Here is a 56541-nt window from a genome sequence, read left to right on the forward strand (position 1 = left end):
CGTTATTGATGATTTCCATCCCGCCGCCGCCCGCTGTGCCGCGCATAAACATGACGGTGCCATCGGCACTGTACATGCCGTATTCCCCGCCTGCGCCCGCCTGGCGGAAATTGACGCGCCCCCACAGAGTTGCGCCACCGCTATTGACGGTCAGTGTGCTACGGCAGCTTACCGTGCCGTTGTTGTTGACCTGAAAATTCCAGTTCGTGAGCAGGTTATCGACAAAGCCGATCCCCGATGGATTGCCGCCCGGCTCGCCGTATGAATTGATATAGCCGAAGTTGGCGGTGGCCGCTGCGTTCTGCCAGTAGAGCGGAACCCCGCGCATGAACAGACTGCCGCTCATAAAGTCGCCGCGCCGGTCAACCTTGTTGGCCGCCGTGTCGTACACGAGTTGCCGTATATCGGCGAGCGGATCGTGCAGCGGCCCGATATCAACCCAGGCATCATTAACGTTATTACGACGGCGCAGGCGGTTTGCGCTCGTATCGCCCCACCACATGCCCGGAAACGTCTGCGCCGGTTCGGTCGGGCCTGCATTGTCGCCAATCAGCGCCAGTATGATTGCATTGAGCTGGACCCGCATGTCGAGCCCGGACGGATGCGCGGGAACCTGATAGCTCGCTACCTGTGCCATGTCATCTACTCCGCTGTATAGCCGCCGATGGCCGCGCGCTGCGCGACCAGCGCGGGCGTTGCCTGACCCGTCAGCTTCGCGTAACCGAGTCCCGCGAGGTCTGCGTGTTCGTATCCATAGCCGCGCGCGATCCAGTCGCACGTTCTCGGGATGAATGCGCCGGCCGCGTTCTGGAAGACGATCGCAAAGCCGTGCGTTGACTGCGCAAAGACCGTCCACCAGTCACCGGTTTCCAGTCCCTGCGCGATGATGCTGATCGCGGGCGTACTCTTGAACGGGACTGTGAAGTTGATCACCGTGACGCCTGCCGGGATCGGTACGTTGTTCTGTGACTCCATCCGGTCAGGCACATCGACCGAGGCCGACAGTTCGGTGATGCCGATACCCCATGTGGTGTCCTGCGTATGCAGCACCAGCGCGAACTCGGCCGCGCGGAAGGTCAGGTCCGCCACGACCAGCCGCGTCCACGGCGACCAGTCTTCCGCCGTCGCAGTCGCCGGATTCACGTTCGTGATGCGCACCACCACCTGACCGCCACCTTCCTCGACCTTCACGCCGTCCACGTCGAGCCGCGCGTCCCAGTCGGGCCACGTATCCACGCTATCGAACAGGCTATAAACCGAGCCCTCGAGCGTCGTTGTTACCCGGCACGTATAGACCCGGCCCATGTCCAGCGCGGGAACCGGCGCGAAGTAATAGCCTGCCTCGGTCGAGACCGCAAAGTCGTCCTCGCCCTGCTCGATATGCAGCACGCCATAGCGCACCACCGTATTGACGCGCTCACCCGCAAAGCCCGGATGCTGGTCCATCACGGCGACTACATTGAAGTCGCGCAGCGGCCCGGTCGTGCTGATGACGTAGGCGGAATTGTTCGAGTACCGCCCCGACGAATTGACGAACTTCGCGAGATACGCACCTTTCATCAGCGGCGCGAAGCCATTGCTCTGCGCGCCGGCGAAGCGCGCAATCTCGCGGGCTTCCTCCCACGTCACCGCCGTGGACATACGGTTCGAATAGCGGATAACGACCAGACCGCCGACGATCACATCGAGGTTTTCAGCCGCGCGCCAGCGCAGATTGGCGGAATCGTCCAGCACATCAAGCTGGAATTCCCGCACATCCTCGGGCGGCCGGTTCAGCGCCACGATCTCGACCGTGATCGTGGCCCACGTACTGACGCGGCCCAGCGAATTGATCGCCTGTACGCTGAACGACCACATGCCGGTGCGGGTCGGCTCGATGTCGACCGACGACATGAACGACTCGGCCCACGCGGGCGCATCGCCCGGCGCGGTCCAGTTCACCACAAAGCGGGTCGCACCGAGCGGCGCGAGCCATGAGAACGTGGCGCGCGCACCGACGACGACCGGACTGATCTGGAACAGACTTTCGGTGACACGCAGTTCGGTACATGGCCCGACGAAGAACGGGTTCATGATGCCGGTGGGCAGCGGCGCAAGCTGCAGGCCGTGCTCGATCGCCGCGAACTTGTCGGTCCGGTAGGCAACGCCCTGCAGTTCAACGTTGCCGTCCTCGTCCTCGGCGCAGGAGATGCAGCGCCACGTCTCATTGAGCGCGTCACCCGCAGAGATAGCCCATACGGCATTACGCTGCGGCGTCTGCCGGAACACTTCGGTGATCGTCACGCTGTCACTGGTGCCCATCGGCGTGATGATCGACGAACTCTGGACGGTGCCGTCCGGCAGCATCACACTGAGCCCGTATGCGAGCCCCGGCCGGAATTCATACGGTGCGTCAAGCTGTACCCAGTTCGCCGCGGCCGCCGTGATCCGCCCGCCTGCGCGGTTGCCGGCACGAACCGGATCGGTCGTCAGGAAGTGATGACCCGGCCGCACGAAAGCGCCCTGCAATCCCGTGCTGAAGACGACCGTCTCGCCCAGCCACTGTTCAGTCAGCAGTATCCATCGCCCGACGCGATGCGCCTGTCCGCGCGAGGTACAGCCCAGCGCATTGACCGAGGTCTCGCGGATGCCCCAGCGCCGCACCGCGTCCTGATCCTCAACATACTCGATTTCCTGCTGGTACTGGTTCGCAGGATTGCACCACGTCACCAGCGCGACCGTCGAGCGCTGGTTCAGCGGCGTGCCGCGATAGGTAAAGCGGCCATCCACGACATTCGCGGGCGTGTACGCATAGAGCGGATTACCCGGCATATCCGCCATGAACGTCATCGCCCCGGCGTTCCACATGATCAGGCCATTGAAGATCGCCGCGAACTGCTGTAGCAGGCTGATCGCATCCTCACGCGTCTGGATGTACACGTTGCAGGTGTAGCGCGGCTCGACACCACCAAGGCCGTCCGGGACCATCTCGTCGCAGTAGCGCGCGATCGTGTACAGGTTCCACTTGTCGCACAGATGCGCGGGTATCCAGTTCCCCAGTCCGCCGCGCTCGTCGGTCACAAGGTCATAGAGAACCCATGCCGGGTTATCGGTCCATGCGATCTGGAACGTGCCATCCCACACGCCGTAGTATTCGCGCGTCACCGGGTTGTAGTTCGTCGGCACCTGAATCCGCCGCATCTTCACGTCGAACGCGAGCTTCGGAATCGAGCGGAACGACCCGGCATCGACCTGCACGCCGCAGATCGCCGAGTGGGGATAGATGAGATTGCTGTTCACAATCTCGGTCATCGTCTCCCACTGGAACGCGTCAACGAGGTAGACGGTCGTCGAATCGTTCGTGCCGCGACCGACGCGGATGTCGTACTGGTTGGGTCCCGCTCCCCAGCGTGCCGACAGGTTGATCAGGTAGGAGCGCTGGTAGCGGCTGGTGGTCTTGCCTTCGACCGTATCGAGGATCATGCGGTGGAAGCCGCCGCCGTTGACCTGCACCTCGATCCACACATCGACCGACGCGCCCCGCACGTCACCGGTTCCGGTATCGGTCGATGACAGCGTGGCAAACCCGACCGTCACGCGCACCGCATCGATGTTGGGATTGATGACCGTACGCGTGACCGGCGCAAGCTGCCGCACCGTCACACCGACTGACGATTCCGTTTCAACCGACGAGAACCCCGGTATCGGGGCCTGCCACGGCAGACCGTTGCGCCACTCGACCGCCGCGCCCGTGAAGTTCCATGAGCCGTCCGGGTTCTGTAGCGGCGTGTCCTCGATGTAGATGCCCTGTGCGCCGCCGACGATGCCCTCGATCTCGCCTTCGCAGATCAGGTTCATCACGCGCGCGTACTGGGTCGAGCGCAGCGAGTCGGGCGACTCCTGCGGCGAGCGCTGGCTGCTGCCGCCACCGCCCTTGCCGCCGCCGAGACCACCAGCGCCGGCAACGGGGACAGGCAGATCACGCATGGCTCAGATCACGCGTTCATTGTTCGACGAAAAGCCCACGGCGATGACCTGCGAGCCGACCCGCATGCGCCCGTAACCGCGCGGCACCGGCCCGCCCTGACCCATCGTGTTGACCGCGCCATCAAAGGCGAGACTGGGCTGGTTGTCGGCCGCTTCCGGCGTGGCCGCCGCCGCGGCGCGCGGTGCGAGCAGTTCCGCGAGGCCCGACAGCGCCATCGATGCGCCGAAGCCGATCACGGCTGCCGTCAGCGCGCCCGGTGGAAAGACGAGGCCGATCGCCGCAATGAAGATACCGCCGAGAATCTTGCCGAATGCGCCCGCGCCCTCGACTAGCGGAACGACCTTCAGGACGCCCGATGACTGCGGATAGTCGATGTCATGTTCGTCGTAATCCTGATACGGACCGCGCACAAGAAACGACTGAGTACCGTTCTCGCTGAAGTACTCGCGCAGACCCGCGATCTGCAACATCAGCGCGTGCAGCGCTTCTTTCGGACTGCACACGTCGAGCGTGTAGCGCTTGCCGAAGTTGCGCCGCAATGCGCCGTAAAAGACGACCGTCAGCATGGTTACCCCCCTTCCATCAGACTGCGGTGCCGCAGGATCGCGCGCGCCCGCTTCTGGTAGAACTCGCCCAGCAGTTCACGGCGGGACAGTTCATCGATCAGGTGGTGGATCATGAAGTTCTCGCCGGTATAGATGCCCGCATGGTTGTCGCGCGGTGCGCGGATGCGGAACAGGATCAGGTCGTGAGGTCTGAGCTTGCGCAGCGCCTCGGTATCGAGCGCGCCCTCATGCACCGATACGAACCCTTCCCTCGCGAAGTTCTCACGATACATATCCGGCAGGTCGAAGTTCTCCCACCAGCCCCATACGCGCGGATAGTCGGCGAGCGTGATGCCAAGGCGCGTGGCGTAGTAGTCGCGCACGATGGCGTAGCAGTCATGCACCCCATGCACGAAGTTGCGGCCTTCAAGCGGTGCCACGAACGGAACCGGATCATTGATCGTGAATGCGCCGGTCGGGTAATTCACGATGATCCACGGCAGGCCGGTGCGCGCCATGCCCGCGCGATCAGCGTCCGTCGGCGTTGCCGGTGTATAGACGTGCGAGTGAGCATAGGCAACAAGCTCGCCCTGATCCTCTGCATTCGCGGCGTCTTGCGGATCGAGCCGGAACACATCGCGCCCGTCTGCCTGGTTGCGGCAGGGGACATACAGCAACGAGCCATCGGATTTTTTTACGACAACACCGCAACTTTCGCGCGGTGCCCCGGCATTTGCGTGCACCTGAATGAGCGGCAACACTGAAGAGAAGTCGAGCATCGCGCATCACCTGTACTGGCTCGCGCCGGGAAAGCCGCCGAACGGCAGCCAGCCATACGCGCCGAAGCGCATCCTGCACGACGACAGGCGCTTGCCGCAGACATCATTGGACAGATCGACAACCTGGATATCGTTGATGTCAGCCACCGGTGGCCCGCCGTAGCCGCAGCCGTCGCCCCGGTAGCGCCACGGACAGGTATTGCGGATCACCTGACGGCGCGGTAACTGCACGCCCTCGACGTCCATCCTCGTTGCAAGCTCGAACTCGACGACCTCGAAGTCCTCGCGGGTCTTCTGGTTCACGTAATAGATTTCGTCACCGAACGATTCGTTGGGATCTGCGGCCGGATTGCCGCCCACGAAGTTCACCGCATCGAGAAACCGCGCGAGGGTTCGCTTGCGCACTACGCGTGCGCCTACCAGATCGCCATAGATGCGACACATGGCCGAGATGACGCCGACCACATTGCTGGCGGTGAGTACCGGGCGGGGTATACGCCCGAGGAACTGGACTTCGATCCGGGACCGCGCAACATGGGAACGGTTGACGAAGTACCGCGCGTGCTGCCTTCCGCATCGCGTACCGACAGCGTGAAGCAGAACCTGAAGAAGAACGCCGCAGCCCGGCCGGTCGCGCTCGATGACGTGCTGCGCCAGATTCACGACGCGTCGAACGCGGATGAACTGACGGCGGCCGGTGAACTGGCTGGCAGGCTGCGCACCGATCGCGACAAGGAGATTGCGCGCACCGCCTATGCCGACCGGCTGAATGCAGCACGCGCAGCCGCGCATCAGGCCGCGAAGAAAAGCGACGACGAGGCGGGCGCACCGGCTGCGACCGAGCCGCCGCCGATGATGTCATTCGCGCGGGTAATGGACGCATTGCAGGCGGCGACGACGACCGACGCGCTCGACGTGGCGGCCGACCTGATCCGCAGCGTACCCGAAGCAGGCCAGCGCGACGAACTTCAGGAGCATTACGTCGCAAGGCGCAAGGACATGGAAGGAGCATGAAGTCATGGAGAACATCAGTATCGGGGACGGCTGGCAGGACTTCGCGGCCAACTTGATCCCGCTCGATGCGTCGCCCGGTCAGTACACCGACATGCGGATCGCCTTCTATGCGGGCGCGGTGCTGATACTGGAAACGACCGCGAAGGTCGCCGAACTGGACGCAGCGGCCGGCATCGTGCTGCTGGAGCGTCTGCACGAAGAAAAACGCGCGTTCCTGCGTGAGATGAAACAGCGCCGGCAGGTACAGCGAGGAACGCCATGATGAACTTCGACAACCACGAAGTGAGGCTGGAGCACATCAACACGAGGATGGAACAGCACGGCGACGATGAAGTCCTCGCGCTCGATCTGAAGATCTGTTTCGATCTGGCGAACCGGTCGCTCGACCAGTTATCGCCGACGCTGCGCCGCTCGCTGTACGACCCCGACGACACGGGCGACATGCTCGACCCGGACAGCACCCCGCGCCTTCGCAATCCGCAGCTGGGCACGCTCAGATGGCCCGGCCGCTATGCGCCCGTGCTGTTCGTGTTTCACGATGGCGACGGCGAGGACGACGATCTGCGCTTTACCGATGCGAAGCTCGACCGGATCACGTTTGAGGCGAAGGACGGCGGCACCTGCAGCTATACCACGCGCATTCAGGTCTATCCCGAAGACAGCAGCGTGACCGCGCGCATCGTCGATCTGCTGCACCGGCCGGATACGCGCGGCACGCTTGAAGCATCGGACGAAGCGCTCAACGGCAATAGCAACGGCGATGGGGACGAATGATGTCATCGCGCAGCAGGAAGGCACGCGCGAAGCCGGCGCCGGCCGCGCCGCCAGCCGATGATGAAACGACGCTCGACGCGTTCCAGCCGGACTACGGCGCGACGTGCGAAGTCTGCGGCGCCTCGCCGTGCGTGACCGGCATCAGGGATGGCTGCGTCGTGTATCAGTCCGGGATGTGCGGCGTCTGCACGTTCGGTACGGCGGACGCGCTCGATCCGGCAGACTGGTAGCCGACGCGCTACGCTTGCAAGCCAGCCAGGACGCTCGTTCTGGATCGGGTCTGCGACGAGAAATGAGGTATAAACCGGTACATGGGAGGAACGAGTCATGAAAGAACCCACGCGAGACCCTAGTGCCCCGGTTCTCAAACACTGCACGGTGAGCGCACTTCAATGGGAAGGCTACACAATTACCGGTGAGGATGGCAGACCCGCGACACTCGCGGTTATTGACCAAGATGGCAAAGTCCTCGACGCGGGGCCAGAAGTAGCACAAGAAATCTGGGACTTGGCTATCCTATCGTACCGACAGGTCCTTGTCGGCGAAAGCCTACTACGGATCTACTCTACGCCCGAAGGACTCTTGCAGGATAGCGACGACGAATAAAAAGCGGCCCACGATAGGGGCCGCCTTATCATCCGAATTCGCTTGCGCTCATTTCATTCGAGGCGTGCGCGCCGGTTTGGGTAGTGGTTTCGACTTGCGCGTCCTTGTTGCCTCAATCAGTTCTCCGGTTCGCCGGTTAAATTCGAAGCCCATGACGACGCCGCGCTTCGAAGTTACCCGAACGGCCATATGCTCGCCATCGCATTCGAACCCCTTCGAGAAAACGTCGATGCGTTCGAACGTCTCCTGTACTAACCTACGGGTCTTCATCCTGGCATCGTAATCGAGCGCCATGACGTCCGAGACGAGGTCGGCCCACGTCTCAGCCGGTGCGGGTTGCGCAGCCGAATTGATGGATAGCTCGCGCTCCAGCTTCGTGATCGCCTGCGTGAGCGTTCGCTTGTTCGTCTCAAGCTCGCGTAAGACTTCGCGAAACGTCGACGGTAGCGCGTCGCCATTCAGCATCTCGTCCTTGATACCCTTGAGCTTCAGGTCTGTCTTCGCGAGCGAAGCCCGCTTCGCCGTCAATTGCCTCATGAGCGGATCTGACTTGTCGTTGCCGGTGAACAGATGATTAAGATTCATCTGGTTTGCGCAGAACGTCATGATCGCCTTCTCAACCGGGACGCCGCTACAACTCGCGCCGCCTCGACAGTCAGCCGCTCGATTGGCATACGAACCGCAGCGCAAGCGACGAAAGTACTGATGCGTTGTTCCATCTGCTCGCGTTGTCGTAAGCGTCTGCCCGACCATAAGTTGGCGGCAGTACCCGCAATAGCACATCTTCATACCCGTCAGGATGGCAGGGACTTTACCTTTGCCTTTGCGGACGCCCCTCTTGCCGACGAGCAACTGTAGTTCGTCGAACTCGGTCTCGGTTATGAGCGGCGGATAGTAGCCCTTGAGCGTATAGGTCTGGCCGTCTACGACGACTACCTTATCGCCTTTCAACGCGGGATAGGTAATGAGCTTATGGATTCTGACGACCGCGCGCTTGTCACTAATCGTTAGCCCTTCGGTCTCCATGCGGCGCGTGATCTCGACCGAACCGTGGCCCTGCCTATAGAGATCGATGATTCGTTGCATTGCAGCAGCCTTCTCGGGTACAAGCTCGAAACGCTTCGCTTCCGTATCGTAGAGAATCCAGATCGGGTCTGTGCCTTTGATCAGCTTTCCGTCCGATACGCGAATATGCCTCGGCTGTCCGATCAGTCCGTGATACTCGCCTTTAAGCCAGCGCTCGCACTTGTCCCGATACGCCCCGCGAGCGTTCGACGACTTGCGACTGCTCTCGTCGTACGCTCGCACCATGACCGCAAGCGCAAGGAATAGCGGCGATGGATCTCGCGCTAGTTCTTCACGGTTGTAGCGTACGCCGTCGTGCATCGTGACGATATCGACGCCGTAAGTATTCACGATTGCGTTGAACTGCGTCTGCGCGTTCTGCGCGCTCTGGCGGCTCAGGCGGTCAAGGTTTTCGACGATCAGCGTATCGCCGGGTACGACGTCACCGGCTTTGATACGCTCGATGAACGCGCCGAGCGCGCCGCCCTTCTTTACGTGCTCGCCCTTGTGAGCGGACTTGCCGCGGTCTTCCATGCGTAGCGAGCGATCGAGTATCAGACCGTGCTGCTTGGCCCACGCTTCGGCGTAGGCATCCTGCCGTGCGATCGAGCTACCGTCTGCCTGCTGTAAACTGGAAAAACGGGCGTATGTATAGATTCGTGGCGTGTTGCTTATCGCGCTTTGCGCTTTCGTTGACATTGTTCATCTATCCTGTGGCGTACTAGCTGTATTGAGCAAATCTATTCGCGGCAATCGAGCTTCGTTGAACTCATCGCGTCCGGATAGAGCTGCATCAGCACGCGTAGCACACCTGCGGCCGAGCCTTCGCTTCCATTCGGCTGAAGCCCTTGCTGGACGGAGCCCTGCGCACATTCATCTATTATACTTTGAGGTCCAACGAGCTTGCCGGTGCGCTGGTAGTACGCGACGTCGGTGCGGATCCAGCGCGTCGCGATATCGCGCGCGAGCTCCGGCTCGCTATAGCGGCGCAGCCCGATTACCGCGAGGTACTGCAGCGGCGCCCAGCCGTTCGGTTCGTCCCACTGCTGGCCGGTGTTGGTCCGCGTCGTCGCGAGACCGCCCGGACGCAGCAGATCGCGCCGGATCGTCTGCGCCACTTCGCGCGCGTCGTTGCGTGTCGCGACGCCGGCGTAAAGCGGGTACACCGTCGCGGCGGTAAGCCGGTGCGTGAGCGTGCGGTGCACGAAGTCGTAGTCGCCGAAAGCGTGCAGTTGCGGATCCCACAGCACCCGGCGGATCGCATCGGCGCGCACCCGGGCGCGTAGTTCGAGATTCTCGGCGTGGCCTGCATCGCCGGTCACACGGTAGGCTTTCGCGAGCGTGCGTTCGAGGTCCACCATCAGGCAGTTCAGGTCCACCGGCACCAGCGAGGTCACGTCGATGCTCGCGAGCGTCCTGCCGTCGGCGAACCAGCGCGAGCTGAAATCCCAGCCGGTTTCGCCGCCCGCGCGCAGGTTGCGCCACAAATCCTGCGCATCGCGTTGCGGCATCCGCTGCGCCGTCATCACATCCTCGCGGAACGACTCGTCGCGCGGCGCCGCGCGCTCGTCCCAGTAGCGATTGAGCAGCGTGCCGTCGGCGAGGCGCACGAGATGGTGGGCCGCGTTGCCCGGCGCGAGATGGTCGCTGCCGGCCATCCAGTACGCGTATTCACGGCGCAGCTCGGGCAGATAGCGGGCGTAGACCTGATCGCCCTCCTTGCGCGCGACGAGCTGTACCATCTGCGCGAAGAACGGCGGCTGCGAACGGCTCAGGTAATACGTGCGATTGCCGTTGGGAATGTGGCCATAGCGGTCGATCAACGTCGAGAAATTGTTCAGCTCGTCGTCGACGAGCGCGTGCTGGCCGCTCGCGTCGAGCCCCAGCAGGATGAAGTACGAATCCCAGTAGTAGATCTCGTCGAAGCGGTCGCCCGGCACGATGTACGGCGACGGCAGCGGCAACAGCGACGAGTACGGGCTCGCGCTCGCGTCCGGTTCGCGACGCAGCACGTTCCACAGCGTATCGATGTGCGCGGTGACGCTCTCGTCAGGATCGGACGCGTAGCGCTTCGGCGCGCGCGGAGGCAGCGTGAAGCGCTGTTCGACAAATTGTTTCAGGTCGAAGCGCGGCTCAGCACGCTGGCTGTCGTAGTCGGCGATGACCTGGGCCGGCGGCTCGCCTGGCGACATATCGGCAAACGTCTTGCTGTCCGGGTAAAGATGCGCGAGTTCGACGTCGCGATACAGCTCGCCGTACAGCTCGGACGGCGGCGTCGGCACGACCGGCGACGGCTGCGCGTGATCCGTGTTTTCGACGTGCCGGTCCGCGACGCTGCTGGCGGCATTCGCGGCAGCGGCCGATGCGGGCAGCGTAACGGCCGGCACGGCCGGCTGGGTCTGCGCGACCGTCGGCGCGGATTGCGCAATGACGCTGGTGCTTGCGGCGAGCGCCAGCGCGGCGGCCACGTTGGCTACAACGCGGCGGTATGGCCGCTCGCGGGAACACCAAACGGGAAGATCGTAACGAAATGGCATCGGCGGACCCGTTGAGGACGACGCGGTGACGTCGACGTAGGCGGCCCGCCGCGCGCGCCGATGACATGCTGCACGCTGCCGCGGGGCTTCGAGACGGTCTCGCCAGCAAGTGCGGGGCCGGCTTCGCAAAACTATGTCGCGCGCAAGCGTTTCTCACCAAACTGCGCTCAAGGCATGAGCCTTCATCAGGCCGTGCATCCCGCCGTGCGCGCTGCCATTCAGAATCCGGCGCGGCCCGGTCCGGCGCCGGCTTGCGGCCCGCTCATTTTAAGCGGAAAGCCAGCTTAGCCTCCGGTCCGGAATCCTAGTGACGCCGCCTTCGCGCGCAGATCCGCGAAGCGGTCCGCCGTCGGGTTGATCGCCAGCTTTTGCGACTGATCGATCGCCGCTACGGAGCTTGACGGCGAAGGCGCCGCCGCCCCCAGACAGGTCCCGCCGAACGGCCCTTGGGCGACCGTGAACGCGGGAGCGTCGGTGCGCGGCGCGTCGTTGAGATCGAGCGCGTAGGCGAGATTGAAGGTCGCCGGATCGCTGCCGCGCACGCCAAGCGGCTGTAAGCCGAAGCGCCATTGCAGCAGCGCGTGAATCGAGCTGGGGTCGAACGGATAGCGCGTGATCGAGTTCGCGCGCACGCGCGGGCCAAGCAGCGCGAGCGGCACGCGAAAGCCGAGCTTGCCGTCGTTGCCGAGTGTGAGCTCGCTGTTGCTGATCGGCCTGGTGGGCGGCACCACGTGCTCGAGAAAGCCGCCCCATTCGTCGTAGACGACGATCATCAGCGTGCGGCTCCACGTCGGGCTCGTGCGCAGCGCCTCGTAGACCTGCGCGAGAAACGCCTCGCCGTCGCGGATGTCGGCATGCGGATGATCGTCGGCGGAAACGCCTTCCGGCTCGCCCGTGAAGGACGGATCGACCATGCAGAATGGCGGCAGCGTCCCGGCCGCGGCATTCACGAGGAAATCCGCAAACGGGCGCGAAATGCCCAGATAACGCGTGCCATAAAGCGCCGTGAACGGCACGTCATGGTAGTAGTAGCGACAGTCGATATTGCCGTCGCTCAGCTTGTCCCAGATCGTGGCGAGCGACGAAGTGTCGGTGCTGTCGTCGAGCCGATCCGTTGCGCCGCTATGCAGATAGAGGCGATTGGGAAAGGTGCTGGTCAGGATGCCGCTGAAGTAGAAGTCGCCGATCGTGTAACTGCTCGCCACGGCGTTGAAAAATTGAAGATCGGCCGACGTGTAGTAGCCGATAGGCAGCAGGTCGCCCGGGATCAGGCTCGTGCCCGGCGTGAGCAGCCAGCCATTCATCGCACCCGATGCCAGTTGCGTGCGCGCCCCCGAAAAGCTGTGATTAGGGTCCTGATAGGCGCACGCCTGATAGCCGTACGCGGCATTCGCCGCGAGGGAAAACGGCGTTTGCGTCGCGCCGAACGCGTCTTTGAAGTGCTGGTTCGCGGGCATGCCCTCGGCCCCCGGCACCCAGCCGAGGAAATGGTCGAAGGAACGATTTTCCATCGTGACCAGCACGATGAAGTCGATGCCCGAACTGGCCGGCGCGGGCAACGCCGGGCGCGGCAGGCTGTAGCGGTCGGCGGCGTTGGGCGATGGAATGTCGGTAATCGAGGACGCGGGTTCGCTGGCGCTCCCGCCGCCCGGTTGGCCGTCTCCGCCCAATCCACCGCCGCCTCCGCAACCCGATAGCGCAACGCTGCCGGCCACCGCGGCCACGCCCGCAAGAAAGCGGCGGCGGTCGTGTCCGTGATTCTGTTGAGTCTCGTCGCCCATGACACGTCTCCTCGCTGGATGCGGCGCGGGCGTCCGTCCATGCCAGCCTGCCGCGAAGCAAAACGCCCGCGCCGATTCGAGCGGCGGGTTGGTCGTGGGCAGCAAGTTTCGAACCCGAGGTATCCGAGGGCCGTTGCGAGCGGCGCTCGACGGTAGCGTGGGACAAGGGCGATTCGCCTCCGCCTCGCGTGCTGGCTACGCAGGCACGGCGGTTATGGGGCCGAGGAGTATCGAAGCAGGCCGGCCGCTGCTCCACGCTTGCTGAACGGCGCGCTCTAGATCTCCACGCGCGCGCCGACTTCGATCACGCGATTGGCCGGTAGTTTGAAGAACGCCGCGATATTGCCCACGTTGTGCAGCATCACCGCGAAAAGCCGCTCGCGCCATAGCGCCATGCCATGGCCGCGTTTGGGCACCACGGCCGCGCGGCTCAGGAACCACGATGTGTCGTCCAGGTTGAAGGCCAGTTCCGGCGATTTGTAGGCGGCCAGCGTGCGCGGCAAGTCCACTTCGTCCTTGAATCCGTACTTCACCGTTGCGTGCCAGCAACCCGTGCACAGCGGCCTGATCTGCACGCGCTCGGTTTCGGCCACCCACGGCACGTTCTTCGTTATTACGCTCAGGAAAATCGTGCGCTCATGCAGCACACGGTTGTGCCGCAGGTTGTTGACGAGCGCGTGCGGCACCGCTTCGGCGTCCGGCGTCAGGAAGATCGCCGTGCCGCCCACGCGCGTCGGCGAACTTTCGAGCAGCGCAGCGAGGTACGGCTTGAGCGGCGTCTTTCCCGCCCGCACGCGTGCTTCGGCCAGCATCATTTCCCAGCCGCGTCCCCACGTCGCCATCACCGTGAACACGATCGCGCCGATCACGAGCGGGAACCAGCCGCCATCGACGATCTTGAGCAGATTAGCCGAGAAGAACAACGCGTCGATCACGAAGAAGAACGCGGTGGACAGCAGGCACAGCAGCCAGTTGTAGCGCCACGCGTAATGCACGACGAAGAACGTCAGGAACGTGGTGATGAGCATCGTGCCGGTCACGGCGATGCCATACGCGGACCCGAGCGCCGTGGACGAGCGAAAGCCCAACACCGCCGCAACCACGGCGATCAACAGGATCCAGTTGATGCCGGGCACGTAGATTTGCCCGATCTCGCGCTCCGACGTATGCACGATGTTCATGCGCGGCAGGAAGGAAAGCTGCATGGCCTGCATCGTCATCGAATAGGTGCCCGAAATAACGGCCTGCGAGGCGATCACGGTGGCGATTGTCGCCAGCACGATCATCGGCACGATGGCCCACTGCGGGAACAGGCGGTAGAACGGGTTTTGCACCGCGCCGGGGTTCGCCAGCAGCAGCGCGCCCTGGCCCAGATAGTTGAGCGCGAGCGCGGGAAAAACGACGCCGAACCAGGTAAGGCGGATGGGTCGCTTGCCGAAATGGCCCATGTCGGCGTAGAGCGCCTCGGCGCCCGTCAGCGAGAGCACCACCGCGCCGAGCGCGACGAACGCGAGCCAGCGGTGACGCATGACGAAGCCGAGCCCTTCCAGCGGATTGAGCGCATACAGCACGACCGGCGCGGCCATGATGTTCGCGACGCCCGCCACGCCGATCACGACGAACCAGAGCACCATCACGGGCCCGAACACGGCGCCGATGCCGCCCGTGCCGTGCTTTTGCGTGACGAACAGGATGATGAGCGCGGCGAGCGTCACTGGAATCACATAGGTCTTGAGCCCGGGCTCGACGACTTCGAGCCCTTCCACGGCGCTCAGCACGGAAATGGCTGGCGTGATCACGCTATCGCCGAAGAACAGCGCCGCGCCCATCACGCCCACCACGAGGAGGCCGCGACGCAAACGCGGCCGCGACGCGATCGACGACGCCGCGAGCGCGAGCAACGCCATGATGCCGCCTTCGCCATGATTATTCGCCCGCAGGATCAGTACGACGTACTTGAGCGAAACGACGATCATCAGCGACCAGAAGATCAGCGAGACGATGCCGACGATATTGAAAGCATTGAGCGTGAGACCGTTGCTGGGATCGAACACGGTGGCGAGCGTATAGAGCGGGCTCGTGCCGATGTCGCCATAGACCACGCCGAGCGCGGCCAGCGCGAGCGCTGGCAGAGCCGGCGACGCTTCACCGTGGCCTTCCTTCGCCGGCGCGGCGGATGCGGAATGTGCCATGTCTGCCTCCTCATACGAATCGCGCGTGAGCCGTGAGGGCCGCGCCGCGGGTTCGCCTCGATTCTTGCGTTTCGTCGACGTGAATTCGTTTGGGTCGTACGGGCTGGATCGTGCCGGGTGTGCGCTAGAGAAAGTATAGAAATTTCCGGCGAAAGTGCGCTTCGCGCGGGGATGCCAGCTGCCGCCCATGGTCAGCTTAACGTCAGGCGGAACGGCGAAAGCGAAGCTACCCAGGCAGTGACGTCGCGCGTTTCCTGACGCGGATCAACGAGAGAATAAAGGCCGCCCGCCGCCAGGGGTTTCCCCTCCTTCGCCATACCGGAAAATATCCTAGTATCAATGAGTTAAAACTAACTAACTCATCAATTAGTCTGGTGTCCATGCCGCAAGCCGCCCGTTCCCGAATGGGTCGCCGTCCTCATCCACAGGACTTCGACGCACGCGAACATCTGCTCGATGTCGCGGTGGCGCTGTTCGCCGAGCGCGGTATCGCCAACACGACGGTTGCGCAGATCGCGGCGGCGAGCGGCGTGACGTCCGCGATGGTGCACTACTGGTTCCAGACGCGCGAAAAGCTGCTCGACGCGTTGTTCGAGGAAAGGCTCGTCGCCGCGTTCGGCGCGATCTGGGACCCGGTCGATCCCGAACACGACGAACCGCTCGCGCTGACGCAAGGCATCGTCAAACGCATGTTCGATGTCACCGAAACCATGCCGTGGCTGCCTTCTCTCTGGCTGCGCGAGATCGTCAACGAAGGCGGTTTGCTGCGCGAGCGCGCGTTTGCGCGCATCCCCGTGCAAAAGCTCGCCGCGTTCGGTCAGAACATCGCGCGTGGCTGCGCGTCGGGTCAGTTGAACGCCCAGCTCGAACCGTTGCTGCTGTTCAACTCGGTGCTCGCTCTGGTGATGTTGCCGCAGGCAACCGCGAGGATCTGGCAGCGCCTGAATCCGCGTACCTCGTTCGATCGCGCGACGCTCGAACGCCATGTCGTCGCGCTACTCGCGCAGGGCATGAGCGCAACCACGGCGGTCGAGACCAACGCCAAGGCCAGAACCGGGGCGACGTCCACCGCACGCCGCGCGAAGGGGAAGCCGTCATGATCGTGTTCGCCAGCTCATCCCGACGTGCCGCGTTGCTCGCGCTGTGCATCGCGTGCGCAAGCTGTTCGCGACCACCGGCGAACACGTGGCAAGGCTATGTGGAAGGCGAGTTCCTGTACCTCGCGTCTTCGCAGGCGGGACAGTTGACCGAGCTCGCGGTCTCGCGCGGGCAGACCGTCGCGCAGAACACGCCGCTCTTCGCGCTCGAAGCGCAGAACGAAACCGACGCCGTCGCGCAGGCGGGCGAGCAACTGCGCTCGGCCCGCGCCCAGCTTGCCGATCTTGGAACCGGCAAGCGTCCGCCGGAAGTCGCTGTGACGCGCGCGCAACTCGTGCAGGCCGAAGCCGATGCGGCGCGCGCCGCCACGCAGTTCCGCCGCGACCAACAGCAATTCGGCGCGGGCGGCATCGCGCAAAGCCAGCTCGACGACTCGCGCGCGAGCGCGTTGTCGAGCGCCGCGCACGTGCGTGAGTTGCAAAGCCAGCTGGCCGTCGCGCGTCTGCCTGGGCGGATCGAACAGATCCGCGCGCAGCAGGCGCAGGTCGACGCGGCGCAGGCCCAGCTCGGCCAGGCCCAATGGAAGCTCGATCAGAAAAGCGTGCACGCGCCGCACGCCGGCCTCGTGTTCGACACGATGTATCGCAGCGGCGAATGGGTGCCGGCCGGCAGCCCCGTCGTGCGCATGCTGCCGCCGGAGAACGTCAAGGTGCGCTTTTTCGTGCCCCAGGGAGTGGTCGGTTCGCTCGCGCCGGGCCGTCGCGTATCGATTCATTGCGACGGTTGCGCGGCCGATGTGCCGGCCGTGCTCAGCTTCATTTCGGACCAGGCGGAGTACACGCCGCCGGTGATCTTCAGCAACGAAAGCCGCGCGAAGCTCGTGTTCATGGTCGAAGCCCGACCTCAGACCGCCGATGCGCCGAAGCTGCGGCCCGGCCAGCCCGTCACGGTCACGCTGCAATGAGTGCGCCCGTGCCCCCCGGCAATGCCAGCGACCCCGTGTACGCGATCGACGTGCAGGGGCTGAACAAGCATTTCGGCACCAAGCACGTGGTCAACGATGTCACGATGCGCGTGCAGCGCGGCGAGATTTTCGGCTTTCTCGGCCCCAACGGCAGCGGCAAGACCACCTGCATCCGCATGATGTGCGGACTGCTGACGCCCGACTCCGGCAGCGGCACGTGTCTCGGCTACGACATCGTGCGGGACAGCGCGCAGATCAAGCGGCGCACCGGTTATATGACGCAGCGCTTCTCCTATTGGGAAGATCTGACGATCCGCGAAAACCTCGACTTCGTTGCGCGCATCTACGAGATGAAGAACCGCCGCGAGGCGGTCGATCGCGCGCTCGAACAGCTTGGCCTTCAAAGCCGTGCGAAGCAGTTGGCCGGCGCACTGTCGGGCGGATGGAAGCAGCGTCTCGCGCTGGCCGCGTGCATGCTCCATGAGCCGGCCCTGCTGCTGCTCGACGAACCGACCGCGGGTGTCGACCCGAGCGCGCGCCGCGACTTCTGGGAAGAGTTGCATCGCCTCGCCGCGCGCGGCATCTCGGTGCTCGTCAGCACGCACTATATGGACGAAGCGGAACGCTGCCACAAGCTCGCTTATATCGCCTACGGCAAGCTGCTCGCGCAGGGCACGTCGAAACAGGTCATCGATTCGCAAAGGCTCGTGACGTGGGCCGTGTACGGCCAGAATCTCGTCGAGCTCGGCGACCGGCTGCGCCGCTCGCCCGGCGTCGAGCAGACGGTGGCGTTCGGTTCGTCGCTGCACGTGAGCGGTCCGGACACGCCCGCACTCCACGCCACGATCGACCAGCTAGCTCATTCGGACCCGGCGCTGCGGATCGAACCACAGGAAACCGGCCTCGAGGACGTGTTCATCTTCATGATGAACCGCTCGACCGACAATTACGCAACCCCTTCCGCGGGCAAAGCATCGTGAATTCCGCGCGCCGACTTCCACGCTTTTCGCCGATGCGTTGGTGGAGCATCGTGCGCAAGGAGTTTTTGCAACTGAAGCGCGACCGCATCACGTTTGCGATGATGATCGTGCTGCCGATCATGCAGATGGCACTGTTCGGCTTCGCGATCAATACCGACCCCAAGCATCTGCCGACCGCCGTCATCGCCGCCGATCACAGCGAGTTCACGCGCAGTTTCCTGATGGCGATGCGCAACTCCGATTACTTCGACATCGTATCGACGCTGCCCGACGAAGAATCCGGTCGCCGCGCGCTCGCGCAGGGCAAGGTGCTGTTCGTGCTGAATATCCCCGTCGGTTTCACGCGCGATCTGGCCAAGGGCGCGCGGCCATCGCTGCTCGTCGAAGCCGACGCGACGGACCCCACCGCGGTGGGCACCGCGCTCGGCGCGCTGCCGTCGATCGCGCAGTCGGTGTTGCAGAAGGACCTCACGGGTCCGCTGTCGACGCTCGCGGTCGGCCCGGCCGCTTTCGACGTTCAATTGCACCGGCTCTACAACCCCGAAAGCCTGACCCAGTACAACGTGGTGCCCGGCCTGATGGGCGTGATCCTGACGATGACGATGGTGATGATGACGGGCCTCGCGATCACGCGCGAACGCGAGCGCGGCACGATGGAAAATCTGCTTGCCACGCCGGTACTGCCGCTCGAAGTGATGACCGGCAAGATCGTGCCTTACGTGGCGATCGGATTGGTGCAGGTCAGCATCATTCTCGCGGCGGCGCGCTTCGTGTTCAACGTGCCGTTCGAGGGCAGTCTGATCGCGCTGTATCTGTCCGCTCTATTGTTCGTCGCGGCCAATCTGACGATCGGCATTACGCTGTCGTCGCTCGCGCAGAATCAGTTGCAGGCCATGCAACTGACGATGTTCTATTTTCTGCCCAACATCCTGCTGTCGGGTTTCATGTTTCCGTTCGCGGGCATGCCGAAGTGGGCGCAGTACATCGGCAACCTGTTGCCGCTCACCTACTTCAACCGGCTCGTGCGCGGCATTCTGCTCAAGGGTGTCGGTTGGGCCGACATGTGGCCGCATGTATGGCCGCTGCTGATCTTTCTGTTCGTCGTAATGGGTATCGCCGTGAAGTTCTATCGGCGCACGCTCGATTGAGGAAGGCCTGCAATGCGTTCCGCTCCTGGCTTTCGTGACGTGGTTTTTCATCGCGCGGCTTGTTGGTCCCAGCGTTCCGCCATGCGCCGGCTCGCCGGCTTCTGCGCAAGCGCGGCATTGTGCGCGTGCAGCGTCGGCCCGGATTTCCATCGACCCGACGTGACCAGCGTGTCGAGCTATACCGCCGCGCCGCTTGCGGCGAGCACCGTCGCAGCCGATGGTCCCGGCGGCGCCGCGCAACACTTCGTGCCGACCGAGGTGCCCGGCGACGGCTGGTGGCGCGCTTTCGGCTCGCCGGCGCTGGACGCGCTCGTGCAACAGGCGCTCGACGATAGCCCAACCCTCGCGCAAGCCCGCGCGAAACTCGACGAAGCGCAGCAGGACTACCGCGCGCAGGCGGGCGGCACGCTATGGCCGCAAGTCGATGCGAACCTGTCGACCACGCGCGAGAAGATCGATCCCGAGGCGCTCGGCTTCGGTCAGCTGACGCAGGGTCGCGCGTTTGCGCCGTTCACGCTGTACAGCGCGCAGGTCACGGTGTCGTACACGCTCGATCTGTTCGGCGCGAATCGGCGCGCGCTCGAAGCGGTGGCCGCGCAGGTCGACTATCAGCAATACGAACTCGAAGCCGCGCGTTTGACGGTCGCGGGCAACGTCGTGACGGCGGCGATCCGGCGCGCGTCGCTCGCGCGGCAGATCGCCCTCACCGAAGCGCTGCTCGCCAACCAGATGCAGCAACTCGATATCGCCGAACGCCGCTATCGCGCGGGCGGCATCTCCGAGGTCGATCTGCTGAGCCAGCGCACGCTCGTGCAGCAAACCCGCGCGACGTTACCGCCATTGCGCACGCAGCTTGCGCAGACCGATCATCAACTCGCGATCTATCTGGGACGCGCGCCGGCGGAATTGGCCACCACCCACGACCTCGCCGCGCTCGACCTCGACACGCTAGTGCTGCCGGCCGATCTGCCGCTTACCTTGCCGTCGACGCTCGCGCGGCAACGGCCCGACATTCGCGCATCCGAGGCGCTGTTGCATCAGGCGAGCGCGAACATCGGCGTCGCGACCGCGAACCTGTATCCGCGCATCACGCTGTCGGGCAGCGCGGCGACCGAACGCGTCAACGTGTCCGATCTGCTGACGGGCTTCAACGTGTGGAATTTTGGCGCGGGTCTCACGCAGCCGCTGTTTCACGGCGGAGAGCTGCTGGCGCGCAAGCGCTCATCGGAGGCGGCCTGGCAAGCGGCGCTCGCGTTCTACAAGCAAACCGTGCTGCAGGGACTGCAACAGGTCGCCGACGCGCTGCGCGCGCTCGATCAGGACGCGATTGCGTTGCAGGCGCTCGATGCGGCTCAACGCAGCGCGCAACGCGGCGCCGGGATCGCCAGCCAGCGGTATGCGGCGGGCGGCATCAGTCAATTGACACTGCTCGATACGCAGCGCCAGGCATTGCAGACCGGACTCGATCGCACGAAAGCCGCCGCGCAGCGTTATGCCGATACCGCCGCGCTGTACCAGGCGCTCGGGGCGCGGCCTTGAGTCGATCGGTTGGTCATCGGTTTGCAGGCGTCTCGCGCCGCACCTTGTTCAGCACGACGTACGCGAACGAGCCGATCACGATGCCCCAGAACGCGGAGCCGAGCCCGAGGAACGTCATACCGGATGCGGTCGCGAGAAACGTGATGACGGAGGCCTCGCGATGGTCTTCGTCCTGGATCGCGCCCATCACGTTCGACGTGATCGCACCGATCAACGCGAGGCCCGCCAGAATCGCGACGAACTCCTTCGGCAGCATCGTGAACAGCGCGACGATCGCACCGGCGAACGTGCCGCCGATCAGATAGAACACGCCGTTCGCCATGCCCGCGATATAGCGCTTGTCCGGGTCGTCGTGCGCATCCTTGCCCGTGCACAACGCCGCCGTGATCGCGGCGATCACGATCGTGATGCCACCGAAAAACGCCACGCCGATCGACGCGATGCTCGTCGCGGTGATGATCGGCCGGGCCGGCGTGTGATAGCCGGACACGCGCAGAATCGCCATCCCCGGCAGAAACTGCCCGGTCAGACTGACGACCACGAGCGGCAAGGCAAGACTCAGCGTCGAACTCAACGTCCATTCGGGTTTGATGAAGATCGGCCGCGTGACTTGCAGCGGCAGCGCGCCCAGGTGCGCGGCGCCGAGCGCGATGGCGAGCACCGTGCCGGTCAACAGCACCAGCACGATGCAATAGCGCGGCAGCAGGCGCCTGAACACGATGTACGCGCCGATCATGCCGAACGCCAATGCGGGCATCGACGCCGCCGCCTTGAACGCATGCGTGCCGAACTGCAGCAGAATGCCGGCCATCATCCCGCAGGCGATGCCCTTCGGAATGCTGCGCACCATGCGGTCGAAATAGCCCGAGATACCGATCAGCAGAATGATCACGGCGGCGCTCAGATAAGCGCCCACCGCCTGATGCAGCGTCAACGAGGGAAACAGTCCGACCAGCAGCGCGGTGCCGGGCGCCGACCACGCGGTCACGACCGGCACTTTCAGCTTCCAGCTCGCGAAGATGCCGGAGACGGCCGCGCCGATCGAGATACCCCATACCCACGACGCGACCATCTCGTTGGGCATGTGGGCCGCTTGCGCCGCCTGGAAGAAGATCACGAGCGGGCCCGCGTACGAAATCAGCACGGCCAGAAAGCCGGCCACGACGGCGGACACGGACCAGTCGGCCGCAACGGCGCGCGTGGTCGGCGCCTGGCTAGGGGTGGGATTCATCGTCGATGTGGGTCAGGGCGGCCCGCTGTCGGTGACATGCGCCTCGCGGCGCAGGTTGCCGCTGGTCGCATGTCACCGACAGAGCGCGGAGTCATTCCGGGCCGATAGTATGAAGGACGATCGCCGCGCGGCCTATCGGCATTGTTCAGCGGCCGCCGCTCGCTAGCCCTGATCGCCGCCGCCGACCGGCAGCACGGTGCCGGTGATATACGACGCGTCATCGGAAGCGAGGAACAGGATCGCGCCGACCTGTTCGTCGATCGTGCCGTAGCGATGCATCAGGCTCGACGCGATCGTCTGATCGACGATGCCCTGATACCACGTCGCTTCCTGCTCGCTTTGCGGTGCCGCATTGCGCGGCACGCGGCGCGGCGGCGCTTCGGTGCCGCCGGTCGCGACCGCGTTGATGCGGATGCCGTGTTCGGCATGCTCGAACGCGAGGCTCGCGGTCAGCGCGTTGACGCCGCCCTTCGAGGCCGCATACGGCACGCGATAAATGCTGCGCGTCGCAATCGACGATACGTTGACGATTGCCCCGCTCGCGCGCTTCAGCATCGCGGGCAATACCGCGTGGCAGCACCACAGTGTCGGGAACAGCGAACGCCGCACCTCGGCCTCGATCTGCTCTGCTTCATATTCCTCGTACGGCTTCGCCCAGATCGTGCCGCCGACGTTGTTGACGAGCGCGTCGATGCGGCCGAACGCCTCGATCGCGAAGGCCGTCATCGCGGCCGCGCCCGCATAGGTTTCGAGGTCGGCGATGAACGCGCGCGCATCGCCGCCTGCGCACGTGATCTCTTCGGCCACCTCGTGCACGATCGGCGAACGGTCGACCAGCACCAAAGCCGCGCCCTCGCGCGCCGCGCGCAACGCGACGCCACGGCCGATGCCCTGGCCCGCGCCGGTCACGACGAGCACCTTGCCCTTGAAGCGATCGGTAAAGGTCGAAGTCATGCTACGTTGCTCGCCGAGAATTTTTCGTAGTAGAAGTTCGCGGGCTCGACGCCGCTGTCGCGCAGCCAGCCCTGCACCGCTTCGACCATCGCGACCGGGCCGCACAGGTAGACGTCGACGTCGCCCTCGTTCAGCCATTCGCTATCCACATGCGCGGTCACGTAGCCCTTGCGCTCGTGGCTGCTCGCGGAATCGACGACACAGGTGCGATAGCTGAAATTCGGCAGCGAGCGCTGCGCCTCTTCGATCTGTTCGAGCGCGACCAGATCGATGTCGTTGGTCACGCCGTACACGAGGCGCACCGGCTGCAGGTTGCCGCTCGCCTTCAGCACGTCGAGCATCGACAGAAACGGTGCGATGCCGGTGCCGCCCGCGAGGAACAGCACCGGACGCTGCGGATCGCGCAGATAGAAGCTGCCATACGGACCCGTGAAACCGATCTGCTGACCAGGCTGCGCATCGTTGCTCAGAAAGCCGCTCATCTTGCCGTCCGGCACGTTGCGCACGACGAACGCCGCGCGCGTCGCGCCCGGCGCCGAGCTGAACGAGTACGACCGGCTCTCGCCGCTCGCGCCCGGAATCTCGACGTTCACGTATTGACCCGCGAGAAAGCTCGGCGCGCTCGCGCCGTCGATATCGATCGAGAAATGGATCGTCGAATCCGACAGCCGTTCGACCGCCGCGAGCGTGCCTTCGAAACGCGACACCCCGGTCTTGCACGCCGCCGACGACGCCTGCACGCGAATCACCAGATCCGAGCGCGGCCGCGTCTGGCACGCGAGGATATAGCCCTGGCTCGCTTCCTCGGGAGTCAACGCATCTTCGACGTAGCTCGACTCGGGCATGTCGTACGCACCCGATTCGCACAGCCCCCGACAGGTGCCGCACGCGCCCTCACGGCAATCGAGCGGAATGTTGATCTTCTGCCGGTAAGCGGCATCCGACAGCGTTTCGTTCTCACGGCAGCTGATGAAGCGGGTGACGCCGTCTTCGAACTGAAGTGCAATAGTGTGTTCCATGGCCTGTCTCCTGCAACCGCACCGGCTAGATGTGGTAGATGTCGATGACCTGATTGATGTAGTCGTTCTTCAGCACGACGTACTTGCTCAGGATTTGCGGCTGCGCGCCGTTGAAGTCGATCACGTAGCGCGACATGCCGAAGTAGCTGTAGTTCGTCTTGTAGCGATGGCTCAGCGTGTGCCAGTTGAAGCGCACCGTGTACACGCCGTTGTCCGCGCTCTCCACTTCGACGTTGGCCACGTTGTGGCTCGTGCGCGTGTCGGGCATCGTCGCGCTCGAACGCTCGGTCTTGATGCGGAACACGCGGTCTTCGAGGCCCTGGCGGTTCGGATAGTAGATCAGCGAGATCTCGCGCTGCGGATCGGTGACGAGCTTGTCCTCGTCGTCCCACGACGGCATCCAGAACGACGCGTCCGGGTGATAGCAGGCGAGCCACTCGTCCCATTGCTCGTCGTCGAGCAGGCGGCTTTCGCGGAACAGGAAAGCCTGAATATCGGTGATGGCGATGTTGCTCATGCGCGGCTCCCCGGCGCATTCAGCGCCTTTTTCATCGTGTCGATCCAGTAGCGGTGCTGCACCGTGTAGAGGCCCTCGTCCTCGGTCTTCACACCGCTCATCACCGGGTTGAGGCCGATCTTTTGCGCGGCTTCGTCCGCGCCGTCGATCCAGTGCTTCGAACCGCGGCACATGTCGTTCCATTCGACCGCGCGGCCCGCATAGCCCAATTGGCAGGCGCGGAATTCCTCGAGGTCGTCGGGGGTGGCCATGCCGCTCACGTTGAAAAAGTCCTCGTATTGACGGATGCGGCGCGAGCGCGCTTCGTCGGACTCGCCCTTCGGCGCGATGCAGTAGATCGTTACCTCGGTCTTGTTGACCGACAACGGCCGCAGCACGCGAATCTGCGAGCCGAACTGGTCCATCAGATACACGTTCGGGTAGAGGCACAGGTTGCGCGAGTTCTGGATCATCCAGTCCGCGCGCTCGGTGCCGCAGCGCGCGGCGAATTCCTCGCGGCGGCTGAAGTTCGGACGGTCTTCGGGATTCGCCCAGCGCGTCCACAGCAGCATGTGACCGTGCTCGAACGCGTAGAAGCCGCCGCCCTGACGGCCCCAGCTGCCGGCATCCATCGCGCGGATCTTGTCTTCGCGCGCGTTCTCTTCCTTGCGATGATTGGTCGTTGCCGCATAGTTCCAGTGCACGGCCGACACGTGATAACCGTCCGCGCCGTTTTCGGCGGTCAGCTTCCAGTTGCCTTCGTACGTATAGGTCGACGAGCCGCGCAGCACTTCGAGACCGTCTTCCGACTGGTCGACGATCATGTCGATGATGCGCGCGGCTTCGCCGAGGAATGTCTCGAGCGGCGGCACGTCATCGCTGAGGCTGCCGAACAGGAAGCCGCGATAGTTGCCGAAGCGCGCGAGCTTCTTCAGGTCGTGCGAGCCTTCCTTGTTGAAGCAGTCGGGATAGCCGGCGTCCGCGGGGTCCTTGACCTTCAACAGCTTGCCGCTGTTGTTGAAGGTCCAGCCGTGGAACGGGCACGTATAGGTCGCCTTGTTGCCGCGCTTGTGGCGGCACAGCATCGCGCCGCGATGCGTGCACGAGTTGATGAACGCGTTCAGCTCGCCCTGACGATTGCGTGCGATCACGACCGGTTGACGGCCCATGTAGGTCGTGAAGTAATCGTTGTTGTTCGGAATCTGGCTTTCGTGGGCCAGGTAAATCCAGTTGCCCTCGAAAATGTGCTGCATTTCGAGCTCGAACAGACGCTCGTCGGTAAACGCGCTGCGATGCAGGCGGTAATCGCCGCGCTCGCTGTCTTCGACGAGAAAGTCGTCGATGTTCTTCAGTTGCGGAGTGTGATCCGGGTAGATCGGAATCATGCGTGTCTCCTGGTTCGGACTGTTGGTATGCGTGCGACGCACGCGTATAGGGAGCGGCCTGCCTGCCGGGAGGCCGGTGGCCGGTTGGTCTTTCACGTCGGGGAGCGGAGGCGGTGCGCCTCCGTATGGCGTCAGGCCGTGGCGCGCAAGCGCTCGACCTTCGGCACGGGAGGCGGGACCTGGTGCCTGAGGGAATCGGTGGACAACCCTTGCATCGGGGTTGCGATATCAGCATGTCTCATTGCTGCTCCTGAACTCTTTCTAGGTCTTGGATCCCATGCGCGAGGATTTCCCTGCGCCGTCTCCAGGGGCCGACCGACGCTTCAGACCGGGCCGAGTCATCGATGCTCGGGAGGTATAATTTTGGGGGGCGTCTACGGTAACTGAAGGATAGTTCTCCGCCATTTGCATCGTCCAACACTGATTTGGTATCGCGACGATACTTGAAAGGTATTTCTATGGAACTGCGCCATCTGCGCTACTTCGTGGCCGTCGCCGAGGAATGCAATGTCACCAAGGCCGCCAAACGTCTGCATATTGCGCAGCCGCCGCTGAGCCGGCAGATCCAGCAGCTCGAAGACATCCTCGGCGTGCAGCTGTTCGAGCGCAACTCGCGGCCGCTGAAGCTGACCGAGGCTGGCCGCTTCTTCTATTCGCACGCCGTGCAACTGCTCGCGCAAACGACGGAAATCGAGGCGATGACGCGGCGCGTCGGCAAGATCGAGCGCAGTTTGTCGGTGGGCTTCGTCGGCTCGACGCTGTACGGCATGCTGCCGAAAATCATCCGCCGCTTTCGTACCGAGAACAGCACCGTCGAGCTGAGCCTGCACGAGATGTCGACGATGGACCAGATCAAGGCGCTCAAGGAAGGCCGCATCGACGTCAGCTTCGGCCGCATCCGTCACGAAGACCCGAGCATCCGGCGCGTCGTGCTGCGCGAAGAACGGATGATCGTCGCGCTGCCGCTCGGCCATCCGCTGATCGCCGCGAAGCCGGTGCTGTCGCTGCACGACCTGACCGGCGAAACGCTGATCATTTTCCCGAAGGCGCCACGGCCCAGTTACGCGGACCAGGTGCTCGCCGCGTTTCACGATCGCGGTCTGAAGCCGCAGCGGCTCTACGAGACCCGCGAATTGCAGATCGCGCTCGGCCTCGTCGGCGCGGGCGAAGGCGTCTCGATCGTGCCGGCGAGCGTGTACGGCTTGCAGCGCGGCGACGTCGCCTACAAGGACCTCGACGACCAGAACCTCGTGTCGCCGATCATCATGAGCATGCGCATGCTCGACGAATCCGCCGACATCCAGCGCATGCTCGAACTGATCTACGCGCTGTACGACGAAGAGCACATGACCTATCTGCCGCCTTCGCATTCGTAGAGCGGATTGCGCGGTTCGCGGCCCGACGCCCAGGCGGGCGTCGCCGCAACTAAGTTGTATGGACAAGATACCCGCCGCGGTATAGACCGCGGGTATACGCGAAAATTCCGGCTGCGCCCGCAGCCCTTCAATTAGCCTCACAAGCTTGTCCACAAAGGCTTTCACGCCTATTCCCCGTCTCCTTTCCGGGTGCCCGTAAGCACTAACCCTGATTGCCGCTCATCGCTCGTACGGGATAATTGTCTATACAACATCGCACCTCGCAGCATCCTCCCGGAGACTTTATGAAGAAACTCGCCTTGTCCCTCGCCCTCGCGCTCGCTGCCACCGGCGCCTTCGCCAAAGATTGGTCCACGGTTCGCTTCGGCGTGGATGCGAGCTACGCGCCGTTCGAATCGAAAGCGACCGATGGCAAGCTGGTCGGCTTCGACGTCGACCTCGGCACTGAGATCTGCCGCCGTTTGAACGCGAAGTGCGTGTGGGTCGAGCAGGACTTCGACAGCATGATTCCGGCACTGAAGGCAAAGAAGTTCGACGGCGTGCTGTCGTCGATGTCGATGACGCCGCAACGCGCCGAACAGATCGCCTTCTCGTCGAAGCTGTTCAACACGCCGACACGTCTCGTCGCGAAGCGGGGTTCGGGCATCCTGCCGACCGCTGAATCGCTGAAGGGCAAGACGGTGGGCGTCGAACAGGGCACGATCCAGGAAACCTACGCGAAGACCTATTGGGAGGCCAAGGGCGTGAAGGTCGTGCCGTATCAGAACCAGGACGCGGTCTATACCGACCTGCAGTCGGGCCGTCTGGACGCAGCGCTGCAGGACGCCGTGCAGGCTGACCAGGGTTTTCTGAAGACGCCGCGCGGCGCGGGTTTCGACTTCGTCGGCAAGACCATCGACGATCCGAAGATCCTCGGCAACGGCGCGGGCATCGGCATGCGCAAGGAAGACGCCGATCTGAAGACGAAAGTCGACAAGGCGATCGCCGACATGATCAAGGACGGCACGTACAAGAAGATCGAGCAGAAGTACTTCAATTTCGACGTGTACGGCGGTTAAGCCCGCGCCCAACCCACGAGCCCGCTTCACGAGCCCGCTCCACCCGATCGCCAGGCCCCGCGCGCATGCGCGCGGCTCGCTCCTTCAACAAGGACACTCCCATGCTGTTTCAAGGCTTCGGTCCGCTGCTGCTCGCGGGCACGTGGGTAACCATCAAGCTCGCGCTGCTGTCGCTCGCGGCGTCGTTTGCGCTGGGACTTCTCGGCGCCGCCGCGAAGCTGTCGACCAACCGTGCGATCTCGCGCATCGGCACGATGTACACGACGCTGATCCGCGCCGTGCCCGATCTCGTGCTGATGCTGTTGCTGTTCTACAGCATCCAGATCTGGCTCAATGATCTGACCGACATGTTCAGCATGGAGCAGATCGACATCGATCCGTTTCTCGCCGGTGTGATCACGCTGGGCTTCATTTACGGCGCGTACTTCACCGAAACCTTCCGCGGCGCGTTTCTCTCCGTGCCGCGCGGGCAGATCGAAGCGGGCTTCGCGTACGGCATGAGCGCGCGGCGCGTGTTCACCCGCATCCTGTTCCCGCAGATGATGCGCTTCGCGCTGCCCGGCATCGGCAACAACTGGCAGGTGCTCGTGAAGGCCACCGCGCTCGTGTCGATCATCGGTCTCGCGGACGTGGTCAAGGCATCGCAGGACGCCGGCAAGAGCACGCAGTCGTTCTTCTTCTTCACGCTGGCGACCGGGGCCATCTACCTCGCCATCACCACCATTTCGAATCTGCTATTGAACCGCCTCGAGAAGCGCTACTCGATCGGCGTACGGAGGGCCACGCTGTGATCGAACTGACTCGTCAATACTGGCAGAACTACCTGTTCACGGACGGCTTCAACTACACCGGCCTCGTCATCACGCTGTGGTTGCTGGTTGCGTCGATCGTGCTGGGTTTCGTGTTGGCCTTGCCGCTCGCGATCGCGCGCGCGTCGCGCAACCGCTACATCTCCGGACCCGTCTGGCTTTACACCTACATCTTCCGGGGCACGCCGTTATACGTTCAATTGCTGTTGATCTATACGGGCCTCTACAGTCTGCATTTCGTCCATTCGCACCAGATGCTCGACAGCTTCTTTCGCAATGCGATGAACTGCACGCTGCTCGCGTTCGCGCTGAACGAATGCGCGTATGCCACCGAGATCTTCGCGGGGTCGATCCGGGAGACCTCGCACGGTGAAATCGAGGCGGCCCAGGCTTACGGCATGTCGAAGTTCAAGCTGTACACGCGCATCATCCTGCCTTCGGCGCTGCGCCGGGCACTGCCCTCGTACAGCAACGAGGTGATCCTGATGCTGCACGCGACGACACTCGCGTTCACGGCGACCGTCCCCGACATTCTGAAAGTGGCGCGCGACGTCAACTCCGCGACCTACGCGACGTTCCAGGCGTACGGCATCGCGGCGATCCTGTATGCGGCGATCGTGTTCGCGCTGATCTGGGGCTTCCGCAAAATGGAAATCCGATTGCTGGCTTATCTGAAACCGCAAGCGCATTAAACCCGGACGCATTCGCGTCATGATGGAGCATACGAGCATGTACAAGCTGACGGTCGACGATCTGCACAAGAAGTTCGGCGACAACGAGGTATTGAAGGGCGTCTCGCTGAAGGCGAAGGCGGGCGACGTGATTAGCCTCATCGGGTCGAGCGGCTCCGGGAAAAGCACCTTCCTGCGGTGCATCAACTTTCTCGAATCGCCGTGCTCCGGGCGCATCACGCTGAACGGAGAGGAAATCAACACGAGCAGGGATCGCAACGGCTCGCTACGCGTGACCCATCCGAAGCAGTTGCAAACGATGCGCACGCGTCTGTCGATGGTGTTCCAGCATTTCAATCTGTGGGCGCATATGACGGTGCTCGAGAACATCATCGAGGCGCCGATCAGCGTGCTGGGATTGAGCCGCGCGCAAGCCGAGGAACGCGCTCGGAAGTATCTGACCAAGGTCGGATTGCCGGCCAGCACGGAGAATAAATATCCGTCGCATCTGTCCGGTGGTCAGCAGCAGCGCGTCGCGATTGCTCGCGCGCTTGCGATGGAGCCGGAAGTGATGCTGTTCGACGAACCGACTTCGGCGCTCGATCCCGAACTCGTCGGCGAAGTGCTGCGTGTGATGCAGGCGCTCGCCGAAGAAGGCCGCACGATGATCGTCGTCACGCACGAAATGGGCTTTGCGCGCAACGTGTCGAATCATGTCGTATTCCTGCACAAGGGCAAGATCGAGGAGCAAGGGCATCCGCATCAGGTGCTGACGAATCCGCGCAGTGAGCGGTTGCAGCAGTTTTTGGCGGGGCGGTTGAAGTAGCGGCGGCGGGGTATGGCGCGTCGTTCAGCCTCGCGCCTTACCTCGAATCATTTCCAGAACGATTGCGCCACTCACCCGATTGCACTGGTCTGCGCGCGGTTCACAGATACACCGTGTGTTCGCTCTCGCCCTCCGGCAGCACGAGGATCAGGCCTGACAACAGCGCGCTGTGATGCGCGCACATCAACACCTGCGCGCGATAGCACAACACATCGCCGGGCTCGAAATCGAGCGGCACCGAAAAATGCGGGCAACGGTTCGCGTAAGCCCACACCTGCTCGCCACGCCGCACGACCACGACGGGCACGCCGGCGGCCGTGGCAGACGACCCGCGCGCCGCCATCGGGCACGTCGGCAAGCGGGCACAGCGGTGTTTCGTTCATCGCTCAGACTCTCCGTTCCGGATTGCCGAGGCTCCAGTCGGACGGACGGATCTCGACGCAATCGAACAGCCCCGCCTGCATATACGGATCGTTGCCGACGAACTCCATCACATCGTCGATACGCTCCGCTTCGACGACCAGCAACGTGCCATTCATCGCGTCGTATTGCCGCAACCACGTCCGATGCACCGGACGCACCCATTCGCGCACTTCGCGCATGCCGGGCTTGTCGGTCGCTAAGACCGCGAAAAAACGTGCCATCGTCGTCAACTCCGATCGAGGATGAAGTCGTAGCGCGCTTCGCGGAACGGTCCATCGAAACCGAAGCGGCGCGCGAGTTCGTGATCCGCGGAGCACTCGCGATAGTCGACCATCAGCGAGGGCTTCACGCCGAACACCGCGTCCGAACCCAGATACGGATCCTCGCGATCGAACACATGCGTGACCAGTGTCCGATGCCCCGGCGCATCTATCATGAAGTGCAGATGCGCGGGTCGCCACGGATGCCGTCCAGTCGCTTCGAGCATGCGGCCGACCGGGCCGTCGGTCGGAATCGGATAACTGACCGGCACAATCGTCGAAATCGCGTAGCGGCCTTCGGCGTCGGTGCGAAAACGTCCACGCAGATTGCCGTGCGGCTGCTCGGTGTCCTGCCCCGAGTACATGCCGTTATCGGCGGTCTGCCAGACGTCGAGCACCGCGTTGGCAAGCGGCTCTCCGTCCGTCGACAACACGCGCCCTTGCACGAGTGCGGGCGTGCCGGGCGTGAACGCGATGTTCTCGCCATATGCGCGCTCGGGCATGCCGCGAATATAGAACGGACCGAATACGGTGGTGTCGGTCGCGCCCGTCGCGAGACGGTGATTGATCGCGTCGACGAGCATCGATACGCCGAGCGTATCCGACAACAGGATGAATTCCTGACGCACGAGGTCATCGCACATCTTGCCGGTGTCGGTCAGAAAGCGAATGGCCGACATCCATTCGGCCTCGGTCGGCTCGACTTCACGCACGAACGCATGCATGTGCCGCACGAGGCTTTGCATCAGCGTGCGCAGCCGTTCGTCGGGCGTGCCCGCGAAGCTTGCTACCACCTGCTCGGTCAGGGCCTGCTCGGCCTCTTTGCTGTCTGTCGACATGTCTTCCTCCGTCGATTGTTCTGGCGGCGCTGCGTTGGCCAATGCTCAAGCGGGTTCGGCGCCCTGCCACGCACGTTGCAGCAGCGCGCGGATCGCGTCGCGCTCCACGGGACGCAGGTTCGCATACGGATTCTTGCACGCGGGATCGGCCGCTTCGTCGAGTCCCTGCTCGGGCATGCCGATCTGCGCGAGCGCCATTGGAATGCCGAGCGCGCGGTTCAGTTCGAACAGCAGCGGACCCGCGTCGGCCGCGCGCTTGCCGCCGAGCGCGCTCGCGCGCATGCGACGCGCGCAAGCGCATCGGGCGCGGCGCTGTGGGTGTAGTGTGCCGTATGCGGCAGGTTAAACGTACCGCCCAACGTATGACACAGCTTGTGATGGGAAGTGAATGCTGTTTCGCTGCTAATCGCTGAATCTGTCAATCCGTCACGCTGGATCGTGCAGGTATGCTGATTGCTCATGTTATGACGAGGCGGTTTGCGATTGACCGGTTCACCGTCACTTTGCCACCGTCTGATTGTGTCTCGAAAGGAGTTTCGATCGTGTCGCTCTCTCGCCGTCATTTCATGATACTTGCCGCATCCGTTGCCTCAACGACGGTTCTCTCGACAAAGTCAAACGCGGACGCGCCTGTGCTGGCCGAAAACGATCCGACCGCACAGGCCCTCGGATACAAGATGGACGCATCGAAGGTCGACAAGACGAAATTCCCTCGGTACCAGCCAGGGCAGACCTGCGCCAATTGCCAACTGTATCAAGGCAAACCCGGTTCCACGTATGGGCCGTGTCCGACCTACGGGGGCAAGCTGGTCAACGCAAAAGGGTGGTGTAACGCCTACGTGAAAAAGGCGTAATTTACACGCCGTCGCTGTCATTGGGCATACCGCTGTGCGTACAGCGTCAACCGACGGATGATGGCAGCATGGCGCCCGACCGTAAGTTGCGCATCCGACAGGAAGACGTTCGGTCATCTGCGCCAACGTATCGGAGACCGCAGTTCGGCGCGAAGCGGACGAAGTTCGCCGCTCGGATGGCTTTACACTTGTGTCTCGTCATCCCTTGCCGAGCGGCGGCCGACTCGGGAATCCCGCCATATTGCTTAGCTGGGCCAGTTCATTCGCCGCCTCGCGCAGCAGCATCGAGTACTCGTGAATCTTCCCGGTCGTCAGCCGCACCCGCGGACCGGCCAAACTGATGACGCCGACGCAACGCGAGCCGCTCACCACGGGCACCGCCACCGCTGACATGCGAGGGGCAAACACCTCGTCGATCATCGCGTAGCCACGCACGCGCGCAGCGTGCAGGAAGCCCAGCAGCGCCTTGAGCGTCGTCGGCGCATTGGGCCCAAACTCATTGGGCTGTCCAAAACCCTGCTTCAAAACCAGTGCCGCCGCCTGTTCGTCAGTCATTGTCATCAGCCATGCGTGTCCGGTCGACGTGCATGAAAGTCGTGCTGCCTGGCCCATGTCAGGATCGTAGCGAAAGCCGATGCGCTGTCCGTCCGCCTTCCCCACCCAGATGATTGCTTCGCCGTCCACCAACGACAGCCGCGCCAGTTCACCTGTCTGCGCAGCGACGCGTTCAATGATCGGCTGGGCGATATCCGCGATGCCCGTCAGGCTCAGGAATTCCAGCCCGTTCGACGTCATACGCATTGTCAGAATGTAGCGGCTGTGATCGACCAGTTGCCTGACATAGCCGCCTTCGATGAGCTCGGCGAGCACGCGGTGGCACGTGCTGCGGGGCAGGGACAAAGCGTCGGCAATCGCCAGAAGACCCGCGCCTTCGGCTTGCGTCGCCAGGAAATCAAGAATTCTCAGGCCGTTTTTGAGCGACATTTCGCGTGATTTTCATTATGTGCAATGCAGTTCCGGTGCGGAACGCCTCGCTTTCTGAGCGCAAACAATAGCACTTGTTCGTCGCCAGATACGAACGGTTCGACATATGAGGAATTCAGGAGACTACATGTCATTTTTTGCTGATTCAGGCCTTGCCGCGGAACAACAGTCCGCGCAGGCTCACTTGATGGCGCGTCGGGCGGTGGCAGGCGCAACCGTCGGAACGGCGCTCGAATGGTTCGACTTCGCGCTGTATGGTGTGGTCGCGGCCACGATCTTTCCAAAGCTGTTTTTCCCATCGCTGGACCCGACCGCCTCGTTGCTCGCGTCGTTGGCTAGTTTCTGGGCAGGGCTGGCCGCACGCCCGCTAGGCGCGGTGATCTGCGGGATGCTCGGGGACCGTTGGGGACGCCGCAAACTGATGCTGGTCACTGTGTCGGTGATGGGCGTGTCGTCGTTCCTGATGGGGTTGCTGCCCACTTACCACCAGGTTGGCATCCTCGCGCCGACGTTGCTGGTGTCGCTGCGCATCATCCAGGGTTTCGCGCTTGGCGGCGAATCGACGGGCGCGCAACTGATGGCGGTCGAGCATGCGTCTGCTAACCGACGCGGTTGGTATTCGGGCCTGCTTGGCATCTGCTCGCCACTCAGCCAGATTCTCGCCAACTTCTCGCTCTTTACGCTGGCCGCGTTGCTTTCATCGGACGACTTCGACTCCTGGGGATGGCGAGTCCCGTTCCTCGCAAGCTTTGTCCTTGTGCTGCTGGGCATCTACATCCGCAGGAAGGTTAGCGAGACACCGGCCTTCGAGGCGCTCAGGAAGAGTGGCTCGCCCACACGCGCCGCCAATCCGCTCGGCACCGTCTTCAAATATCACTGGCGCACCGCGCTTCGTCTGACGCTGTTCTTCTGCGGCCCGGCCGCGCTGTTTTATCTGATCGTGGTTTTCTCGCTCAGCTACCTGACGAAACACCTCGGCGTACCCAAGCAGACAGGTTTCATGCTGTTGATGGTTGCGAATGTCTGTGCCATCGTGGGCGCGCTGGCGGGCGGTTATCTGAGCGATCGGATCGGACGCAAACGTGCGCTCATGATCGGCTCGTTCTGCACGCTAATCTGCTGCCTGATCTATTTTCCGATTCTCAACCAAAACTCGATCGCCATGACAATGGCCGTGATGGGCGCGTTCCTCGGCTTCACACAGTTCCAGAGTGGCATCCAGCCGGTCTGGTTCGCCGAGTCCTTTCCGACCGAGGCGCGCTACACGGGATCGGCACTGTCGTACTCGGGAGCCAACCTGCTCACCGGCGGCCCGATGCCGATTGTCGCTGTGGCGCTGCTCAATGCCTTTAACGGTTCCCCTTGGGCCATCGTAGCGGTCTGCGGCTCGCTGAACCTGATCTCCTTCCTGATGATCGCAATATCCCGGGAAACCAAAGACACGGCCCTGGAACGCTCTTCTACACACTGACACCATGACTCGCAAACTCTACATCCTCAATGGCTCCAACCTGAACATGCTGGGCGCAAGGGAGCCTCACATTTATGGCACCACCACGCTCAAGGACATCGAACAGAACTGCCTGACACTCGCCGACGCGCTCAAGTTCGACTGCGTATTCCGTCAGACCAACAGCGAAAGCGATCTGATCGACTGGATCCAGGAAGCGTTCCTGCAGGACGCCGCGCTGATCATCAATCCGGCCGGCTTTTCGTTCGGTCGGATTCCGGTGCTCGACGCGGTCAAGCTCATCCGCCGGCCGGTCGTCGAATTGCATATCACCAACATCCACCGACGCTCGGAGGAATATCGTCACTCGACGATTTCGGTGGCGGCTACCGCGGTAATTTGCGGGGCTGGCGCAAACGGATACTTGCTAGCAATCCGCGCGATTGACGATCTGTGGGGCAACCAGACCTGAGCGGGCTCCTCTATTCATGAAGCACGCGGGCTCCTCGATGGAGCCCGCTTCGGCCGCAGCACCGCCTTACTCTGCGACGCTATCCTACGCGGCGGCACGAATGAGCCGTGTCTCTTGTGCCGTGATCAGATGGCCCGATGCCTTGAGATAGGCGGGGAAATCCGGATGCGTATCGCGTGCAAGGCACCGTCGTTCGTAGTCTGGCAGATCGTCATACCCCCACAGGTGGGTGAACTGGTTCTGCGGCCCGACCAGACTGGTCCAAAAACCGAGCGGATGTCCAAGCGTCTCGAGCAGGATTGGCATGGCGAGGCCTGACACCGTACATCGACCCCGGCGTGCTCGCACTGCTGACGCTCGTCCTGATCCTGATACCGATCGGAACCGTGATCGACGCGGTCAAGGAAGTGTTGCTGATCACGCCGCCGGATCTGGAGCACGAACTGCGCGACCTGATGCAACAACTGACCGCCGACTACGGCTTCGTCGAGCACTCGCACTACGCGACGCGCGTCGGCCGCGGCCTGTTCGTCGAGGTGCATATCGTGTTGCCCGAGGCGATGGAGCACGCCGGCGTCCGCCAGCTCGATCAGATCCGCGACAGGACCCCGCGCGCAATCGGCGAATCGGGCCCGGACCGCTGGCTGACGGTGGCGTTCACGCGCGAGCCGCGCTGGTTGTAACTTTCGCGACTAGTCCCCAAACGGGTTGTTGGTGTCCTTCACTTCGGTACTGAGGTTGTATTCCGCACGCATGGCCTTGAGTACGCCCTCGATGTCGCGCTCGAAGCCGATCGCGTTACCGAAGTGGGTCATATTCCAATTGCAGCCTGTCTTGTCAGCCTCTTGCAATTGCGGCCGCGGCACGCGAATCTTCACGCCATCCTCGACGATTTCCTGCAGTCGATGGATTCGCCGACTGACCTCCTGCTGAAGCTGCGAGGCATTAAGCGTCTTGCGTATCATCCAGGTCTCCTCCCGGTTGCTCGAGCCAGTCTAACGCAAGTGAGGCGATTCGCGACCTGGCGCTGAAATGCGAAGTGCCGGAGAGAAAGCAGGCGTATCGGTTCGTGGGGGTGCGTCAGCCAGCGCCGACGCGCGCGAAAGTCTGGCGGCTTTAGACGACGTTGGTTGTGCGTCGCACCACACATTCGTGCGCTTTCTCCGTCGCCGGCCTGGATTGTTTCCCCGATAGCCAGACATACGGATTACGAGGAACATAGGCATGCGCTAAAGGTCGCCAACGTGTAAAACCGGTGGGGGTAAGCATGGGACAACTCGACTTCAGTACCTTCGAGCACGAAGGTTGGGAGCGGGTCGCGCAAGCCTATCATGAGTATTTTGGCGATTTGACCGCCCAGTCGAACCAGGCCATGCTCGAGACCCTCTGCATTCGGCGGGGAGCCCGTTTTCTCGACGTCGCCTGCGGCCCGGGCTACCTCGCTGCGGCCGCCGCCCGCAGCGGCGCGGATGTGGCCGGCGTGGATTTCTCGGTCGCGATGGTCGACAAGGCGAGACGCGTCTTTCCGGCACTTGAGTTCCGCGTCGGCGACGCGCAGGATTTGCCATTTCCCGACGCAAGCTTCTCGGCAGTGGGGATCAGCTTCGGAATGTTGCACTTTGCGCACCCCGAGCGCGCACTCGCGGAGGCGTTTCGTGTACTGCAACCTAACGGCAGAATCGCCTTCACGGTATGGGCGACACCGAACAAGGCGGTTGGCTTCGGCATGGTGTTGAAGGCGATCGAGGAGCACGGGACGACCGACGTACCCGTCCCGCCGGGACCACCCTTCTTCCGATTCAGCGATTGGGAGGAATCGAAGCGCCTGTTGCTCGATGCCGGGTTCGTCCAACCGGAGGTGCGGGAGTTGGACCTCACGCTCGTGCTTCGTGCTCCCAATACACCTTTTCATGCACTCCTGCGTGGTGGCGTGCGGGTTTCCGCGTTGCTACACGCGCAGACGCCGGCCGCGCTAGCGTCTATTGAACGGGCCGTCGCACACGAGGCGCAGGCGTATCGCAGCGATACTGGGGACCTCAGGCTTCCGATGAGCTGCGTTCTGGCTTCCGCACTCAAGCCTTAGGGCGAGCAGGTTGACTCAACTCAACTAGACCGTCGCGGCGAGCTTGAATTCATCGAACCTGGCTACTGGTGGCGATAGTTCCTGGACTTCCAGACGGTCCACCAGAGCTGCATGCGCACCGTCAACCAGCCAATCGCAGATTCGCTCGAGTTCTTCAGCGTGTCCTTGCAACACAGCCTCGACCGAACCGTCCATCCGGTTGCGCACCCAACCCGTGATGCCTCGAGCCGTGGCCTCGTTGACGCAAGCCTGCCGGTAACCTACCCCCTGCACGTGACCATATACCCTGACCAGTCTGGTCCGTAAATCGGTATCGAACTGTGGCGTCATGATGCACGTAACTCCAGGCCGGATAAGACGCAGCGCAATTGCCTCTGGTCGCTGTCGCTGTCAGTCCGCAAACAAAAGTTCTGCTCGACACGAATCGCGGGTTCGACGGTCAACCTCCGCGCACCTCGTCGGTTTCGCCTGCCGAGTCTGTCGCCTCCCAATCCGCCTTCGTCGCTGCTGCTGGCGTCACCGGCTTGATACGTGTCCACCACGCGGTATTTGCCGGCGCATGGAAGCGGAACTGCGTGCTCCATGCCGCCCAGAACTCCCGCTGTGCGGCCTGGGACGTCGGGAGAACAAAACCTAACTTCTCAGCGAGTGCCGGCAGATAAAGGTCAAACGCTGATTTGACAACGTCGCCCCAGCTTCTTGCCTCAAGAATCGCAAGCCGATACGCAATTGCCGCAATGGCGGCCGCAATCGCAGCGTTCTGAAAAAGATCCGCCAACAGGTAATTACCGGACAGACCGTCCGCAAGCCAGATGTCAATCGCTCGCACCAAGGTAAAGATGGACGTAAAGGTACCCAGAACGACGAGTCCGACCAGAAAGTCAACTGGAGCTCTCGCATCCGCAATGATTGCCTGATAGTCCTTTGGGATGACTGCAAGAAGACGCGGCCATACGAATATGCTGTCAACCTTATAGACTTCGCTCGAGTAACCCTCGAATGCACGCAACGTGTTCCCAAAGGCCGTAGGAAGAACGAGATTTTCATGCCGAGGGAAATCACGGGCGTTCCGCTCCTGGTTGCGGTACAGCCTCGCCCTTACGGTGGCTCGGTTCGATTCAGCTTTTCTGTGTTCCAACGATTCCTTTGAGGCTTTAAGCCGCTCGATTGCACTGTTCTCTGTAGCGAGTTCCGTACGGAGGCGTTCTATGAGGTCCAACTGACGATTGCGGCGATTTCGCTCATCGCGCTTCCAGGCCTCGCGATTGAATGGCCATTTGTATCCTTCGAGGACCTGATAAAACCAGTTGTTCAATACCAACAGGATCAGCGATAGGACCCATACGATGAAGAGGAAAGAGAACAGGCTTCCAACCTTGTCGCTGTCCGAGGTCGCTTTGTGCAGCAAATCGCAAAATGCCGGGATATCGGCGTTTGCCGCGAGAAAGCCTGTAAAGCCAAGCAGGGCCGGCAAAAAGAAGCCGAGGATAAATGCTTTGTCCAGCAGTTTCGATAGGCCCGAGAGCATCGGAGATTATCCCTTGGCAAGTTCAGCGACGCACTGGCGGTGGGTTGTCGTCATCTGGGTCCTGCTGCGACTGTCCCGGAAGACCTCCGAATTGAAGAGCCCGGTGAACCGCATTCAAATCGATGCTTGCCAGTTTGCTCGGCGGCGTTGCTGAGCCGGAGTCGTCTACAAGATGTTGATAGAGGAAATCGACAACCGCACTGAGGGCATTGAGGGCGCTCGCGTAATCTCGTGCAATCGCCAGGTCGTGGACTTCTACGGCCCGCCTCATCACCAATTCGCGTAGCGGTTTCGGTGCTGATTCGTATTGGCGAGCAAACGCGGCGTTCCGTTTGATCTCTTCAAGCCGGTCAATCGCTTTTGAGGCACTGCGGCGGCTCTGCCCCCTAGGTACATGCGTGGCGCTGCGCCCGACCACTTTTGTCAGCAGTTCGACGATTTCACGAGATGAGTTTTCTTTCATCCTGGCTCTCCAAGGGGAAAACACACTCGCCTCCCCGGCCCCGCCCGGTCGTCAATGCTCGAACCGTTACTCGATGTTAGTACAGCTGTTCGGTAGGAGGAAACAGTATATCGGTGCGCAGCCCGCAGAAGTGTCACGTGGGACTTCGCAACAAGTGAACTATCGCCGGGTTCCTCGCTGCCTCGCACATACGGTTGGTCAAGCGAGCGGCACAGAACAATCCCTGAACGCTTGCCGGGCAATGTTCAGGAACATGCGGGCGCAATTCTTCGCAGCGAAATGTTGGTTTCGGACCGTCGCTGCCCGGTCAAAGTGTAGGGCGAGCCCCACCACCGAGTCCACGTCGCCACTGTCACGCGAGCATTCAACGCCTACGCAGCCGGTTAGCGCCACGCTTGCCTGACAGCCCCTCCGTCGGCACGGTCTTTGCATCCAGAAACTGCGTCAACCGGAGATAGCCATGATGCGATGTTTTGCGGACTTCGCTCCCAAGCAAGCGCTGCGCGGCAGTGCAGCCGTACTTGCTGCCACCATACTCCTAACAGCATGCGGGACGGGAATGGCGGCATTCGCCGGACTGCTTCCGAAATCCGACGGGGTAGCGACCGCAGTGACCGCTACGCCGTTGGTCGAACTGCAGACCACGATGACGAATCTAATCGAATCCGGTTACGAGGACATTTCCGCAACTGCTGACTAAGCTCGCCCGCAAGCTCGGCGGTGCCGCGCCGCGCCACGTGATATCACTGTCGGAACCGAGTTCACCGTTCATCAGGCGTTGAACACGGTTCGTCTTCAACTCTGTTCTCTGCCATTAGCTATGCTTCTCTCTGTGTCTTGCGCCCGCCGCGAAGCACAGCCACCAAACACCGGCACAGTCGCTTGCGCACGACCCAATGATCGGTCCGACAGGTACCGTTACGTCACCAGCGGGTAGGCACGGTCGCATTGATTGCGTTCGAGCAATGCCCAACACCTGGCGGACCACCGCGTACTGCACGAACATTGGAGCGCAACGTGGCAAATATTGACTTCGAGAACCTCTGGCAGTTGTTTCCAGTCACCGACGATATTCCCGATTCCGCCCGCCTCGCGGAGCCGATTCATCAGCGCGTCTCGCTCGTCGATGGAGAACTGAAGGCATGGGATGGCGCCTGCAAGAACGTGCAGTCCCCAGTCTGCGTGCGACAAGCTTCCGGCGACGCTGAACAGGTCGTAATTGGCAGTTATCCGGTCATGGGCGAGGTCGAGAGCGATGCCGCGCTGAACGCGGCCGTGCGATCCTACGATCACGGCCGCGGTGAGTGGCCAACGATGACAGTCGCGCAGCGCATCGGCTGCATGCAAGACTTCATTCGTCTCATGGCGGCCAGGCGCCATGAGATTGTGAATCTGATCATGTGGGAAATCGGCAAGAGCCTTGCCGATTCGCAAAAGGAGTTCGACCGCACCATCAGGTATATGCAAGACACTATCTCGGCGCTAAAGGAGCTAGACAATAGCAACTCGCGCTTTGTCATCGCCGAGGGCACCATCGGCCAGATTCGCCGCACCCCGCTGGGCGTCGTACAGTGCATGGGGCCTTACAACTATCCGCTGAACGAAACGTTCGCGACGCTCATTCCCGCATTGCTGATGGGCAACACCGTCGTGTTCAAGCCGCCCCAATATGGCACGCTGCTGTTCTTTCCACTGCTCGAGGCTTTCCGCTCTGCTTTCCCGAAAGGCGTCGTCAACACGATTTATGCACCGGGTGCGGTGGTGGTGCCACACATGCTCGCCTCAGGAAAGATCGACGTGCTTGCCCTCATCGGCTCAAGCAAGGTTGCAGACCACCTGAAAAAACAACACCCAAAGTCGCATCGGCTACGCGCCGTTCCCGGCCTTGACGCCAAAAACGCCGCGATTGTGTTGGCTGACGCCGACATAGACCTCGCCGTGAAGGAATGTCTGCTCGGTACGTTGTCGTTCAATGGTCAACGGTGCACAGCGCTCGAGATATTGATGGTGCACCGCTCGATCGCCGATACGTTTCTTCAGCGCTTTAACGCAGCGCTCAAAAATCTCAAGGTCGGCATGCCGTGGGAACAGGGTGTGTCCATTACACCGCTGCCGGGCATGCATCGCACGGCCTACATGACCCAGGCAACTGACGATGCGAAAGCGAAAGGCGCGGCGGTCGTGAACGAAGGTGGTGGCGTGTTCTGCAAAACTCTTTTTTATCCGGCCGTGGTGTACCCCGTGAAGGAAGGGATGATGCTCTATCGTGAGGAGCAGTTCGGACCGATCATCCCGGTCGTGCCGTTCGATGACATCGATACATCACTCGAGTATGTGATCACTTCGGACCACGGTCAGCAGGTCAGCATTTTCGGCACCGACGCTGCCCAAATTGGCTCGCTGGTCGACCCGCTCGTCAATCAGGTGTGCCGCGTCAATCTCAACAGCCAGTGCCAGCGAGGCCCAGACGTCTTTCCGTTTGCCGGCCGCAAGGATTCTGCGGAAGGTACGCTATCGGTCACCGATGCGTTGCGCGCGTTCTCGATTCGCTCCATGGTCGCGGCCAGGGAGACCGACCTGAACAAGACGCTGCTCGATGCGATGGTCACGAATCATCACTCGAAGTTCGTGAATACCGGTTTTATCTTTTAGCGGCTCGATGGGTATCGAGCTCGAGTCCCGGTGCGGAGATTCAGCGCGCGATGCCGTAAAGGTCAGCGCATCGCGCGCATGGTTGAGTGAAAGGGCCCATTCGTCAGTTGGGGCGATTTCGCACGACGTCCGGCCAGTCGATGCCCGTAGAAAAGCATAGGTTTAAAAGCGACGAATATTTGCGACGTCCTATGGCGCTGCTTCATGCGTCTACCCAAAGCTTTTCCCTGGTGCAGGATGCGCGGAGCGGGTCACTGCGGGTCCGGCCTGCCCCAAAGTCATGGCCACGTCAGTCTCCTTATTGCAGTTGAACAGCGAGCAAGTCGTTGGCGAACGCGGGGCGGGCGGAGGCGAACTCCATCAGGTCGAGGAAGCCCTCGCTGACCGCAAACTCATGCAGCGCATCATCGCCGCTGTCAGCTTTGATGCGACCGTAGCTTTCGACCATTTTCAGGTCGGTAATCAAGTACATCATCTCAACCTCTTTCTGTCTGGGAATGCCCCGAGTTGTCGCGCTCATACCTCGACGGAAAGAATGCGCCCCGTCGGGCCGTCGTCGTCTCATGCTTCGGTCCGAAGAGTACGTAGCGTGGCTTAATTCAAGCTTAAACAATGCCAAGGGTTGGAACCAACCTTATCGTTAATCAGGTATTAAAACAGTTTGACGCGGACTTTGTTGTGTCCCATTAGCGCGCGCTCGACATCATGACTTCTTCGATCATTACCGCCGCCACACCGGATATGACCATCCACGACGCAGCGAAGCTGTTCGTCGACCACCACATCAGCGGCATGCCAGTGCTCGGCGCCAATGGACAGGTGATAGGCATCGTCAGTCAGGGCGATCTGCTGCATCGCGTGGAAAACGGCACGGGGCATGGCAAGCGTCGATGGTGGCTCGAGTTGCTGTCCTCGTCGGCGCGCGAGCAGGCCGCGAGGTATGTGAAGGAGCATGGGCATGTCGTCGGCGACGTGATGTGCGAGAACGTCATTTCGACTCCCGAAGACATGCCGCTGCACCAGATCGCCGATCTAATGGAGCGCCGGCACCTGAAACGCGTGCCGATGCTGAAGGATGGGCAGCTCGTCGGCATCGTGAGCCGGTCTAACCTGATCCGCGCGCTCGCGAGCGTCGAGCCTGCGATCGACACGGGCTCGCACGACGATGCGAGCCTGCGCGACGCAATCCTGCGCGAGATGCACGGACAACGCTGGGGGCTCGCGAAACACGGCGTATTCGTCAAGGACGGCGTTGCGCATCTGTGGGGCATCGTCGAATCCGAGGATGAGAAGTGCGCGATCCGCATCGCGGCGGAAAACGTGCCCGGCATCAAGCGGGTAGAGAGCCATCTGGAGTCGCCGAGCGTGATTCCGACGATGTAGCTGGCGCACCGTGTACGGGCCGAACGTTCCCAGCTTGACTGCGGGCGGCGCGGTTTGGAACCGCGCCGAGTTCGACCGTTTCCTGATCACGATTCGAAGGTCGCCAATTGAGCAGCAAGTGGGACGAAGGATGCGATCGTCCCCGCGGCGCGTTGCGAGGAGATACTTGCTCGATGGCGGAGCAAGCGGCTGTTATTGAATGTCAGTCCGCAATCTCCGGCTCGACCAGCTTCGCCAGTTGCGCGAGCGACTCCTGCCAGCCGAGGTAACACATCTCGACCGGAATCATCTCGGGGATGCCTTCCTGCACGATGTTCAGTTCGGTCCCGCACGACACCTGCCGCAACGAAACGGTCGTGTGCATCTGACCGGGCAGATTCGGGTCGTCGAAATGGTCCGAATAGCGGATCTTTTCGAACGGCACCAGTTCGATGTACTCGCCGCCGAACGAGTGCCCCTTGCCCGAGCCGAAGTTATGAAACGACATCCTGTAGGTGCCGCCGACGCGCGCATCCATCTGATGCACGTCGCAGGTGAAGCCATACGGCGGTAGCCATTTCGCCATCGCGGCGGGTTCGAGGAACGCGCGATAGATACGCTCGGGCGTCGTGCGCAAAACACGGTGGAATTTGACGGTTCCGGTAGCCATGATGAGTGTGCCTTTAACTGGAGGGGTTGGACATACTGTCACGACGCGCCCGCGTTGTGGGAATCGACACGCACGAGACCAGGCAAAACCCGTAGACGGTTGACACTCGTTTAACAGGTATATCGCCCCATACGGACTGCGTTGCGGTCGAAGCGTCCCCGTCCTTTTTAGATGATCGATGATTGCAACGCATCAGGGACCGCCGGCCTATGCCGGCCATTGAAGTCCGGATGCATGGCTGCAATCGTTACCTTCAATCCGTTACAAATGAGAACTTGGCAAGCCGGGGGCGTCCATGCATGCATGGTGTATAGGCAACTTGATGAGCAGGGACTTCAGGCGGCGAGTTTCTGCTGAACCGGTTGATCGTCTTTCACCGGTTCGCCATCCCTGAAGGCAATGCCTTCCAGCAACAGCTCGATCTTTTCGGGCCCGTTGACGCGGCGCCAGGTTTTCTCGGCTTCCTCGATCAGCTTGAATGCCAGACCAAGGAAGGTGGGTCGCCACACACAGTTGCGCGTGCGCGTCGTACGGTGTCGCACCGTCGCGAACGTCGACTCAATCGCATTCGTGGTCCGCAAATGCTGTCAGTGCTCAGCCGGGAAGTCGTAAAACGCCAGCAGGCTTTCCCGATCCTTCTTCAACGTTTCCGTTGCCTTCGGATATTTCGCCGCGTAGACCGTCACGAAACGATCAAACGCGCCTTCCATTCGCCATTCGAGGTCTTTGCCGCAACACTTGCTTCAGCAGCTCAACCTCAAGGCTCTAAACATTAAATCCGCCGTTGCGCTTCGACCTTGAAACCGCCGTTTGCGTACGGCCATAAAACATAATTCGTATTACGTTTAGGCAATACCCGCTGCATGATGGCCGAAACTGACGGTGTGATGCGCCCCCGAGAGCATTTATGTCCCACTATCCTCATCGTCATGGCAGCGTTGTGCAGCCCAGCATTCGAAGAACCTCCACATCTCGAATCGGGGAAAAAGATGCAAACGTTCGATGTGTTGACTTATGTTGCTCATACCTTGCGTGCGGGAGAGCGCGTAGCTGTTGCCTCTATTCTCTGCGTCGCCGTCGAGATAATGCTGCCGTATGGCAAGGTGTCGTTTGCATCACGCGCGCGCGGCATTCTGTTTCACATTTGTTATTTGTTTATAGGTGGGCTTTTCTTCGAACTTTATCATTCTGTAATCGTCGCACTGCATATCCGACCGCTTTTCTCGATATCGCTTGACGGCGTATTGGATTCGCCGCGGCCAGTCTGGCGCGCCACCGGCATCGCCCTTGCTATCGCTGGGGCGATACTGATTGGTGATTTGCTGTACTACTGGTTCCATCGCGCGCAGCATACGTTCGGTTTCTTATGGCGGTTCCACCAGGTCCACCATTCGATTCGCGAGATGAATGTGTGGAACTGCAATATGCATGTATCGGAGGAGTTGCTCCGTCCCCTCGTTGTCACGCTTCCAATGGCACTACTGATCGACTTCCATCCTCCATTCCTATGGTCGTTGATTGGCATGGTGATACTCGTTCAGGGCACCTTCGAGCACGCCGATACACGTATCAGCTTTGGCCCGATTTCCTATCTGTTCCCAGACAATCGATTTCATCGAATTCATCATTCAGTCGAGTTGCGCCATTACAACCGAAATTTCGCTGCAGTCGTGACCTTGTGGGACGTATTGTTTGGGACCGCACACTTCCCGAAGAAAGGCGAATGGCCCGAGGTCGGTCTTGACTACACTGATGAACCTGACGGTCTGGTTGATTATCTGCTGATGCCATTCACCGTCAGGCTACCCGCCACCGCTGTACAAGACCCATCCCCACGGAGGACGGAGTGAGGTCCCCCCTCGCAACGACACTCGGATCGCGGCTTGCCGATGCGAAAAACAGGCCATCCGGTTTCGACTACATGCGTCTCGTGCTCGCCGTCCTCGTGGTCGCGAGCCACACCATTAACGTCTGTTATGGTCACAAGTTCACTCAAGCGGTATGGTCCGGGCCTGCACGAGCACCGCTCGCGCTAATCTTGCCAATGTTCTTCGCTCTGAGCGGTTTCCTGGTTGCTGGCAGCTTCGAACGTTGCCGCACGATCGTTTCCTTCTGCGGGCTGCGGGTACTGCGGCTGCTACCCGCATTGGCGGTCGACACGCTAATCGCCGCATTGCTGATCGGACCGTTCTTTACCACGCTTTCACTTCATCAATATTTCACTGATCCCGAGTTCCGGGCGTACTTCCTGAACATTCTCGGAGACGTCCATTTCGCGCTGCCAGGTATGTTCGCCAACGATCCTTGGCCGGATGCAATCAATCAGCAATTGTGGACGTTACCGTTCGAACTAGCCTGTTACGTCGCATTGACTATTGCGTCGTATGCCGGCATGGCACAACGACCGCATCTTTTACTCGCCGCATCGATTGGTGCGAACGTCTTACTCGTTGCGCTTGCGCACCGTTCCGGTTCGGCTGGTATGACCGTACACGGACCGATGCTCGTTCTCTGTTTCTTCTATGGCGTTTGCGCGTACCAGTTCCGCAACCGGATCGTCTGGAGTTCATGGCTCTGTGTGCTATCTGGCCTCGTCGCAGTGATTTGCCTATCCGTTCGCGGCGCGGATTACTTCGCGGCGCTGCCCGCCACCTATCTGACCGTCTTTCTCGGACTCACGCAACCAAGACGCCACCGCTTTGTCGCAAGCGGTGACTACTCATACGGCATCTTTCTTTACGGTTTCCCGATACAGCAAACTGTGGCCGCGATGCATGCCCCGGCCGCCCTCACCTGGTACGTTCATTTTCCGATTTCCCTCGCCCTCACACTTCTCTTTGCAATGATCTCGTGGCATGGCGTCGAAAAGCGTGCCCTGAAACTGCGCGGCTTGCTAGACCGTATCGAAACCGGTGCGTTGCATATCGCCGCCGCCGTGCCGGGGGGGCGATATCTCGTACCGGCGCCCGCGGTCCGGATCACGAAGTCGCCGACCCTCGAATGATCGTCAGAAGGCGGGGAGAGGCGGCCGCAGAGATTCAGGTGGGGCGAGAGAGAAACTATTGGAAGGCAGGATCCCAGGTCTGGTGCGTTTTCCTGACACGCATCTAAGATGGGCGCTTCCCGTCAGAGCCACAAAGGAAGGTCATGGGCATCGACTCGACACATCGAACTGCCATCAAAGCTTTCGTGTTCGATGTCTTCGGAACCGTGGTTGACTGGCGAAGCGGCGTCGCGCGCGAAGCGCAACCGTTTCTGCAGCGGCACGCGCCGAATCTCGACGCATCCGACTTCGCGGACGCATGGCGACGCGAGTATTCGCCCGCGATGGAAGAAGTGCGTAGCGGACGCAGACCGTATGTGCGTCTCGACGTGCTGCACCGGGAAAACCTCGTCAAAGTTCTGGCGCGTTTCGGCATCGCCAACGTTCCCGAACCGGAGATCGATGAGTTGAACCTGGCCTGGCATCGGCTGGACCCCTGGCCCGATGCCGTCGACGCATTGCGGCGCCTGAAGGCGTGCTTCATCATCGCACCGCTATCCAACGGCAACATTCGCCTGATGGTGGACATGGCAAAGCGTGCCGGTCTGCTTTGGGATGCCATTCTCGGTGCCGAAGTCGTCCGCGCTTATAAACCCTCGCCGCTGGTCTATAGCGAAACGGCGGAAATTCTCGGCATTGCGCCACGCGAATTATGCCTCGTGGCCGCACATAACAACGATCTCGCCGCTGCCCGGCGCGTCGGCTTGAGCACCGCGTTCGTCGTGCGGCCCACCGAGCATGGCCCTCAACAGACGAGCGATCTGAAGGCGAACGAGGCGTGGGACTTCATCGTCGACGATCTGCACGAACTCGCGACGCAACTAGGCTGCGCGCGCTGACGCAAACCCACGCAAGGCGACGTACTGCAACAGCATGATCGTCTTGCCGTCGACGATTTCCCCTGCGTCGACCGCTCGCAACGCGGCTTGCAACGGCATTTCGATCACCTCGAGATCTTCCCCTTCATCCTCGACGCCGCCGCCGTCGTTGACCCGCATCGACGCGTCGTACTCGCCGACATAGAAGTAGAGCTTTTCGGTTACGGATCCCGGGCTCATGTAGGCCTCGAAAATCTTGTGGACCTGACCCACGCGATACCCCGTTTCCTCCTCGACTTCGAGCCGGATGCGTTCTTCCGGCGAAGCGTTGTCAAGCAACCCGCCCGGCGCTTCGATCATCATGCCGTCGTGACCGTTCACGAACGCGGGCATGCGGAATTGTCGCGTGAGTATCACGTTGCCGGTGCGCGGACTGTGCAGCAGGATCGTCGCGCCGTTGCCGCGATCGTAGGTCTCGCGGTTCTGCCGCTGCCATGTGCCATCGCGACGCAGGAAGTCGAACGTCACCTTCTTCAGCGTGTACCAGTCGTCGGATAGCAAGGCCGTTCCGACGATGCGAACCCGGTCTTTCGTTGCGGTCATGGCGCCTCCTGTCGACCATGGACAATGATTCATGGTATCGTGCAATTTCGTGCAATTTCAAGATATTTCGTGCAATGCAATGTTGACGACCCAACGCAAGAAAGCGATCCTCGACGAACTCGCGCGCAACGGGCAGGTCCTGGCAGGTGAGCTGAGCGCGGCGTTTGGCGTGTCGGAAGACACGATCCGCCGCGATCTACGCGAACTGGCCGCGCAGGGGCGCTTGCAGCGCGTCCACGGCGGCGCGTTGCCCGCGTCGGCGGCGCTCGCGTCATTCGAGCAGCGTCAGGACATCGAGACGCTCGCCAAGCGGCGCATCGCTCGGCGAGCGGTCGAACTGATCGCGCCGGGGCAAACCGTGATCGTCGACGGCGGCACCACGTCGGCGCTATTGGTCCAGGCGCTGCCGTCCGATTTGCACGCGACCATCGTCACGCATAGTCCGAGCGTCGCCACGGCGCTTGCCGCGCATCCTTGTGTCGAGGTGATCCTGATTGGCGGCCGGCTTTACAAACATTCGATCGTGGCCGTCGGCGCCGCGGCGATGGAAGGCATTTCGCGCATCCATGCCGACCTGTACTTCATGGGGGTGACCGGCGTGCATCCCAGCGCTGGGCTGAGCACCGGTGACTTCGAGGAAGCCGCGATCAAGCGCGCGCTCGCCGCGCGGGCGGCGGAAACGGTCGTGCTCGCGTCATCGTCGAAACTGAACGCCGCATCGCGGTTCGTGATCGGCGAGATCAAACTCGCGCAGACCATCGTGGTCGAGAAGAAGACCCGCGCGGAATTGACGAAGCCGATCGAAGCGGCTGGGGTGACTGTGGTGAGAGCGTAGCGGCGGCGCGCCCTGGATCACGCCGACGTCCTGGGTTTCGAGCAGGTACATGACGAAATCGCTGTCGTTGGCGATCACGCGTCCGTCGGGCGTACGTCGCCCGATCACACCCGCGCATGACGGATAGACATAGAAGGCGCCGGTCGGACGAGGACAATAGGGTCCATCGATCGCATTCAGTCTATCCACCACGAGATCGCGCCGCTGCGATTTTTCGAAGCCGGAGTTTCATCCGCGCGCGGCCGCTACCGAACAAAGATAAAACAGGCGACTTTTGAAGTGCTAGGATGACGCGCGCAACCCGGCTTGTTCCACGAAGCGACACTGCCGGGTTGCCGACACGATGGTGAAATCGTTGCGTTGTGCAGCCTGATACTCAAGTACAGAGGAGACACTCAATGAAACTTTCGAAGCTGCTTATAAACGCGTTGGCGCTCTCGGCTCTCAGCTTTACCGCGGTCGCGGCTCATGCCGAAGATCTGCTCGACTCGGTCAAACAGGCCGGAGTCCTGAAGATCGGTCTCGAAGGCACCTATCCGCCGTTCGACTCGCGCAACAAGGACGGCGAGCTCGAAGGCTTCGACGTCGATGTCGCGAAAGCCGTGGCGGCGAAACTCGGCGTAAAGCCGGTATTCATTCCGACCGAGTGGAGCGGCATTATCGCGGCGCTGCAGAGCGGCAAATTCGACGTGATCATCAATCAGGTCACCATTACCCCGCAACGCAAACAGGTTCTTGATTTCAGCCAGCCGTACACGTACTCGGCCGCGCAGCTGATCCAACGGGCGGACGACAAGCGTGAGTTCAAATCGCTCGACGAATTCAAGGGCGACAAGAAGATCGGCGTGACGCTCGGCACCAACTACGACCAGATGGCCCGCGCGGTACCTGGCATCAACGTGCAAACTTATCCGGGTGCGCCCGAGAAACTGCGCGATCTCGCTGCCAAGCGTATCGATGCGACGATCGACGACCGGCTGATGCTGCCGTACATCATCAAGAACTCGCAGTTGCCGTTGCGTACGGGCGCGGTGCTGAAAGGCGCCGAGCAGGAAATGGGCATCCCGTTCCGCAAGGACAATCCGAAGTTCGCGAAAGCACTCGACGACGCGCTGACCCAAATGAAGCAGGACGGCACGCTCAAGAAGATCTCGATGCACTGGTTCGGCACGGACGTGACTCAGCCTATCGCGCAGTAATTTTCTCGTTGTTCTCGCGTACCCGCGCCGACCTGCCGAATGGTCGACGCGGGTACGCCGCTTGCTCGCTGAGCGGTTTCTGCCGCGCAATCGCTCGCGACCAACGCTTCCATTGCTTCGAATCACGAAGCAAGCGCGGATACGCCATTACGCGCACCTTCTCCCTCGTTCATCACGTTTCATTCTTCATGCTGAATGCATGCACGCTCTGCTGCGCCGCAGTTGCCTGATGCTTCGAAAGCGTGCGATGCTTTCGGAGCCATTGATCCGGCCACCTCGTGTCGGGCTCGCGTGTCGCCGGGAGACGACCTCGAATGGCACGCGATGAGACCAGTGAAATGCCCACAACCTTGGAGGCATCATGAGCATTCAATCACTGTCTCGCAGCCGCAACGCATCAACCGCCCATCTCTTCCCCAGCTCAAGTAAGTACTTCGTGCCGCGGCGTTCGCCGATCACGCTCGGCGTCGCCTGCATCGCCTCGCTCGTCTTCTCATCCGCGAGCTGTCTGGCCGATACCCAGGTGGGCGCCACGCTGCCGCCGGCGCCAGACATTCTGTACGGCGATCTGTTCGTCGCCGTGCAAACCGCGCAGATCTTCGCCGACCAGAAGACGTTCGTCGACGCGACGCCGAATGGCAATCCCGCCGCGATCGTCCAGCTATACGAAACGCAGAAGAACCAGCCCGGCTTTTCGCTGCAGAAATTCGTCAGCCAGTACTTCACGCCGCCGCCCGATCAGAGCATCACGCCGCCGCCGAACCAGAGTCTGCGCGAGCACATCGACTGGCTCTGGGACGGCCTCACGCGCACGACGACGAGCGCGCCCGACTACAGCTCGCTGATCCCGCTGCCCAAACCATACGTCGTGCCGGGCGGCCGCTTTCGCGAAGGCTACTACTGGGATACCTATTTCACGATGCTGGGGCTGCAGGAGTCCGGGCGTGAAGATCTCGTCGACGATATGCTCGATAACTTCGCGTACATGATCGACACGTTCGGCCACATACCGAACGGCAATCGCACGTACTATCTGAGCCGCTCGCAGCCGCCGTTCTACTCGTATATGGTGGAGCTCGCGGCGCAAAAGGAAGGCAACAAGGTTTATCAGAAGTACCTGCCTGTGCTGCGCAAGGAGTACGCGTACTGGATGCAAGGCTCGTCCAGCACGCCGCGCGGCGGCGCTACGCACAATGTGGTCGTGCTCAACGATGGCACCGTGCTCAACCGCTACTGGGACGATCTGGACACGCCGCGCGACGAGTCATACCTCGAGGACGTGCAGACCGCGCAGGCGAGCGGCCGGCCGGCCAACCAGGTCTACCGCGATCTGCGCGCGACCGCCGAAAGCGGCTGGGATTTCAGCTCACGCTGGTTCGGCGACAACCAGACGCTCGCAACGGTGCGCACGACATCGATCATCCCGGTCGATCTGAACAGCCTGTTGTTCCATCTGGAGACGACGATCGCGCGCGGCTGCTCGGAGACACGCGACTTCCGTTGCGTCGCGCAGTTCATCGGCTACGCGGCGCGGCGCGCGGAAGGCATCAACCGCTATCTGTGGAATCGCAACGGCTACTACGGCGACTACGACTGGCAACTCGGCAAGTCGCGCGACAACCAGACACCGGCGATGCTGTATCCGCTGATGGCCGGCGTGGCGTGGCCCGATCGCGCGTGGAAGACCGCCCGGACCGTGCAGAATGTGCTGCTCAAGCAGGGCGGCCTCACGACGTCGACCTATAACAGCACGCAGCAATGGGACGCGCCGAACGGCTGGGCGCCGTTGCACTGGATCGCGATTCAGGGCCTCAAGCGCTACGGACGCGCCGACCTCGCGCAGCCGATCGGCACGCGCTTTCTCGCGGACGTCGAGAACGTCTACGACACGCAGCACAAGCTCGTGGAGAAGTACGTCGTGGAAGGCGCGGGCGAAGGCGGCGGCGGGGGTGGCGAGTATCCGCTGCAGGACGGCTTCGGGTGGACCAATGGCGTAACGTTGATGCTGCTCGATCTGTATGGCAATGGGCAGTGAGTCCCCGCGGCATCGTCAAGCGAGTGTCGTGCGGCTAGTCCAAATGGAAGCAGAATGATCTGGCTCGCCAATATTGTTCTCGTGCTGCATGCGCTGATCGTGGTGTTTATCGTCGGCGGACTATTCGCCATCTGGATCGCCCACGGTTTGCGACTCCCGTGGGCGCGCAATCGCACATTCCGGACGGTACATGTTCTCGCCATCGGTATCGTGGCGAGCCTTGCGGTGCTCAATGTGCCGTGCCCGTTAACCGTTCTGGAGGATCGTCTGCGCACGGGAACGGTCGGTCCGCAAGGGTTCATACAGCGCTGGGTCAGCGCCTGGCTGTATTACGACTTTCCGGGCTGGGTGTTCGTAGTCGCCTATGTCGCGTTCTTGCTGGCAGTGATTGTTACGTGGTACCGAATTCGGCCACGAGCGTGACGGGCGTACCGCCGCCCCGCTCGCCGAAGCGGTCGACGCCGCCCCGACGGAAATTCCCCAGCCTGCCTTTTTCTAATTCTATTGAGGACGTATTTTCACCGGTTAAATTTACCATTCAGTTATATTTATCAAACGCAATTAATTCCGACGACCTAGCCACGAAAATCCGCATTTCCTCGTCGCCATTCAATGCAATTCGGATAAATCCGCCAGCGTTTTTCCGCCCCCCATGCGGCGGCGACCGCGCCAGCGCTCGATCTCAAAGCGCTACTCCTCGACCAGATCCGACTTTATTCTGAATCGCATAATTGCCGCTTGATCCTTGACAAGACCGCATTTCGCATCCTATTTTCACTCTTGCTGTAATCATCGGAAAGATTCAATTTTAAATTTCTCTTGAAATGTCGAGATAAATCGACAGGGAATCCATTTATCCATTCAATTAGCAATTACAGAAAGCGAATGGAAATATTGATGCAAGTATTTTGCATTAATGCATTGCGAAAAGCGGCCTTTGTGTTGCGGTATCACTCACCAGGGAACGAGATGAAACCAGACAGAAGGAGTACCGACGATGGTCGCGTCCGTCGTCATGGCCGGCTCGCCGCGCTAAGCGCGCTGACACTCGGAATCGTTATGCTCGGCGGATGCGGCGGCAGCGACGGAGGTTCGTCGGCGTCGGCGGTACCAAGCGGCATGGCGCAGGTCGCCAATCAGGCGCAAGCGGCGTCGGCGCCGCAGACGCCATCCGCCAATCAGCCCTACACCGATCTCACCACCTATTCGACGAGTGCGACGTCCGGGATAGCCGCGTCGCTGGTCGCGGAGAAAGCGGCGATCATGCATTACCAATGGACGTCCGGCAGCACCACCGTCAATTACACGACGACCACCGGCCACCTGAGCGCAATGGATCTGACGAGCGGCGCACCCGAAGCGACGATGTCCTACGTGGCCTACACGGCGCCGAGCACGAATGGCAAACCGCGCCCCGTTACGTTCGTCTATAACGGCGGGCCGGGTTCTTCGTCGATCTGGCTGCGTCTCGGATCGTTCGCGCCGACGCGCGTCGCGACCACCGATCCGCTGCTGAACGGCACCAGCTGGCCGAACTATCCGCTTGTGAACAACACCGAGAGCCTGATCGACACGACCGATCTCGTGTTCATCGATCCGCCGGGCACGGGCCTCTCCGAAGCGATCCTGCCGAACACGAACCAGACCTACTGGAGCACCGATGCCGACGCGAACATCATGCGCGACTTCATCATCCGCTACCTGACGGTCAATTCACGCAGCAGCTCGCCGATCTATCTGTACGGCGAATCGTACGGCACGCCTCGCACCGACATCCTCGCGCTCGCGCTCGAATCGGCCGGCGTGCATCTGACGGGGATCACGCTGCAGTCTTCGATCCTGAACTACTTCGCGGACGCGATCGAGGCGGTGGCAATCACCGGTTCGCCCGACCAGCTCGCGCTCGAAACCGATACATTGAGCGGCTACATGCCTGGCTATGCCGAGGTCGCGGCGTACTACAACCAGGTATCGCCAGCGCCAGTGAGTCAGGCGACCTACGCGCTTCGCAGCGAGGCGTTCGTGACCGCCAACTACAACCTGTTCAAGAATTATTCGCTGTACTGGACCTTGAGCCAGCTCGGCGCGCCCACCTACGCGGGACCGCCGAACTTCCCGCCGACGTGGCTGGAGAAGGTCTGGGACGCCGAATCCGGTCTCACGTTGCAGGCGATGCAGGGCTACTTCAACATCAATCCGTTCAACCTCACGCTGGTGCCAGGCTCGACGATAGGCCGCTACGATGGTCGCGTGTCGTTGCCCAACTCGGACTCGCGTCTGCAGAGCGACGGCGACCCGTCGGACATCCTGATCTCGCTGCCATTCACCAATGCATTGGCGACACAGATGCCGGATTACCTCGGCTACACGGCGCCGAACGCGGCGTACATGCCGCTGAACGACGCGATCATCCAGGTGTGGGATTTCTCGCACGGCGGCCAGCCGCTGCCCGACACGATCCCCGATCTGCTCGGCGCGCTAAAGCTGAATCCGCAACTGAAGGTGCTGGCGGAAAACGGCTTCCACGATCTCGCCACGCCGTTCTTCAATACCGAGAAGCAGCTCGCGCGGCTCAAGACGGTCCAGGGTCTCAACCCGAATCTGCAGGTCAACTTCTTCCAGGGCGGACATATGATTTATCTGGATGACGTGGCGCGCCCGCAGATGAAGGCGGATCTCGCGGCCTTCTATGGCGGCACGCCGATAGCGGGCGCGCTGACGCTCGCGACGCTGCCTCAGCCGTGGGCCGACGAAGCGTCAGCCGCTACGCCGACGAGCGAGGCGCTCGCCGCGGTCGCGCCCTGATCGATGGTGGTGTCGCTTCGCGCGAAACCCTCTGACTACTTTTTATGGCGAATGATCATGTCTTCAATCGATATCTTGCGACGCACTCTGGCGTTGTTCGTCCTCGGTGTGATCGTCGGCAGTGCGCATGCGTTGCCGCCCCAGCCGGTGGCGCCCGTGACGCTACCCAACGGCGGACACGGCGTGGACGGTCCGTTCTTTCCTCACAACCGTGCCAACGCGGTCGCGCCGACCACCGGCTCGACGCTGCAGCAGCAGGCTCAGCAGCGAGTGGAGAACAGACTGGGCGCGAAATCGGTGCTCAGCAACGGCTCGTCGATCACCAAGGCCCAGGCGCAAAGCGATGGGC

General features: G+C 61.9%; 54 protein-coding genes and 4 pseudogenes (2 of these 58 cut by a window edge). 30 read left to right on the top strand and 28 right to left on the bottom strand.

Annotated elements, in window-relative coordinates; translation table 11 throughout:
* The 5 genes in view from HDG37_RS05245 to HDG37_RS05265 are tightly spaced (at most 6 nt apart) and all read right to left on the bottom strand, a layout consistent with a single transcriptional unit that may run on beyond the window.
* A protein-coding gene (locus HDG37_RS05245; RefSeq protein WP_184044986.1) for a hypothetical protein crosses the window boundary here: on the bottom strand, positions 1-637 show its 5' portion. 329 nt of this gene lie to the left of the window's left edge; only the first 637 of its 966 coding nucleotides appear in the window; its start codon is at positions 635-637; its stop codon lies off the left edge, out of view.
* Between the two features lie 5 nt (positions 638-642).
* Positions 643-3966 (bottom strand): host specificity protein J, encoded by a 3324-nt coding sequence (locus HDG37_RS05250; protein WP_184044988.1) that lies wholly within the window; start codon positions 3964-3966, stop codon positions 643-645.
* Positions 3967-3969: 3 nt separating this feature from the next.
* Entirely contained in the window at positions 3970-4533 is a 564-nt protein-coding gene (locus HDG37_RS05255) for a tail assembly protein (RefSeq protein ID WP_184044989.1), read from the bottom strand.
* Between the two features lie 2 nt (positions 4534-4535).
* Positions 4536-5291, bottom strand: a complete 756-nt coding sequence (locus HDG37_RS05260; RefSeq protein ID WP_184044991.1) for a C40 family peptidase — start codon at positions 5289-5291, stop codon at positions 4536-4538.
* 6 nt (positions 5292-5297) lie between these two features.
* Positions 5298-5933 carry a phage minor tail protein L gene (locus HDG37_RS05265; protein WP_311541072.1) on the bottom strand — a complete coding sequence of 212 codons (636 nt, stop codon included), beginning with the start codon at positions 5931-5933 and terminating at the stop codon, positions 5298-5300.
* On the opposite strand from HDG37_RS05265, the gene HDG37_RS39050 reads away from it, so the two are divergent.
* From HDG37_RS39050 to HDG37_RS05285, 4 genes are read left to right on the top strand one after another with little or no spacing between them, the layout of a single operon-like run.
* On the top strand, positions 5826-6305 hold the full coding sequence (locus HDG37_RS39050; RefSeq protein WP_260332778.1) for a hypothetical protein: 480 nt from the start codon (positions 5826-5828) through the stop codon (positions 6303-6305). The genes HDG37_RS05265 and HDG37_RS39050 overlap by 108 nt on opposite strands.
* 4 nt (positions 6306-6309) lie before the next feature.
* Complete coding sequence (locus HDG37_RS05275) at positions 6310-6567, top strand: hypothetical protein (RefSeq protein ID WP_184044997.1); 258 nt, start codon at positions 6310-6312, stop codon at positions 6565-6567.
* The gene (locus tag HDG37_RS05280) at positions 6564-7079 is read left to right on the top strand and encodes a hypothetical protein (protein ID WP_184044999.1); all 516 of its coding nucleotides are present in this window, start codon (positions 6564-6566) and stop codon (positions 7077-7079) included. The genes HDG37_RS05275 and HDG37_RS05280 overlap by 4 nt, the downstream gene beginning before the upstream one ends.
* Positions 7076-7309, top strand: coding sequence for a hypothetical protein (locus HDG37_RS05285; RefSeq protein ID WP_184045001.1), 234 nt, complete (start codon positions 7076-7078; stop codon positions 7307-7309). Before HDG37_RS05280 ends, HDG37_RS05285 begins: the two co-directional genes overlap by 4 nt.
* Positions 7310-7733: 424 nt before the next feature.
* Here HDG37_RS05285 and HDG37_RS05290 read toward each other — a convergent pair whose 3' ends face one another.
* The 4 genes from HDG37_RS05290 to HDG37_RS05305 form a co-directional block, all read right to left on the bottom strand.
* Entirely contained in the window at positions 7734-9449 is a 1716-nt protein-coding gene (locus tag HDG37_RS05290; RefSeq protein WP_184045003.1) for a recombinase family protein, read from the bottom strand.
* Positions 9450-9490: 41 nt separating this feature from the next.
* Entirely contained in the window at positions 9491-11218 is a 1728-nt protein-coding gene (treF, locus tag HDG37_RS05295) for an alpha,alpha-trehalase TreF (RefSeq protein ID WP_409259944.1), read from the bottom strand.
* A 353-nt stretch (positions 11219-11571) separates the two neighbouring features.
* The gene (locus tag HDG37_RS05300; protein WP_184045007.1) at positions 11572-13068 is read right to left on the bottom strand and encodes an alkaline phosphatase family protein; all 1497 of its coding nucleotides are present in this window, start codon (positions 13066-13068) and stop codon (positions 11572-11574) included.
* Between the two features lie 275 nt (positions 13069-13343).
* The gene (locus HDG37_RS05305; RefSeq protein WP_184045009.1) at positions 13344-15260 is read right to left on the bottom strand and encodes a potassium transporter Kup; all 1917 of its coding nucleotides are present in this window, start codon (positions 15258-15260) and stop codon (positions 13344-13346) included.
* 404 nt (positions 15261-15664) lie between these two features.
* Between HDG37_RS05305 and HDG37_RS05310 the strand changes: the two genes are divergently transcribed.
* The 5 genes from HDG37_RS05310 to HDG37_RS05330 are packed head-to-tail and all read left to right on the top strand — an operon-like array spanning position 15665 to position 20989.
* Entirely contained in the window at positions 15665-16360 is a 696-nt protein-coding gene (locus HDG37_RS05310) for a TetR/AcrR family transcriptional regulator (RefSeq protein ID WP_184045011.1), read from the top strand.
* Positions 16357-17322, top strand: coding sequence for an HlyD family secretion protein (locus HDG37_RS05315; protein WP_184045013.1), 966 nt, complete (start codon positions 16357-16359; stop codon positions 17320-17322). The genes HDG37_RS05310 and HDG37_RS05315 overlap by 4 nt, the downstream gene beginning before the upstream one ends.
* Positions 17319-18302, top strand: a complete 984-nt coding sequence (locus HDG37_RS05320) for an ABC transporter ATP-binding protein (RefSeq protein ID WP_184045015.1) — start codon at positions 17319-17321, stop codon at positions 18300-18302. Before HDG37_RS05315 ends, HDG37_RS05320 begins: the two co-directional genes overlap by 4 nt.
* Positions 18303-18334: 32 nt before the next feature.
* On the top strand, positions 18335-19450 hold the full coding sequence (locus tag HDG37_RS05325) for an ABC transporter permease (protein WP_184045017.1): 1116 nt from the start codon (positions 18335-18337) through the stop codon (positions 19448-19450).
* Positions 19451-19462: 12 nt separating this feature from the next.
* Entirely contained in the window at positions 19463-20989 is a 1527-nt protein-coding gene (locus HDG37_RS05330; RefSeq protein WP_184045019.1) for an efflux transporter outer membrane subunit, read from the top strand.
* Positions 20990-21002: 13 nt separating this feature from the next.
* Here the strand turns inward: HDG37_RS05330 and HDG37_RS05335 are convergent, their stop codons facing one another.
* The 5 genes from HDG37_RS05335 to benA form a co-directional block, all read right to left on the bottom strand.
* Entirely contained in the window at positions 21003-22220 is a 1218-nt protein-coding gene (locus HDG37_RS05335; RefSeq protein WP_184045021.1) for a benzoate/H(+) symporter BenE family transporter, read from the bottom strand.
* Between the two features lie 162 nt (positions 22221-22382).
* Positions 22383-23174: a 1,6-dihydroxycyclohexa-2,4-diene-1-carboxylate dehydrogenase gene (locus tag HDG37_RS05340; protein ID WP_184045023.1), complete on the bottom strand. Its 792-nt coding sequence runs from the start codon at positions 23172-23174 to the stop codon at positions 22383-22385.
* Complete coding sequence (gene benC / locus HDG37_RS05345; protein WP_184045025.1) at positions 23171-24193, bottom strand: benzoate 1,2-dioxygenase electron transfer component BenC; 1023 nt, start codon at positions 24191-24193, stop codon at positions 23171-23173. Before benC ends, HDG37_RS05340 begins: the two co-directional genes overlap by 4 nt.
* A 25-nt stretch (positions 24194-24218) precedes the next feature.
* A complete protein-coding gene (gene benB, locus HDG37_RS05350; RefSeq protein ID WP_184023816.1) occupies positions 24219-24710 on the bottom strand; it encodes a benzoate 1,2-dioxygenase small subunit in 492 nt (163 codons plus the stop codon).
* Positions 24707-26074, bottom strand: coding sequence for a benzoate 1,2-dioxygenase large subunit (gene benA / locus HDG37_RS05355; protein ID WP_184045027.1), 1368 nt, complete (start codon positions 26072-26074; stop codon positions 24707-24709). The genes benB and benA overlap by 4 nt, the downstream gene beginning before the upstream one ends.
* 458 nt (positions 26075-26532) lie before the next feature.
* On the opposite strand from benA, the gene HDG37_RS05360 reads away from it, so the two are divergent.
* The 5 genes from HDG37_RS05360 (at position 26533) to HDG37_RS05380 (ending at position 30814) form a co-directional block, all read left to right on the top strand.
* A complete protein-coding gene (locus tag HDG37_RS05360) occupies positions 26533-27450 on the top strand; it encodes a LysR family transcriptional regulator (RefSeq protein WP_184045286.1) in 918 nt (305 codons plus the stop codon).
* A 284-nt stretch (positions 27451-27734) separates the two neighbouring features.
* Positions 27735-28508, top strand: coding sequence for an ABC transporter substrate-binding protein (locus tag HDG37_RS05365; protein WP_184045029.1), 774 nt, complete (start codon positions 27735-27737; stop codon positions 28506-28508).
* A gap of 101 nt (positions 28509-28609) precedes the next feature.
* Complete coding sequence (locus HDG37_RS05370) at positions 28610-29299, top strand: ABC transporter permease (RefSeq protein WP_184045031.1); 690 nt, start codon at positions 28610-28612, stop codon at positions 29297-29299.
* The gene (locus HDG37_RS05375; RefSeq protein WP_184045033.1) at positions 29296-30009 is read left to right on the top strand and encodes an ABC transporter permease; all 714 of its coding nucleotides are present in this window, start codon (positions 29296-29298) and stop codon (positions 30007-30009) included. Before HDG37_RS05370 ends, HDG37_RS05375 begins: the two co-directional genes overlap by 4 nt.
* A 37-nt stretch (positions 30010-30046) precedes the next feature.
* Positions 30047-30814, top strand: a complete 768-nt coding sequence (locus HDG37_RS05380; protein WP_184045035.1) for an ABC transporter ATP-binding protein — start codon at positions 30047-30049, stop codon at positions 30812-30814.
* 160 nt (positions 30815-30974) lie between these two features.
* Here HDG37_RS05380 and HDG37_RS05385 read toward each other — a convergent pair.
* From HDG37_RS05385 to HDG37_RS05400, 4 genes and pseudogenes are all read right to left on the bottom strand, one after another.
* A pseudogene (locus HDG37_RS05385) lies at positions 30975-31197 on the bottom strand (Rieske (2Fe-2S) protein); the annotation flags it as partial.
* 3 nt (positions 31198-31200) lie between these two features.
* On the bottom strand, positions 31201-31458 hold the full coding sequence (locus HDG37_RS05390; protein ID WP_184045037.1) for a YciI family protein: 258 nt from the start codon (positions 31456-31458) through the stop codon (positions 31201-31203).
* Positions 31459-31463: 5 nt separating this feature from the next.
* A complete protein-coding gene (locus tag HDG37_RS05395) occupies positions 31464-32336 on the bottom strand; it encodes an intradiol ring-cleavage dioxygenase (RefSeq protein WP_184045038.1) in 873 nt (290 codons plus the stop codon).
* A gap of 45 nt (positions 32337-32381) precedes the next feature.
* Positions 32382-32716: pseudogene (locus HDG37_RS05400) on the bottom strand (iron-containing alcohol dehydrogenase); the annotation flags it as partial.
* A gap of 162 nt (positions 32717-32878) precedes the next feature.
* On the opposite strand from HDG37_RS05400, the gene HDG37_RS05405 reads away from it, so the two are divergent.
* Positions 32879-33190, top strand: coding sequence for a high-potential iron-sulfur protein (locus HDG37_RS05405; RefSeq protein WP_184045040.1), 312 nt, complete (start codon positions 32879-32881; stop codon positions 33188-33190).
* A gap of 198 nt (positions 33191-33388) precedes the next feature.
* Here the strand turns inward: HDG37_RS05405 and HDG37_RS05410 are convergent, their stop codons facing one another.
* Positions 33389-34174, bottom strand: a complete 786-nt coding sequence (locus HDG37_RS05410) for an IclR family transcriptional regulator (RefSeq protein WP_184045042.1) — start codon at positions 34172-34174, stop codon at positions 33389-33391.
* A gap of 127 nt (positions 34175-34301) precedes the next feature.
* Between HDG37_RS05410 and HDG37_RS05415 the strand changes: the two genes are divergently transcribed.
* Complete coding sequence (locus HDG37_RS05415) at positions 34302-35645, top strand: MFS transporter (RefSeq protein WP_409259945.1); 1344 nt, start codon at positions 34302-34304, stop codon at positions 35643-35645.
* A 4-nt stretch (positions 35646-35649) separates the two neighbouring features.
* Positions 35650-36096 (top strand): type II 3-dehydroquinate dehydratase, encoded by a 447-nt coding sequence (locus HDG37_RS05420; RefSeq protein ID WP_184045044.1) that lies wholly within the window; start codon positions 35650-35652, stop codon positions 36094-36096.
* Positions 36097-36180: 84 nt separating this feature from the next.
* Here the strand turns inward: HDG37_RS05420 and HDG37_RS05425 are convergent.
* Positions 36181-36408, bottom strand: a pseudogene (locus HDG37_RS05425) (NIPSNAP family protein); the annotation flags it as partial.
* On the opposite strand from HDG37_RS05425, the gene HDG37_RS05430 reads away from it, so the two are divergent.
* Positions 36396-36779, top strand: coding sequence for a hypothetical protein (locus tag HDG37_RS05430; protein ID WP_260332779.1), 384 nt, complete (start codon positions 36396-36398; stop codon positions 36777-36779). The pseudogene HDG37_RS05425 and the gene HDG37_RS05430 sit on opposite strands and share 13 nt — an antisense overlap.
* A 9-nt stretch (positions 36780-36788) precedes the next feature.
* Here the strand turns inward: HDG37_RS05430 and HDG37_RS05435 are convergent, their stop codons facing one another.
* The gene (locus HDG37_RS05435) at positions 36789-37061 is read right to left on the bottom strand and encodes a hypothetical protein (protein ID WP_184045046.1); all 273 of its coding nucleotides are present in this window, start codon (positions 37059-37061) and stop codon (positions 36789-36791) included.
* Between the two features lie 302 nt (positions 37062-37363).
* Between HDG37_RS05435 and HDG37_RS05440 the strand changes: the two genes are divergently transcribed.
* Positions 37364-38179, top strand: coding sequence for a class I SAM-dependent methyltransferase (locus HDG37_RS05440; RefSeq protein ID WP_184045048.1), 816 nt, complete (start codon positions 37364-37366; stop codon positions 38177-38179).
* A gap of 24 nt (positions 38180-38203) precedes the next feature.
* Here HDG37_RS05440 and HDG37_RS05445 read toward each other — a convergent pair whose 3' ends face one another.
* From HDG37_RS05445 to HDG37_RS05455, 3 genes are all read right to left on the bottom strand, one after another.
* Positions 38204-38509, bottom strand: coding sequence for an acylphosphatase (locus HDG37_RS05445; protein ID WP_184045050.1), 306 nt, complete (start codon positions 38507-38509; stop codon positions 38204-38206).
* Positions 38510-38618: 109 nt separating this feature from the next.
* Positions 38619-39707 carry a hypothetical protein gene (locus HDG37_RS05450; protein ID WP_184045052.1) on the bottom strand — a complete coding sequence of 363 codons (1089 nt, stop codon included), beginning with the start codon at positions 39705-39707 and terminating at the stop codon, positions 38619-38621.
* 22 nt (positions 39708-39729) lie between these two features.
* Positions 39730-40170 (bottom strand): hypothetical protein, encoded by a 441-nt coding sequence (locus HDG37_RS05455; RefSeq protein WP_184045054.1) that lies wholly within the window; start codon positions 40168-40170, stop codon positions 39730-39732.
* Positions 40171-41187: 1017 nt separating this feature from the next.
* On the opposite strand from HDG37_RS05455, the gene HDG37_RS05460 reads away from it, so the two are divergent.
* Entirely contained in the window at positions 41188-42822 is a 1635-nt protein-coding gene (locus HDG37_RS05460) for an NADP-dependent glyceraldehyde-3-phosphate dehydrogenase (RefSeq protein ID WP_311541036.1), read from the top strand.
* A 298-nt stretch (positions 42823-43120) separates the two neighbouring features.
* Here HDG37_RS05460 and HDG37_RS05465 read toward each other — a convergent pair whose 3' ends face one another.
* Entirely contained in the window at positions 43121-43297 is a 177-nt protein-coding gene (locus tag HDG37_RS05465) for a hypothetical protein (RefSeq protein ID WP_184005448.1), read from the bottom strand.
* Between the two features lie 230 nt (positions 43298-43527).
* Here HDG37_RS05465 and HDG37_RS05470 point away from each other — a divergent pair, with 230 nt between their 5' ends.
* Positions 43528-44205, top strand: a complete 678-nt coding sequence (locus tag HDG37_RS05470; protein ID WP_184045055.1) for a CBS domain-containing protein — start codon at positions 43528-43530, stop codon at positions 44203-44205.
* A gap of 202 nt (positions 44206-44407) precedes the next feature.
* Here the strand turns inward: HDG37_RS05470 and HDG37_RS05475 are convergent, their stop codons facing one another.
* Complete coding sequence (locus HDG37_RS05475; protein ID WP_018422638.1) at positions 44408-44854, bottom strand: SRPBCC family protein; 447 nt, start codon at positions 44852-44854, stop codon at positions 44408-44410.
* A gap of 335 nt (positions 44855-45189) precedes the next feature.
* A pseudogene (locus tag HDG37_RS05480) lies at positions 45190-45555 on the bottom strand (transposase); the annotation flags it as partial.
* Positions 45556-45717: 162 nt separating this feature from the next.
* On the opposite strand from HDG37_RS05480, the gene HDG37_RS05485 reads away from it, so the two are divergent.
* The 3 genes from HDG37_RS05485 (at position 45718) to HDG37_RS05495 (ending at position 48736) form a co-directional block, all read left to right on the top strand.
* Positions 45718-46704, top strand: a complete 987-nt coding sequence (locus tag HDG37_RS05485; RefSeq protein WP_260332757.1) for a sterol desaturase family protein — start codon at positions 45718-45720, stop codon at positions 46702-46704.
* A complete protein-coding gene (locus HDG37_RS05490) occupies positions 46701-47858 on the top strand; it encodes an acyltransferase (protein ID WP_184045057.1) in 1158 nt (385 codons plus the stop codon). The genes HDG37_RS05485 and HDG37_RS05490 overlap by 4 nt, the downstream gene beginning before the upstream one ends.
* Before the next feature lie 143 nt (positions 47859-48001).
* Complete coding sequence (locus HDG37_RS05495) at positions 48002-48736, top strand: haloacid dehalogenase type II (RefSeq protein ID WP_184045059.1); 735 nt, start codon at positions 48002-48004, stop codon at positions 48734-48736.
* On the opposite strand, the gene HDG37_RS05500 is transcribed toward HDG37_RS05495, so the two are convergent.
* On the bottom strand, positions 48719-49318 hold the full coding sequence (locus HDG37_RS05500; RefSeq protein ID WP_184045061.1) for an NUDIX domain-containing protein: 600 nt from the start codon (positions 49316-49318) through the stop codon (positions 48719-48721). The two genes, HDG37_RS05495 and HDG37_RS05500, sit on opposite strands and share 18 nt — an antisense overlap.
* A gap of 79 nt (positions 49319-49397) precedes the next feature.
* Between HDG37_RS05500 and HDG37_RS05505 the strand changes: the two genes are divergently transcribed.
* The 6 genes from HDG37_RS05505 to HDG37_RS05530 all read left to right on the top strand — a co-directional run.
* Positions 49398-50153, top strand: a complete 756-nt coding sequence (locus HDG37_RS05505) for a DeoR/GlpR family DNA-binding transcription regulator (protein ID WP_184045063.1) — start codon at positions 49398-49400, stop codon at positions 50151-50153.
* Positions 50154-50551: 398 nt separating this feature from the next.
* Positions 50552-51352: a transporter substrate-binding domain-containing protein gene (locus tag HDG37_RS05510; protein ID WP_184045065.1), complete on the top strand. Its 801-nt coding sequence runs from the start codon at positions 50552-50554 to the stop codon at positions 51350-51352.
* Between the two features lie 361 nt (positions 51353-51713).
* Positions 51714-53387, top strand: coding sequence for an alpha,alpha-trehalase TreA (treA, locus tag HDG37_RS05515; RefSeq protein ID WP_184045067.1), 1674 nt, complete (start codon positions 51714-51716; stop codon positions 53385-53387).
* A gap of 54 nt (positions 53388-53441) precedes the next feature.
* Positions 53442-53810, top strand: a complete 369-nt coding sequence (locus tag HDG37_RS05520) for a DUF2784 domain-containing protein (RefSeq protein WP_184045069.1) — start codon at positions 53442-53444, stop codon at positions 53808-53810.
* A gap of 546 nt (positions 53811-54356) precedes the next feature.
* Positions 54357-56192 (top strand): S10 family serine carboxypeptidase-like protein, encoded by a 1836-nt coding sequence (locus tag HDG37_RS05525; protein WP_184045071.1) that lies wholly within the window; start codon positions 54357-54359, stop codon positions 56190-56192.
* Positions 56193-56243: 51 nt separating this feature from the next.
* On the top strand, positions 56244-56541 hold the 5' portion of the coding sequence (locus HDG37_RS05530; RefSeq protein ID WP_184045073.1) for a 2-oxoglutarate dehydrogenase. The gene runs 101 nt beyond the window's last position; the window shows 298 of its 399 coding nt (coding positions 1-298); the start codon lies at positions 56244-56246; its stop codon lies beyond the right edge, outside the window.

The organism is Paraburkholderia sp. MM5384-R2, assembly GCF_014201025.1.
Taxonomy (GTDB): Bacteria; Pseudomonadota; Gammaproteobacteria; order Burkholderiales; family Burkholderiaceae; genus Paraburkholderia; species Paraburkholderia tuberum.

Coding starts and splice junctions, on each gene's coding strand:
- HDG37_RS05280 (WP_184044999.1), top strand. CDS start 6,564: ATGATGAACTTCGACAACCACGAAGTGAGGCTGGAGCACATCAACACG.
- HDG37_RS05255 (WP_184044989.1), bottom strand. CDS start 4,533: ATGCTGACGGTCGTCTTTTACGGCGCATTGCGGCGCAACTTCGGCAAG.
- HDG37_RS05305 (WP_184045009.1), bottom strand. CDS start 15,260: ATGGCACATTCCGCATCCGCCGCGCCGGCGAAGGAAGGCCACGGTGAA.
- HDG37_RS05440 (WP_184045048.1), top strand. CDS start 37,364: ATGGGACAACTCGACTTCAGTACCTTCGAGCACGAAGGTTGGGAGCGG.
- HDG37_RS05450 (WP_184045052.1), bottom strand. CDS start 39,707: ATGCTCTCGGGCCTATCGAAACTGCTGGACAAAGCATTTATCCTCGGC.
- HDG37_RS05410 (WP_184045042.1), bottom strand. CDS start 34,174: ATGTCGCTCAAAAACGGCCTGAGAATTCTTGATTTCCTGGCGACGCAA.
- HDG37_RS05505 (WP_184045063.1), top strand. CDS start 49,398: ATGTTGACGACCCAACGCAAGAAAGCGATCCTCGACGAACTCGCGCGC.
- HDG37_RS05445 (WP_184045050.1), bottom strand. CDS start 38,509: ATGACGCCACAGTTCGATACCGATTTACGGACCAGACTGGTCAGGGTA.
- HDG37_RS05340 (WP_184045023.1), bottom strand. CDS start 23,174: ATGACTTCGACCTTTACCGATCGCTTCAAGGGCAAGGTGCTCGTCGTG.
- HDG37_RS05470 (WP_184045055.1), top strand. CDS start 43,528: ATGACTTCTTCGATCATTACCGCCGCCACACCGGATATGACCATCCAC.
- HDG37_RS05360 (WP_184045286.1), top strand. CDS start 26,533: ATGGAACTGCGCCATCTGCGCTACTTCGTGGCCGTCGCCGAGGAATGC.
- HDG37_RS05485 (WP_260332757.1), top strand. CDS start 45,718: ATGATGGCCGAAACTGACGGTGTGATGCGCCCCCGAGAGCATTTATGT.
- HDG37_RS05435 (WP_184045046.1), bottom strand. CDS start 37,061: ATGATACGCAAGACGCTTAATGCCTCGCAGCTTCAGCAGGAGGTCAGT.
- treA (WP_184045067.1), top strand. CDS start 51,714: ATGAGCATTCAATCACTGTCTCGCAGCCGCAACGCATCAACCGCCCAT.
- HDG37_RS05420 (WP_184045044.1), top strand. CDS start 35,650: ATGACTCGCAAACTCTACATCCTCAATGGCTCCAACCTGAACATGCTG.
- HDG37_RS05315 (WP_184045013.1), top strand. CDS start 16,357: ATGATCGTGTTCGCCAGCTCATCCCGACGTGCCGCGTTGCTCGCGCTG.
- HDG37_RS05250 (WP_184044988.1), bottom strand. CDS start 3,966: ATGCGTGATCTGCCTGTCCCCGTTGCCGGCGCTGGTGGTCTCGGCGGC.
- HDG37_RS05290 (WP_184045003.1), bottom strand. CDS start 9,449: ATGTCAACGAAAGCGCAAAGCGCGATAAGCAACACGCCACGAATCTAT.
- benC (WP_184045025.1), bottom strand. CDS start 24,193: ATGGAACACACTATTGCACTTCAGTTCGAAGACGGCGTCACCCGCTTC.
- HDG37_RS05320 (WP_184045015.1), top strand. CDS start 17,319: ATGAGTGCGCCCGTGCCCCCCGGCAATGCCAGCGACCCCGTGTACGCG.
- benA (WP_184045027.1), bottom strand. CDS start 26,074: ATGATTCCGATCTACCCGGATCACACTCCGCAACTGAAGAACATCGAC.
- HDG37_RS05365 (WP_184045029.1), top strand. CDS start 27,735: ATGAAGAAACTCGCCTTGTCCCTCGCCCTCGCGCTCGCTGCCACCGGC.
- HDG37_RS05465 (WP_184005448.1), bottom strand. CDS start 43,297: ATGATGTACTTGATTACCGACCTGAAAATGGTCGAAAGCTACGGTCGC.
- HDG37_RS05520 (WP_184045069.1), top strand. CDS start 53,442: ATGATCTGGCTCGCCAATATTGTTCTCGTGCTGCATGCGCTGATCGTG.
- HDG37_RS05300 (WP_184045007.1), bottom strand. CDS start 13,068: ATGGGCGACGAGACTCAACAGAATCACGGACACGACCGCCGCCGCTTT.
- HDG37_RS05335 (WP_184045021.1), bottom strand. CDS start 22,220: ATGAATCCCACCCCTAGCCAGGCGCCGACCACGCGCGCCGTTGCGGCC.
- benB (WP_184023816.1), bottom strand. CDS start 24,710: ATGAGCAACATCGCCATCACCGATATTCAGGCTTTCCTGTTCCGCGAA.
- HDG37_RS05310 (WP_184045011.1), top strand. CDS start 15,665: ATGGGTCGCCGTCCTCATCCACAGGACTTCGACGCACGCGAACATCTG.
- HDG37_RS05395 (WP_184045038.1), bottom strand. CDS start 32,336: ATGTCGACAGACAGCAAAGAGGCCGAGCAGGCCCTGACCGAGCAGGTG.
- HDG37_RS05275 (WP_184044997.1), top strand. CDS start 6,310: ATGGAGAACATCAGTATCGGGGACGGCTGGCAGGACTTCGCGGCCAAC.
- HDG37_RS05285 (WP_184045001.1), top strand. CDS start 7,076: ATGATGTCATCGCGCAGCAGGAAGGCACGCGCGAAGCCGGCGCCGGCC.
- HDG37_RS05415 (WP_409259945.1), top strand. CDS start 34,302: ATGTCATTTTTTGCTGATTCAGGCCTTGCCGCGGAACAACAGTCCGCG.
- HDG37_RS05370 (WP_184045031.1), top strand. CDS start 28,610: ATGCTGTTTCAAGGCTTCGGTCCGCTGCTGCTCGCGGGCACGTGGGTA.
- HDG37_RS05260 (WP_184044991.1), bottom strand. CDS start 5,291: ATGCTCGACTTCTCTTCAGTGTTGCCGCTCATTCAGGTGCACGCAAAT.
- HDG37_RS05500 (WP_184045061.1), bottom strand. CDS start 49,318: ATGACCGCAACGAAAGACCGGGTTCGCATCGTCGGAACGGCCTTGCTA.
- HDG37_RS05325 (WP_184045017.1), top strand. CDS start 18,335: ATGCGTTGGTGGAGCATCGTGCGCAAGGAGTTTTTGCAACTGAAGCGC.
- HDG37_RS05390 (WP_184045037.1), bottom strand. CDS start 31,458: ATGGCACGTTTTTTCGCGGTCTTAGCGACCGACAAGCCCGGCATGCGC.
- HDG37_RS05330 (WP_184045019.1), top strand. CDS start 19,463: ATGCGTTCCGCTCCTGGCTTTCGTGACGTGGTTTTTCATCGCGCGGCT.
- HDG37_RS05510 (WP_184045065.1), top strand. CDS start 50,552: ATGAAACTTTCGAAGCTGCTTATAAACGCGTTGGCGCTCTCGGCTCTC.
- HDG37_RS05525 (WP_184045071.1), top strand. CDS start 54,357: ATGAAACCAGACAGAAGGAGTACCGACGATGGTCGCGTCCGTCGTCAT.
- HDG37_RS39050 (WP_260332778.1), top strand. CDS start 5,826: ATGGGAACGGTTGACGAAGTACCGCGCGTGCTGCCTTCCGCATCGCGT.
- HDG37_RS05455 (WP_184045054.1), bottom strand. CDS start 40,170: ATGAAAGAAAACTCATCTCGTGAAATCGTCGAACTGCTGACAAAAGTG.
- HDG37_RS05495 (WP_184045059.1), top strand. CDS start 48,002: ATGGGCATCGACTCGACACATCGAACTGCCATCAAAGCTTTCGTGTTC.
- HDG37_RS05380 (WP_184045035.1), top strand. CDS start 30,047: ATGTACAAGCTGACGGTCGACGATCTGCACAAGAAGTTCGGCGACAAC.
- HDG37_RS05475 (WP_018422638.1), bottom strand. CDS start 44,854: ATGGCTACCGGAACCGTCAAATTCCACCGTGTTTTGCGCACGACGCCC.